The 57,024-nt window shown below is 59.1% G+C and carries 52 protein-coding genes and 2 tRNA genes (2 of these 54 cut by a window edge); 17 read left to right on the top strand and 37 right to left on the bottom strand.

Translation table 11 applies throughout. The features are described 5' to 3' along the window. From GEI7407_RS03735 to purH, 3 genes are all read right to left on the bottom strand, one after another. A protein-coding gene (locus GEI7407_RS03735; RefSeq protein ID WP_015170792.1) for a 2-phosphosulfolactate phosphatase family protein crosses the window boundary here: on the bottom strand, positions 1-706 show its 5' portion. Its footprint begins 29 nt before the window's first position; the window shows 706 of its 735 coding nt (coding positions 1-706); its start codon is at positions 704-706; its stop codon lies off the left edge, out of view. Between the two features lie 229 nt (positions 707-935). Beyond that, positions 936-1,020, bottom strand: a tRNA-Ser gene (locus GEI7407_RS03730). A 108-nt stretch (positions 1,021-1,128) separates the two neighbouring features. Next, positions 1,129-2,688, bottom strand: a complete 1,560-nt coding sequence (gene purH / locus GEI7407_RS03725) for a bifunctional phosphoribosylaminoimidazolecarboxamide formyltransferase/IMP cyclohydrolase (protein WP_015170791.1) — start codon at positions 2,686-2,688, stop codon at positions 1,129-1,131. A 339-nt stretch (positions 2,689-3,027) separates the two neighbouring features. On the opposite strand from purH, the gene GEI7407_RS03720 reads away from it, so the two are divergent. Both GEI7407_RS03720 and GEI7407_RS03715 read left to right on the top strand, forming a co-directional pair. Beyond that, positions 3,028-3,522: a hypothetical protein gene (locus tag GEI7407_RS03720; protein WP_015170790.1), complete on the top strand. Its 495-nt coding sequence runs from the start codon at positions 3,028-3,030 to the stop codon at positions 3,520-3,522. Beyond that, the gene (locus GEI7407_RS03715; RefSeq protein ID WP_015170789.1) at positions 3,519-4,079 is read left to right on the top strand and encodes a hypothetical protein; all 561 of its coding nucleotides are present in this window, start codon (positions 3,519-3,521) and stop codon (positions 4,077-4,079) included. Before GEI7407_RS03720 ends, GEI7407_RS03715 begins: the two co-directional genes overlap by 4 nt. Before the next feature lie 15 nt (positions 4,080-4,094). Here the strand turns inward: GEI7407_RS03715 and GEI7407_RS03710 are convergent, their stop codons facing one another. From GEI7407_RS03710 to GEI7407_RS03700, 3 genes are all read right to left on the bottom strand, one after another. Continuing rightward, positions 4,095-4,439, bottom strand: a complete 345-nt coding sequence (locus GEI7407_RS03710) for a YbaB/EbfC family nucleoid-associated protein (RefSeq protein WP_041268261.1) — start codon at positions 4,437-4,439, stop codon at positions 4,095-4,097. A 144-nt stretch (positions 4,440-4,583) separates the two neighbouring features. Next, entirely contained in the window at positions 4,584-5,390 is an 807-nt protein-coding gene (locus tag GEI7407_RS03705) for a Nif3-like dinuclear metal center hexameric protein (RefSeq protein ID WP_015170787.1), read from the bottom strand. Positions 5,391-5,414: 24 nt separating this feature from the next. Further along, complete coding sequence (locus GEI7407_RS03700; protein ID WP_015170786.1) at positions 5,415-6,257, bottom strand: hypothetical protein; 843 nt, start codon at positions 6,255-6,257, stop codon at positions 5,415-5,417. A 490-nt stretch (positions 6,258-6,747) separates the two neighbouring features. Between GEI7407_RS03700 and GEI7407_RS03695 the strand changes: the two genes are divergently transcribed. The 4 genes from GEI7407_RS03695 (at position 6,748) to GEI7407_RS03680 (ending at position 13,253) form a co-directional block, all read left to right on the top strand. Then, complete coding sequence (locus GEI7407_RS03695; RefSeq protein WP_015170785.1) at positions 6,748-7,095, top strand: hypothetical protein; 348 nt, start codon at positions 6,748-6,750, stop codon at positions 7,093-7,095. 216 nt (positions 7,096-7,311) lie between these two features. Beyond that, positions 7,312-9,861 (top strand): DNA gyrase subunit A, encoded by a 2,550-nt coding sequence (gene gyrA, locus GEI7407_RS03690; RefSeq protein WP_015170784.1) that lies wholly within the window; start codon positions 7,312-7,314, stop codon positions 9,859-9,861. Positions 9,862-9,872: 11 nt separating this feature from the next. Beyond that, complete coding sequence (gene lnt, locus GEI7407_RS03685) at positions 9,873-11,504, top strand: apolipoprotein N-acyltransferase (RefSeq protein WP_015170783.1); 1,632 nt, start codon at positions 9,873-9,875, stop codon at positions 11,502-11,504. Between the two features lie 138 nt (positions 11,505-11,642). Next, complete coding sequence (locus GEI7407_RS03680) at positions 11,643-13,253, top strand: peptide ligase PGM1-related protein (protein WP_015170782.1); 1,611 nt, start codon at positions 11,643-11,645, stop codon at positions 13,251-13,253. Between the two features lie 115 nt (positions 13,254-13,368). On the opposite strand, the gene GEI7407_RS03675 is transcribed toward GEI7407_RS03680, so the two are convergent. From GEI7407_RS03675 to GEI7407_RS03665, 3 genes are all read right to left on the bottom strand, one after another. After that, the gene (locus GEI7407_RS03675) at positions 13,369-15,729 is read right to left on the bottom strand and encodes a hypothetical protein (protein ID WP_015170781.1); all 2,361 of its coding nucleotides are present in this window, start codon (positions 15,727-15,729) and stop codon (positions 13,369-13,371) included. A gap of 532 nt (positions 15,730-16,261) precedes the next feature. Next, complete coding sequence (locus GEI7407_RS03670; RefSeq protein WP_015170780.1) at positions 16,262-18,106, bottom strand: iron uptake porin; 1,845 nt, start codon at positions 18,104-18,106, stop codon at positions 16,262-16,264. Between the two features lie 605 nt (positions 18,107-18,711). Further along, entirely contained in the window at positions 18,712-20,463 is a 1,752-nt protein-coding gene (locus GEI7407_RS03665) for a pentapeptide repeat-containing protein (protein WP_015170779.1), read from the bottom strand. 551 nt (positions 20,464-21,014) lie between these two features. Here GEI7407_RS03665 and GEI7407_RS03660 point away from each other — a divergent pair. Both GEI7407_RS03660 and GEI7407_RS03655 read left to right on the top strand, forming a co-directional pair. Next, positions 21,015-21,488 (top strand): phycocyanin, encoded by a 474-nt coding sequence (locus GEI7407_RS03660; RefSeq protein ID WP_015170778.1) that lies wholly within the window; start codon positions 21,015-21,017, stop codon positions 21,486-21,488. A gap of 125 nt (positions 21,489-21,613) precedes the next feature. Continuing rightward, the gene (locus tag GEI7407_RS03655) at positions 21,614-22,342 is read left to right on the top strand and encodes a phycobilisome rod-core linker polypeptide (protein WP_015170777.1); all 729 of its coding nucleotides are present in this window, start codon (positions 21,614-21,616) and stop codon (positions 22,340-22,342) included. A gap of 152 nt (positions 22,343-22,494) precedes the next feature. On the opposite strand, the gene GEI7407_RS03650 is transcribed toward GEI7407_RS03655, so the two are convergent. From GEI7407_RS03650 to GEI7407_RS03635, 5 genes are all read right to left on the bottom strand, one after another. Continuing rightward, a complete protein-coding gene (locus GEI7407_RS03650) occupies positions 22,495-23,307 on the bottom strand; it encodes a hypothetical protein (RefSeq protein ID WP_015170776.1) in 813 nt (270 codons plus the stop codon). 116 nt (positions 23,308-23,423) lie between these two features. After that, entirely contained in the window at positions 23,424-24,431 is a 1,008-nt protein-coding gene (locus tag GEI7407_RS03645) for a multicopper oxidase domain-containing protein (protein WP_015170775.1), read from the bottom strand. A gap of 205 nt (positions 24,432-24,636) precedes the next feature. Next, on the bottom strand, positions 24,637-24,783 hold the full coding sequence (locus tag GEI7407_RS21295; protein ID WP_190274170.1) for a hypothetical protein: 147 nt from the start codon (positions 24,781-24,783) through the stop codon (positions 24,637-24,639). A 137-nt stretch (positions 24,784-24,920) separates the two neighbouring features. Continuing rightward, complete coding sequence (locus GEI7407_RS03640) at positions 24,921-25,733, bottom strand: alpha/beta fold hydrolase (RefSeq protein ID WP_015170774.1); 813 nt, start codon at positions 25,731-25,733, stop codon at positions 24,921-24,923. A gap of 110 nt (positions 25,734-25,843) precedes the next feature. Then, positions 25,844-26,569, bottom strand: a complete 726-nt coding sequence (locus GEI7407_RS03635) for a 1-acyl-sn-glycerol-3-phosphate acyltransferase (RefSeq protein WP_015170773.1) — start codon at positions 26,567-26,569, stop codon at positions 25,844-25,846. Between the two features lie 304 nt (positions 26,570-26,873). Between GEI7407_RS03635 and metG the strand changes: the two genes are divergently transcribed. Then, positions 26,874-28,490 carry a methionine--tRNA ligase gene (gene metG / locus GEI7407_RS03630; protein ID WP_015170772.1) on the top strand — a complete coding sequence of 539 codons (1,617 nt, stop codon included), beginning with the start codon at positions 26,874-26,876 and terminating at the stop codon, positions 28,488-28,490. Between the two features lie 81 nt (positions 28,491-28,571). Next, positions 28,572-29,180: an NYN domain-containing protein gene (locus GEI7407_RS03625; RefSeq protein WP_015170771.1), complete on the top strand. Its 609-nt coding sequence runs from the start codon at positions 28,572-28,574 to the stop codon at positions 29,178-29,180. Between the two features lie 193 nt (positions 29,181-29,373). Here GEI7407_RS03625 and GEI7407_RS03620 read toward each other — a convergent pair whose 3' ends face one another. Beyond that, positions 29,374-31,578, bottom strand: a complete 2,205-nt coding sequence (locus tag GEI7407_RS03620) for a transglycosylase SLT domain-containing protein (RefSeq protein WP_015170770.1) — start codon at positions 31,576-31,578, stop codon at positions 29,374-29,376. Between the two features lie 400 nt (positions 31,579-31,978). Here GEI7407_RS03620 and GEI7407_RS03615 point away from each other — a divergent pair, with 400 nt between their 5' ends. Next, positions 31,979-33,460: a leucyl aminopeptidase gene (locus GEI7407_RS03615; protein ID WP_015170769.1), complete on the top strand. Its 1,482-nt coding sequence runs from the start codon at positions 31,979-31,981 to the stop codon at positions 33,458-33,460. A gap of 64 nt (positions 33,461-33,524) precedes the next feature. On the opposite strand, the gene GEI7407_RS03610 is transcribed toward GEI7407_RS03615, so the two are convergent. The 3 genes from GEI7407_RS03610 to mscL all read right to left on the bottom strand — a co-directional run bounded on the left by GEI7407_RS03610 (position 33,525) and on the right by mscL (position 36,416). Then, positions 33,525-35,174, bottom strand: a complete 1,650-nt coding sequence (locus tag GEI7407_RS03610; RefSeq protein WP_015170768.1) for an alpha-amylase family glycosyl hydrolase — start codon at positions 35,172-35,174, stop codon at positions 33,525-33,527. Between the two features lie 154 nt (positions 35,175-35,328). Then, positions 35,329-35,847: a DUF4112 domain-containing protein gene (locus GEI7407_RS03605; RefSeq protein WP_015170767.1), complete on the bottom strand. Its 519-nt coding sequence runs from the start codon at positions 35,845-35,847 to the stop codon at positions 35,329-35,331. Positions 35,848-35,954: 107 nt separating this feature from the next. Then, positions 35,955-36,416 (bottom strand): large conductance mechanosensitive channel protein MscL, encoded by a 462-nt coding sequence (mscL, locus tag GEI7407_RS03600; protein ID WP_015170766.1) that lies wholly within the window; start codon positions 36,414-36,416, stop codon positions 35,955-35,957. A gap of 360 nt (positions 36,417-36,776) precedes the next feature. On the opposite strand from mscL, the gene GEI7407_RS03595 reads away from it, so the two are divergent. Together GEI7407_RS03595 and GEI7407_RS03590 are read left to right on the top strand one after the other, a co-directional pair. Then, positions 36,777-37,604 (top strand): TlyA family RNA methyltransferase, encoded by an 828-nt coding sequence (locus GEI7407_RS03595; RefSeq protein ID WP_015170765.1) that lies wholly within the window; start codon positions 36,777-36,779, stop codon positions 37,602-37,604. Between the two features lie 84 nt (positions 37,605-37,688). Then, entirely contained in the window at positions 37,689-37,943 is a 255-nt protein-coding gene (locus tag GEI7407_RS03590) for a hypothetical protein (RefSeq protein WP_015170764.1), read from the top strand. On the opposite strand, the gene GEI7407_RS03585 is transcribed toward GEI7407_RS03590, so the two are convergent. From GEI7407_RS03585 to bchL, 12 genes are all read right to left on the bottom strand, one after another. Continuing rightward, the gene (locus GEI7407_RS03585; RefSeq protein ID WP_015170763.1) at positions 37,940-39,352 is read right to left on the bottom strand and encodes a GTP-binding protein; all 1,413 of its coding nucleotides are present in this window, start codon (positions 39,350-39,352) and stop codon (positions 37,940-37,942) included. The genes GEI7407_RS03590 and GEI7407_RS03585 overlap by 4 nt on opposite strands. 12 nt (positions 39,353-39,364) lie before the next feature. Next, positions 39,365-40,816: a DUF697 domain-containing protein gene (locus GEI7407_RS03580; RefSeq protein WP_015170762.1), complete on the bottom strand. Its 1,452-nt coding sequence runs from the start codon at positions 40,814-40,816 to the stop codon at positions 39,365-39,367. Positions 40,817-41,082: 266 nt separating this feature from the next. Beyond that, positions 41,083-41,159: transfer RNA gene (locus GEI7407_RS03575), tRNA-Met, on the bottom strand. Between the two features lie 95 nt (positions 41,160-41,254). Next, positions 41,255-42,208 carry an asparaginase gene (locus tag GEI7407_RS03570; RefSeq protein WP_015170761.1) on the bottom strand — a complete coding sequence of 318 codons (954 nt, stop codon included), beginning with the start codon at positions 42,206-42,208 and terminating at the stop codon, positions 41,255-41,257. A gap of 76 nt (positions 42,209-42,284) precedes the next feature. After that, on the bottom strand, positions 42,285-42,791 hold the full coding sequence (locus GEI7407_RS03565; RefSeq protein WP_015170760.1) for a CGLD27 family protein: 507 nt from the start codon (positions 42,789-42,791) through the stop codon (positions 42,285-42,287). Between the two features lie 165 nt (positions 42,792-42,956). Next, positions 42,957-43,412 (bottom strand): ribosome silencing factor, encoded by a 456-nt coding sequence (gene rsfS / locus GEI7407_RS03560; protein WP_015170759.1) that lies wholly within the window; start codon positions 43,410-43,412, stop codon positions 42,957-42,959. 80 nt (positions 43,413-43,492) lie between these two features. Next, positions 43,493-44,125 (bottom strand): bis(5'-nucleosyl)-tetraphosphatase (symmetrical) YqeK, encoded by a 633-nt coding sequence (gene yqeK, locus GEI7407_RS03555; protein ID WP_041268660.1) that lies wholly within the window; start codon positions 44,123-44,125, stop codon positions 43,493-43,495. A gap of 275 nt (positions 44,126-44,400) precedes the next feature. Further along, on the bottom strand, positions 44,401-45,072 hold the full coding sequence (locus GEI7407_RS03550) for a DUF3318 domain-containing protein (RefSeq protein ID WP_041268659.1): 672 nt from the start codon (positions 45,070-45,072) through the stop codon (positions 44,401-44,403). A gap of 194 nt (positions 45,073-45,266) precedes the next feature. After that, positions 45,267-46,676: a ferredoxin:protochlorophyllide reductase (ATP-dependent) subunit N gene (locus GEI7407_RS03545; RefSeq protein WP_015170756.1), complete on the bottom strand. Its 1,410-nt coding sequence runs from the start codon at positions 46,674-46,676 to the stop codon at positions 45,267-45,269. Between the two features lie 15 nt (positions 46,677-46,691). Further along, complete coding sequence (locus GEI7407_RS21290; RefSeq protein WP_015170755.1) at positions 46,692-47,192, bottom strand: DUF5331 domain-containing protein; 501 nt, start codon at positions 47,190-47,192, stop codon at positions 46,692-46,694. Between the two features lie 64 nt (positions 47,193-47,256). Next, positions 47,257-47,616 (bottom strand): DUF5331 domain-containing protein, encoded by a 360-nt coding sequence (locus GEI7407_RS03535; RefSeq protein ID WP_015170754.1) that lies wholly within the window; start codon positions 47,614-47,616, stop codon positions 47,257-47,259. A gap of 126 nt (positions 47,617-47,742) precedes the next feature. Next, a complete protein-coding gene (gene bchL / locus GEI7407_RS03530) occupies positions 47,743-48,609 on the bottom strand; it encodes a ferredoxin:protochlorophyllide reductase (ATP-dependent) iron-sulfur ATP-binding protein (RefSeq protein WP_015170753.1) in 867 nt (288 codons plus the stop codon). A gap of 275 nt (positions 48,610-48,884) precedes the next feature. Between bchL and GEI7407_RS20925 the strand changes: the two genes are divergently transcribed. Continuing rightward, positions 48,885-49,121, top strand: a complete 237-nt coding sequence (locus GEI7407_RS20925; RefSeq protein ID WP_150109718.1) for a hypothetical protein — start codon at positions 48,885-48,887, stop codon at positions 49,119-49,121. Between the two features lie 221 nt (positions 49,122-49,342). On the opposite strand, the gene GEI7407_RS03520 is transcribed toward GEI7407_RS20925, so the two are convergent. Next, the gene (locus tag GEI7407_RS03520; RefSeq protein ID WP_190274169.1) at positions 49,343-50,365 is read right to left on the bottom strand and encodes a tetratricopeptide repeat protein; all 1,023 of its coding nucleotides are present in this window, start codon (positions 50,363-50,365) and stop codon (positions 49,343-49,345) included. A gap of 576 nt (positions 50,366-50,941) precedes the next feature. On the opposite strand from GEI7407_RS03520, the gene GEI7407_RS03515 reads away from it, so the two are divergent. Continuing rightward, the gene (locus GEI7407_RS03515; protein ID WP_015170750.1) at positions 50,942-52,585 is read left to right on the top strand and encodes a radical SAM protein; all 1,644 of its coding nucleotides are present in this window, start codon (positions 50,942-50,944) and stop codon (positions 52,583-52,585) included. A 42-nt stretch (positions 52,586-52,627) separates the two neighbouring features. After that, positions 52,628-52,816, top strand: a complete 189-nt coding sequence (locus GEI7407_RS03510; RefSeq protein WP_015170749.1) for a CPXCG motif-containing cysteine-rich protein — start codon at positions 52,628-52,630, stop codon at positions 52,814-52,816. On the opposite strand, the gene GEI7407_RS03505 is transcribed toward GEI7407_RS03510, so the two are convergent. The 6 genes from GEI7407_RS03505 to ebsA all read right to left on the bottom strand — a co-directional run bounded on the left by GEI7407_RS03505 (position 52,813) and on the right by ebsA (position 56,286). Further along, positions 52,813-53,304 (bottom strand): YajQ family cyclic di-GMP-binding protein, encoded by a 492-nt coding sequence (locus GEI7407_RS03505; protein WP_015170748.1) that lies wholly within the window; start codon positions 53,302-53,304, stop codon positions 52,813-52,815. The genes GEI7407_RS03510 and GEI7407_RS03505 overlap by 4 nt on opposite strands. Positions 53,305-53,430: 126 nt before the next feature. Next, entirely contained in the window at positions 53,431-53,853 is a 423-nt protein-coding gene (locus GEI7407_RS03500; protein WP_015170747.1) for an MAPEG family protein, read from the bottom strand. Between the two features lie 48 nt (positions 53,854-53,901). Beyond that, positions 53,902-54,405, bottom strand: coding sequence for a hypothetical protein (locus GEI7407_RS03495; protein WP_015170746.1), 504 nt, complete (start codon positions 54,403-54,405; stop codon positions 53,902-53,904). 117 nt (positions 54,406-54,522) lie between these two features. Beyond that, on the bottom strand, positions 54,523-55,620 hold the full coding sequence (locus tag GEI7407_RS03490; RefSeq protein WP_015170745.1) for a phosphotransacetylase family protein: 1,098 nt from the start codon (positions 55,618-55,620) through the stop codon (positions 54,523-54,525). A gap of 141 nt (positions 55,621-55,761) precedes the next feature. Beyond that, on the bottom strand, positions 55,762-55,896 hold the full coding sequence (locus GEI7407_RS21765) for a hypothetical protein (protein WP_255347604.1): 135 nt from the start codon (positions 55,894-55,896) through the stop codon (positions 55,762-55,764). 15 nt (positions 55,897-55,911) lie between these two features. Beyond that, positions 55,912-56,286, bottom strand: a complete 375-nt coding sequence (gene ebsA, locus GEI7407_RS03485; protein WP_015170744.1) for a type IV pilus biogenesis protein EbsA — start codon at positions 56,284-56,286, stop codon at positions 55,912-55,914. 358 nt (positions 56,287-56,644) lie between these two features. Here ebsA and GEI7407_RS03480 point away from each other — a divergent pair, with 358 nt between their 5' ends. Continuing rightward, positions 56,645-57,024, top strand: the beginning of a protein-coding gene (locus tag GEI7407_RS03480) for a radical SAM protein (RefSeq protein WP_015170743.1). Its footprint extends 595 nt past the window's final position; only the first 380 of its 975 coding nucleotides appear in the window; its start codon is at positions 56,645-56,647; its stop codon lies off the right edge, out of view.

Here is a 57,024-nt window from a genome sequence, read left to right as displayed (position 1 = left end):
TTTGGAAAGGCAGGACATCGAGGGTGTCGAGGCGGGCACAGTAGCTGAGGTCTTCGTAGCAGCCGAGGCGCAGGAGACGCTGGCCGTGGCTGGCAAGGTGAAAGAGGCCCAGCAGGTCTCTTTCCCACTGCTGAAAGAGGGCGATCGCGCCGACGGCTTCGTCGTTGCCGATCAGGTCAGTTGGCTTTTCGCCGGTTTCGGTGAGGAGGCTGTGGGCGATCGCGCCGGCACAGGCCGTATCTTCGAGGGAAAAGCTTCCTTCCCATCCTGAGCCGACAATCCAGACGGTTTCGGGCTGGGTACGGATGAGGTAGTCGACCACCGATCGGCGATTGACCATGGCGGCCGTCAGCACGATGGGCGCGTTTTGAATGCACTGGAGGGCGCGGGTGCCGTTGGTCGTACTGATAAACAGGCGACAGCCTTCAACAATTTGCGGCGTGCAGTCGAGGGGGGAGTTGCCCAGATCGCACCCAGTCACCTTAGAGCCGCCACGCTCGCCGGCCCGCAAACGCTTTTCGAGGGGCCAGGACTCACTGACGCGCATGAGTTCATCGAGGTCACGGAAGGCCTGAACGGCTTCTGCGCCAGAGGCGATCGCAGTGGCAATAGTAGTGGTTGCCCGCAGTACATCAACCGCGATCGCGCAATCGGGCGTCTGGTCAGCGGGAACGAGTTCTGGAGTGTGGTAAACAAAGACCTTCACGACCGGACTGCACCTAATAACACGAAACTGCCGGATCTTATCTTAGGGGGTTATGACCTCAATTGCGATCCCTAGCCATCGGTCAACTTGGACCCTAGTTTAGGGTCTAGTAAGGGACAGACGGCAGAGCCACAAACGCTTTCCACGCCATCGAGACACCAGCTCAGCGAGCTGAATCTCTCGGGCGATCGCAGCAATTGAGCAACCCCAGGCACCCTGTTATTTGGAACGGAGAGGGTGGGATTCGAACCCACGGTGCTTTTCGGCACACTCGATTTCAAGTCGAGCGCATTCGACCACTCTGCCACCTCTCCTCAGCGCTACAGCTAAGTTTGACAACCGCTGTAGCGCCATCGGCCAATCATTCTAGCACCGAATCGCCGCTGGTCATCACCCGCGCTGCGTCTCGGTCCCCAGGGACTTTAGTGGAAGAAGTGACGCACGCCGGTAAACATCATGACGAGGCCCAGTTCATTGGCCGCGCTGATGGAGTCTTGGTCGCGCAGGCTGCCACCGGGCTGGACGATCGCGGTGATGCCAGCAGCGGCGGCGGTGCGCACCGAGTCATCAAAGGGGAAGAAGCCGTCGCTGGCCAGGGTCGCCCCTTGAGCGCGATCGCCCGCTTGCTCCAGGGCGATCTTGGCCGATCCGACGCGGTTCATTTGGCCCGCACCGACGCCCAGGGTGACGCCGTCTCGGGTGACCACGATGGCGTTGGACTTCACGTGGCGCGAGACCTTCCAGGCGAAGATCATTTCTTCGAGCTCGGCCTCCGTGGGCTGGCGATCGGTCACGGCCTTCCACTGGGTGGGATCGACGGGATGATCGTCGGCGTCCTGCAACAGCAGACCGCCCGCGATCGCCTTCACTGCCTGGGCCGGTCCCGACACCAAGTCCGGCAGCACCAGCACCCGCACCTTGCCTTTGTTGGCCAGGATTTCTTGGGCCTCCGGATCGCAGCCCGGCGCCACAACACACTCTAGGAAAGTTTTGGTCATCGCCTCCGCCGTGGGCCCATCAATGGGACGGTTGAGAGCCACAATGCCGCCAAAGGCCGAGACAGAATCGGCGTCAAAAGCCTTTTGGTAGGCATCCAGCAGGCTAGCGCCTTGGGCCACACCGCAGGGATTGTTGTGCTTCAAGATGGCGGCGGCGGGGCGATCGCCGGGGCTGACAAACTCAGCGATGATTTGGCGAGCGGCCTCAAGATCAACCAAGTTGTTGTAGCTCAGCTCCTTGCCCTGGAGTTTGGTAGCGGCGGCCCAGCCCGTGGGCGTGTTGCCCACCTGGTACCAAGCGGCGTTCTGGTGAGGGTTTTCGCCGTAGCGCAGGGTTTGCAGGCGAGTGGCGCTGAGGTGGTACTGCTCCGGCAGGGTTTCGGCGCTGGTCAGGTCTGCCTGGCGATCCAGATAGGCGGCGATCGCCTGGTCATAGGTCGCCGTGTGGTGGAATGCTTGGCGCGAAGCCGTCTGGCGGAAGGTTAGAGACACTTGGCCCTTGGAGTTGCGCATCTCCCGGATGTAGCCTTCGTACTGAGACGCCTGACACAGCACCGTCAGATGAGCAAAGTTCTTAGCGGCGGCGCGCAAGAGAGTCGGACCCCCAATGTCAATTTGCTCGATCGCCTCAGACAGGGTCACGTTCGGCTGAGCAATGGTTTTCTCAAAGGGATACAGGTTCACCACCACCAGATCGATGGGGCGAATGTTGTTGTCCCGCAGGTTGGCCTGGTCCTCGGGCAGATCGCGCCGCGCGAGGATCCCGCCATGAATGCGCGGGTGGAGGGTCTTTACACGACCTCCCAGAATTTCGGGGAAACCGGTGTAGTCAGACACCTTGGTGACGGGGATACCGGCATCTTTCAATGCTGTTGCGGTGCCGCCACTGCTGATGATGTCAAATTCAAACTCTTCGACCAGTTGACGGGCAAACTCTACCAGCCCGGTTTTGTCTGAGGTGCTCAGCAGTGCTAGGCGTGCCATTGATGCAAAATCCTTCTTCGAAACTGATGCAGTGAAACACGTTTGGGGGAGCCGGACGCTCAATCTGAGCCTGCAAAGCGCAGGAAGCGATCGCCAGAAACAGCAAAACCCGCCGCTTGCGGGTTCTAGTGAATGCTTTGGAGCGCCGTCACTTTCAGTCGCTGAGGACTCTCAGGGTAAGCTGAGAAGCATTGCTGACGCGGCCACTCCCGTTTCATCATACCGAACTTTTTGGATCCCAACTCAGCAGGCTGCCCGGGAGGGGCCGGGGCCAGTCTCCCCGAGGCTCTGGGCGATCGCCTAGACTAAAATTAGTTCACATGTACTTTTGAAAGTTCAATGGTTCAATATACACTGCTTCAAAGTCCCGAGATAGTGCTGACTGTGCCCGGAAAAGATTCTGCAAAAGCCCGCGAAAAAGCCATGGATCAGCTCGTGGATCTGATGGATTCCGGGCAGCTACCAACGGATCTGCCTGACGGTTTTAGTCCCCAACAGTTTATCGAAGTGAAAGACACGCCCGCCGCCCCCTCCCCCGAAGAAGACGCGGTCACCCAGGCCGTCCAGGTCTTGAGCAACTTGGCCACCCTCAAGCTCAAAGCCCAGGGCCTGCGGGGGGACGCGCTCAAGGTTCGCCAGCAGATTGATCTGCTCTTTAGCGACGCCGATATTCAAGAGGCAGAGATCAACGAGCTCAAGGAAGGCTTCAAGGTGCTGAAGTCTTTTGCGCAGACCAACTTGCGCTATCGCGAGGCCCGCTCCCAGGCCGAAAGCGCCCGGGCGGTCATCGATGCGGCCCTCGCCTCTCCTGACGCTCCCTCTGCGAAAAAATGAGCGAAGTGAGCTTGGCAGAGCGGGTTGAGTCGCTCAAGGCGGGGTTGATCGGCGCAGCGGGCAGCACCAGCGCGGCCCTAGCCTGGGCCGTGGGAGTCCAGGGGCTGCAAACGGTGCAGGCCGCGCCAGCTGAGGGGCTGCGGGCCGGACTAGGGGCGATCGCCGCTGTCGGATGGACGCTGCCAGGTCTTGCTCACGGGGCGATCGCGTTGCTGTCGGGCTTTTTGTTTGGCGTCACCTACCGCTACGTGGTGCGCCAAGACGCCAATCCCCACCTCAAGTCTGGCGCCGTCATGGCCTTTGGGCTGGTGCGGGGCCTCGCCGAGATTGACCAGATTTGGCCCACGCTACAGCCCCAGTGGAGCGCCATCCTGCCGCTGTTGGAAAGCGTGCTGATCTTTGCGATCGCCCGCGCACTCCTCGACGCGGGTCTGGCTAGGGGCTGGGTGCGGCCCTTCGGTCTGCTGGCCCAGGCCTCTCAGCCCTCGGCCACCGTCGGTTCCACCAATACGCAAAAACCGACGGCGGAAATTCGCTCGTCGGTTTCCAAAAGCTGAGCAATCAGCCAGCTCTTACATGCCGGGGATATTCAGGCCCGCCGTCAGCTCTTCCATCCGCTGGCGCATGGTGTTGGTGGACTTCACGTAGGCATCCTTCATCGCCGCAGACACCAGATCCGACAGCACTTCTGCACCCTCGCCGAGGGCATCGGGCGAAATGGTGACGCTGCGGGGCTCCTGGTTACCGCTGAGCACCACCTTCACGAGGCCGCCACCCGCTTCTCCTTCAATTTCCATCTGCTCCAGTTCTTCCTGGAGACGCTTGGCCCCTTCCTGGACTTGCTGGGCTTTTTTGAAGGCTTCAGTCAGTTCCTTCATTTTGCCGAGGCCAAAGCCAAAACCTTTTCCCTGTGTCATAGCGTTCGCTTGTGTTAAGTGATCGGGCGGTGAATCTTGATTAATCTTCCCCAACATTCTGCCATCCCCTCGCTATCAGGTTAACAAGTTTCCCCTGAGGGCTGGGCGATCGCCCTGGGAGGCTGGCGCTGGCTGGATCTGGATCTAAAGGCCGTGAAACTGGCGAAAATCCTCGTCTTTTTCGCTCAGCTGCACCCAGTCGAGGCCCAATGAGCGGAGTTTGTCCACCAGGCGATCGCAGGCTGGACGCTCGGTGGCATAGTGCCCCGCATCAACCAGAATCAGACCGCGATCGCGGCTTTCTTGAAACTGATGGAACTTGCAGTCCGAGGTCAGGTACACCTGGGCACCGGTCTTCACCACCTCATCGATGTAGCTGGCTCCTGAGCCGCCCAGCACCGCCACCCGCTGGATCGACTGCTCCAGGTCCACCGTCGGCGAAAAGATCAAAGACGGGGGCGACAGGCGGGTCTGGATCAGATCCAGGAGCGATCGCAGCGACAACACCGGATCCAGGCGACCCACGCGGCCATAGCCGCGGCCCTCTAGGGTGGGTGAAACGGGGGTGACTTGCTTGAGCTCCAGGAGCTGGGCCAAGACGTCCGCCGTACCGTGATTCACCTGGTCAAAGTTGGTGTGGGCGCTGTAGATGCCGATGTTTTCGGTGAACGCCAAGCGGGCCATGTCGGCGATCGCCGTGCCGCGCTGCAAGGACTTGAGGGGGCTAAAAAACATCGGGTGATGGGCAAAAATCAAGTTCACCCCAAACCCAGCCCGCTTGAGGAACAGGGCCTCTTCCATCACCGCCAGCGTCGGCGTCAGGCACACCAGCACCCGGGCCGGCTGATCCAAAATGCCAGGCTCAATTTGCCAGCCGCTGTTGTCCCATTTCTCCTGCCACGCAGGGTTGGCCCAAGCTTCAAACCAGGTGATCAGATCTGCAACATTCATGATTCGAGCCCCGTCGGGCAGTCTTTAAAACGGAGATTCTTCCGAGGAGGGAAGGCTTTCGAGGTGCCGAAGAAAGGCGAGCAGTTCTTCGTCGGTGAGCTGCTGGCGCGATCGCTTGCCGTAGGTGCGCTGGAGATAGGTCCGGCCCTGGGCATCCGTCCAGCCGAGGCGCTTGAGCTCGACGCTGGTCTGGGCGATCGCATCCGACAAGTCAATGGGCTGCTCTGGGGCAGCAGCCGCTTTTGCGGTGCTGCGCTTGCTCGAGGACGCTCTGCTGGAAGGGGTCTTGCTCGCAGCTTTCTTGGATGCGGGGGCGGGCCGACTGATCTCCTGGGGGATTTCAGGCTCCTCATCCTCGAGATCCGCATAAAACGTGACGTCCTGAGCAGCCTCTGGGGCATAGGCCGCCATGTCCATGGTGGTGGGTTCGGGCAGCGATCGCATGCCCAGATCTTCGCCGTTTAGAGTGTGGCTATGGCCGTTGACGGTGCGGGGCGGCAGCGACGACGAAAAGTCTGTGGTCTGGCCGCCGTGGTTGGCCATCAGGCGCACCTGTAGCTCGTAGGCCGAAGATGGCATAGCCGCTTCTGCGGGGGGCTGAGGCTGCGCGACAGGCTGCGGATAGATGCCCAAGACTTCGAGAGCCCGCAGGCGGGCGCGATCTTCTGCTTGTTCGATGCTCTGGGCACCGGCTAGCCCCGTCGCTAGGGTCACGCCGCTGACCTGGGCCGACACGCGCACAATATAGGTTTCAGCCTGCACGCTCATCAGCTCAGAGACCAGGCTGCCGGTCGGGTAGCGGCTGCGAAACTGCTGGAGCAAAACGGCATACCAGTCGCTCTGGAGATGGGGAGACGACTGAGACATAGACATCGATGGCGAAGGGGAATGGGAAAGGCCGTACAACGAGTGGGCTTCTCCGTCCCGAGGAGAAGGTGGATGCATGGTCGCACCTGAGCTGTGGTAGCGAAGGGCGATCGCAGCCCCAAACATGTCCATTCTATGCGGGGTCGGTTTCAACTCACACCTGACTTCAGCGAGGGAGGATGCAAAAACAGGATTCTTTGGGTCGCAGCGATCGCGGCTTGGGGGCTCGCGCTGACCCCTCACCAGCGGGCTTCTCTGAAGGCGATCGCAACGGATGACTGTTCGTGGATTAGTAGCATACCGCAGTTCCCCAGAGGAACCGCGAGAACCCGAGAAATCCCCGCAAGCCGGGGGCCAGCCGCCCAGCGATGGCCTAGGCCGCTGCGCTAGGATGGGGGAGGTTGGTTGACCAACGCTTTGGTCCGGCGCTTCTCGCCCAGCGCGCGATCGCCCCTCAAAATCTTTATCAAGATCTCAGTTCAAGATCTCAATGGTTCTTGTCGTCTGCATTTTTAATCTTGCGATCGCCCTGCTGTGCCTCTACTTCACCTGGCAGGTCTGGCAGTGGCGCCGCGCCCTCGCCCAGGCCGCCGACGTCTTGGTGAACTGCGAGATCAGCACCCACGAAACCCTCAAAGGCGCTCCCGAGGCGATCCGGGCAGGCCAGCAGGGCACCCACCAGCTTCGTCAGCAGATCCAGAGCCTTCAGCCCCAGATTCAGCAAGTGAACCAAATCTTGTCAATCGTAGGCACAGGGCTGGCCTTCGTGCGGCAGCGACGCCTTGCCCAGCGGACCAGTGCTCGGCGGAGCGCTTCGGCGCCGTCTTCGCGCCTGTAGAATTAGAGCCCCTGCATTGCCCAGGGCGCTCTCAAGCTTTCGCCCCAGAACCCTTGAAAAATATCGGTTTCAGGGCATTAGGAAATCGCCGAGAAAGCGCGATTTGTGATAAAATTTTAACAATAATCAGCAATTATTGAGAAGTCAAGGGGTTTCTTTGCGGCCTTTTGGCTCTTTATTGCCGAAATCGCTTGTTTTTGGAGTTTTTTGGACAGTATGAGCACCTCCCAGGAGCGAATTGTCCCGACAGATCTGCGTAACGAGATGTCTCGGTCCTACCTAGAGTACGCCATGAGCGTCATCGTCGGTCGGGCGCTCCCAGACGCACGGGATGGCCTCAAGCCTGTGCACCGGCGCATTTTGTACGCGATGCACGAACTGGGCTTAACCGCCGATCGCCCCTTCCGGAAGTGCGCCCGTGTCGTCGGGGAAGTGCTGGGTAAATACCACCCCCACGGCGACACCGCCGTGTATGACGCCTTGGTGCGCATGGCCCAGGACTTCTCGATGCGCGCCCCGCTGATCAACGGCCACGGCAACTTCGGCTCTGTGGACAACGATCCGCCCGCGGCCATGCGATACACCGAGTGTCGCCTGCATGCCCTGACCACCGAATCGCTGCTGCGAGACATCGAGTCTGAGACAGTCGATTTTGGCGATAACTTCGATGGCTCTCAGCAAGAGCCGCTGGTGCTGCCGTCGCGAATTCCCCAGCTGCTGCTAAACGGCTCCTCGGGCATCGCCGTGGGCATGGCGACGAATATCCCGCCCCACAACCTCGGTGAGCTGATCGACGGCACGATCGCCCTGATTCACAATCCTGAGCTGACCGATACGGGATTGATGCGCTACATTCCCGGGCCTGACTTTCCCACGGGGGGCCAAATTCTGGGTGCGTCGGGGATTCGGGACGCCTATACGTCGGGGCGCGGGTCAATCACCATGCGGGGCGTGGCCGCCATCGAAACGGTGGAGCAGCGCGGCCGGCCCGATCGCGACGCCATCATCATTACGGAGCTTCCCTACCAGACCAACAAGGCAGCCCTGATCGAAAAGATCGCGGAGCTGGTGAACGAAAAGCGCCTGGAAGGGATCGCGGATATCCGAGATGAGAGCGATCGCGACGGAATGCGCATCGTGATCGAGCTCAAGCGGGACGCCTATCCCCGGGTGGTGCTCAACAACCTCTACAAGCAAACGCCGATCCAGAACAACTTTGGCGTCAACACCCTGGCCCTGGTCAACGGCGAACCCCAGCTGCTCACCCTCAAGCGATCGCTCGAGGTGTTCCTGGAGTTTCGCATCGAGACGATCACCCGGCGGACCCAGTACGAGCTGCGCAAGGCCCAAGAGCGCGACCACTTGCTCCAGGGCTTGTTGATTGCCCTGGGCAACCTGGATGCAATCATTCATCTGATTCGCCACGCCGCCGATACGCCTTCTGCTCGCCAGGATTTGATGGACTCCTACGGTCTGTCCGAGTCCCAGTCCGACGCGATTTTGCAGATGCAGCTGCGTCGCCTGACTGCCCTAGAAGCGGAAAAAATCCAGCGGGAGCACGAAGACCTAGAGGCGCAAATCCTGGATTTGCAGGATATCTTGGCGCGCCGGGAGCGCATTCTCGAAATCATCGAGATCGAGCTAAAGGCAATCCGGGACAAGTTTGCCACCCCGCGCCGCACCACCATCGAGACCATCGAGGGCGATCTGGGCGACATTGACCTGATTGCCAACGAGCAGGTGCTCATTTTGGTAACGGAGCAGGGCTATATCAAGCGGATGCCCATCAACACCTTTGAGGCTCAGAGCCGGGCAACTCGCGGCAAAGCCGGGGCGCGGATGAAAGAGGATGATGTGATTGCGCACTTCCTCACCTGCTGCGACCACGACAGCTTGCTGTTTTTTAGCGATCGCGGCGTGGCCTACTGCCTCAGGAGCTACCAAATTCCCACGGGCTCTCGCAACGCGCGGGGGGTGCCGATCGTTCAGATGCTGCCCATTCCCCACGATGAGAAGATCACCTCTGTAGTCCCGGTGAGCGAGTTCAGCGCGGACGAGTATCTGGTGATGCTGACCAAGGGCGGCTACATCAAGAAGACAGCGCTCGCGGCCTTTAGCAACATTCGCGCCAATGGCTTGATCGCGATTTCCCTAGAGGACGGGGACCAGCTGCGCTGGGTGCGGCGCGCTCGCGCTGAGGACAGCGTGATGATCGGCTCTCGCAAGGGGATGGTGATTCACTTCAAGACGGATCACGAGCAGCTGCGGCCCCTGGGCCGACCGACCCGCGGCGTGAAGGCGATGTCTCTGCGATCGGGCGATGAGCTGATCAGTATGGACATTTTGCCAGCCCAGGTGGTGAATGCCATGGAGGCCAACAGCGACCTTGAGGACGAGTCCGAACTGGCAGAACCGACCCAAATTCAGGGTCCGTGGGTGCTGGTGATCACGACGGGCGGCTACGGAAAGCGCGTGCCGGTGGGGCAGTTCCGACTGCAAAATCGGGCGGGCATGGGCCTGGTCGCCAGCAAGTTCCGCAAGGCGGATGACCAGCTGGCGGATCTGCGGGTGGTCGGCGAGGGAGCCGAACTGATGATGATCACCAGCCGCGGCATTATCATTCGTCAGGTCACGGACGCGATTTCCTGCCAGTCGCGGATGGCGACGGGGGTGCGGGTCCAGCGCCTGGACGAGGAAGATGCGATCGCAGCGGTGGCGCTGGTGCCGCCAGCGGCAGAAGACGGCGAAGAGGACGACGAGGAATAGTCTTCTAGGTCATGCCGCATTTTTGGAAATCGCTGCTGCGGTGGGGCGAGGGGCGATCGCCCCTCGCCATTGCCTTGGGCAGTGGTCTGCTCATGGGCTGCACAGTCGCTCCCCTAGAGGCTTGGCCTCTGGCCTGGGGAGCGATCGCGCCTTTGTGGGTTTTAGTCGTTCGAGCAGGGGCCCGCAGCTCGGCAGACGCTGAGGGGGATCTAGGACCGTCGGCCTGGCAGCTAGGGCTGGCCTGGGGCGTCGGCTTTCACGGGATAGCGCTGTCGTGGATCACGGGGGTGCACCCCATGACCTGGATGGGGGTGCCCTGGCTCGCTTCGTTGGCGATCGCCCTTTTTTGCTGGATTTTTATCACGTTGTGGGGGGCGGCGCTGGTGGTGGCCTGGGCTGGGCTGATGGCCTGGCTAGAGGGCCGCTCGCGCGCCCGTTTCTCTAGCGCTGGGGCGATCGCGGCGCGGCTGGGGAGCGGTGTGGCGCTGTGGCTACTCCTTGAGACCCTGTGCTTGCAGATGCCGCTCAACTGGAGCCTGATCGCCTACACCCAAAGCCCCCACAACTTAGCCATTTTGCATTTAGGACAGCTTGCCGGGCCGTTTGCAGTGAGCGCGGCCCTCCTGGGGGTCAATGGCCTGCTGGCGGAGGCGTGGCTGCATCGGCGATCGCGTCACGTGCTCGGGCGATCGCTAGCTGCCGGGGCGATCGCTCTAGGAATAGCGCTCCACGGCGTCGGCTGGGCTCTCTATCAGCAGCCCCTTCTCGCCGCTGACTCTGACAGCCTGCGCGTAGGCATCGTGCAGGGCAATGTCCCCAACACCATCAAGCTTTATCCCGAGGGATTTCGCCGGGCCATCGAGGGCTACACCACCGGCTACCGCACCTTGGCCCAGCAAGGCGTAGACGCCGTCCTGACGCCGGAAACGGCGCTGCCGTTTTTGTGGACAGAGGCCACTGCGCCCCAAAGCTCACTCTACCAGGCCATCCAGGAATCGGGCGTCCTGGCCTGGGTCGGGGCCTTCGGGCGCGAGGACAATCGCTTCACCAATAGTCTGTTTACCGTCACAGACGACGGCATTCTCGATCGCTACGACAAAGTGAAACTGGTCCCGCTGGGCGAATACATTCCCTTCGAATCCATCCTGGGCCGCTGGATCGATCGCCTCTCGCCCCTCGACGCGACCCTCAAGCATGGCCTCCCCTATCAGCAAGTGGACACGCCGCTGGGTCGGGCGATCGTTGGCATTTGCTACGAGTCCGCCTTTCCAGAGCACTTTCGCAGACAGGCTCTAGCGGGGGGCGCCTTTATCCTGAGCGCCTCCAACGACGCCCACTACAGCGCCGTCATGCCCGCGCAGCACCACGCCCAGGACATCATGCGGGCCATCGAAACCGATCGCTGGGCCGTCCGGGCCGTGAATACCGGCTATTCTGCCATCGTCGATCCCCACGGCCGCACTCAGTGGATCTCGGAGCTCGACACCTTTGCGACCCACAGCGCTACCATCGATCGCCGCTCCACCCAGACCCTCTACGTCCGCCTGGGCAATTGGCTAACACCGCTGATGCTGGCGATCGCCCTGGGCTTAGAGATGCGCTATCGCCAATCACGCCAGCAGCCCTCAGCCCCCACCCGCTGAGCCACGGGTCAGGAATCTCCGCCAGATTCGGCCCCGAGGCATTGCAAAATATCACGGCAACCGAGCAAAACACCGCACAATCCAGCAGCCCTGGCTAAGATGGCGGATATCTGGGTTCGGCAAAGAGAGGCCACGGTTATGGCGCAGCAGCCTTGGGCGGCGGATGAGGCGCGAGCATTTCAGAAGCTGCAATCCCAGCTCCGCGATCGCTGGCACAGCCTAGACCTCTTCGATCGCAGCGACTGTGACATTTTGGTCGTCCCGTCTTTGAGCCTCGATCCCAGGGAGCTCCAAAAAATCGAGGGCTACCGTCACTACGAAGAGCGGCTGCTGTTCTCGCTGATTCGGCTGCGCAATCCCAGGACGCGGCTGGTGTATGTCACGTCTCAGCCGCTGCCTCCCATCGTGATCGACTACTATTTGCAGCTTTTGCCGGGGATTCCGTTTTCCCACGCCCGCGATCGCCTGCTGCTGTTTTCGACCTACGACTCTTCGCCCCAAATTCTGACCCAAAAAATCCTCGACCGACCCCGACTGCTAGAGCGCATTCGCCAGTCTCTGCGCCCAAATCAGTCCTACATGATCTGCTACAACTCAACCGCCCTCGAGCGCCAGCTATCGGTGCAGCTGGGGGTGCCATTGTTAGCCCTAGACCCTGATTTGCTTTACTGGGGCACCAAGGCAGGCAGTCGCGAAATTTTTGCCGAGGCAGGGATTCCCCATCCAGACGGCAGTGAGCTGACCCAGAATGCCGAGGATTTGGCGATCGCCGCCGCCGAGGTCTGGGAGCGCAACCCTGACCTACAGCGGCTCGTGATCAAGCTCAACGAAGGCTTTTCGGGGGAAGGCAACGCGCTGCTCGACCTGCGATCGCTGGAGGCCGTGCGCCCCGGCAACGCTTCTCACCGCGATCGCGCCAAAACCCTGAAGCATCACTGGCCAAACCTGCGCTTTCAAGGAGCTGGAGAAACTTGGGAAAACTTTGGTCAGCGCATTAAAGAGCTAGGGGCGATCGCCGAAGCCTTCATCGAGGGTAGCGAAAAGCGATCGCCCAGCGTCCAGGGCTACCTCAGCCCCAGCGGCGAAGTTCAGATCCTCTCTACCCACGACCAGATTCTGGGCGGTCCCGACGGCCAAATCTATCTGGGCTGCCGCTTTCCCGCCGACGAGGCCTACCGGCTAATGCTGCAAAACCTAGGCGATCGCGTGGGCCAAATCCTCGTGAAAAAAGGAGCCCTAGAGCGCTACGGCGTCGACTTTGTCACCGTGCGACAGCCCGACGGCTCGTGGGACGCCCAAGCCATCGAAATCAATCTGCGCAAAGGGGGCACCACTCACCCCTTCATGACCCTCAAGTTTTTGACCAGCGGCGAGTACGACATGGCGACAGGGCTCTTTCACAGCCAGGAAGGACACCCCAAGTACTACGTCGCCACCGACAACCTCCAGAAACCCCAGTACTGTGGTCTTTTGCCCACCGACCTCATGGACATCATCGCCGAGCATCGGCTGCACTTTGACAGCAGCACGCGCACCGGCACTGTATTCCACCTCATGGGCTGCCTCTCCGAATTTGGCAAACTTGGCGTCACGAGCATTGGCGACTCCCTCGAGCAAGCCCAAGAAATCTACGATCGCGTGGTTCAGGTCCTCGATCAAGAAACCGAGCAGGCGATCGATCCGCCACAGCCATCCCCCATCTGTCCGCCCATTTCCTGGGCCAGCAGCACCGCCCTCCCCAACGCATAAACAAAAATCGCCCTCCAAGTTAAGAAGGGCGATCGCACTCAAATCAAGATTTTGGGTCAGCTTGCGGAGGAAATACTCCTCCGCAAGTGCCTCAGTCGCTTAGCGAAAGCATCAATTAGCCATCGATGTCGGCGGCGGAATCATCACCGATATCATCGAGACCTTCAACGCCACCTTCAGCATCAGCAGCGTCATCGGAATCATCAGACTCGACTTCGCTCGCATCATCAGCAGCGGCGTCATCGGAATCATCAGACTCAACTTCGCTCGCATCATCAGCAGCGTCATCGGAATCATCGGAGTCATCAGACTCGACTTCGCTCGCATCATCAGCAGCGTCGTCAGAATCATCCATATCATCAGACTCGACTTCGCTCGCATCATCAGCAGCGTCGTCAGAATCATCCATATCATCAGACTCGACTTCGCTCGCATCATCAGCAGCGTCGTCAGAATCATCCATATCATCAGCCTCATCTTCAGCAGGCAGTTGCTGCAGGCCGGTGAAACCGGTGATCTCTTCGATGTTCAGCTCTTCGATTTCAGAATCGCTCAGCTGTTGCAAACCAACCAGACCCGGGAAGAGGCGGCTGCTAGCACCCACAACCTTATAGGCAACAATCTGCCCCCGGGAGCGGCGACCTAGAGCCAGACCGCGGCCGCGACCAGAGCTTGCGCGGTACAGGCGAGTTGAGCCACTGCTCGACTGGAAGGTGTACACCATACCTTGGCTAGAGAGAGACTCTAGGGTGAAGGCATTGATGTAAACCGTCCGAGAACCAGAGACGAAGGTCACGTTGTTGCGCACGATCTCAGCAGAGTTCACCGCAATGATCGTGCCATTGGTGACCGAGGTCGTAGTAGAGGAGCCACCGCGCACAACAACGTTGATAGCGTTGTTGGTAGAGCCACTAGAGCCAGCGTTGAACTCGCTGTCAAAGGAGCTGTCGTCATCAAAGTTTTGGTTTGAGACGTAGGTAGAGCTATCAAACTGGCTATTGCTCGAGGAGCTGCTAGGGGTGTAAGAACCAAAGCTGCTCTCTACCAAGCCAATGTTGAAGCGGGTTTCACCCCGGCTCTTACCCTCGAGCTTGAAGCCGCTTTCGCGCTGAGCGAACTTGAAGTTGGTGCGGCTATCGTTGCTGACGTAGGAGATGGAAGGATCAGAGTCAGAGGTCCGCACAAAGGAGGTTACACCGATACCTTGACCTTTGACGTCGAACTCTACCGCATCATCCGTCAGCGCACCTTCAGTCCGAAGGGTTGCTTTCTCAATGCCGTCGAGGTAGATATCAACGCTGGCTTCTTCTACTTCGCCCTTGATCGAGAACTCGCGAGAGCCACGGCTGCCAATGCTCTGAATCTTGAACTTGGTGACATTGGCATCGTCACTGGCGTAGGCAATATCGCCATCTAAGGGATTGAAGTCGACCTTACGCTCAGCAGTGGTCGTGGTGTCAGAGCCCTCTGAACCAGTGCTCGTGGTGGTCGTGCTATCCGTACCCGTCGCTGTGGTCGTGGTGTCGGTGCTGGTCGTCGTAGCATCCGTACCCGTCGCTGTGGTGTCCGTACCGGTAGACGTGGTGGTCGTGTCGGTGCCAGTCGCCGTCGTGTCGGTGCCGGTCGTGGTGTCAGTACCAGTCGTAGACGTGGTGGTCGTGTCGGTGCTGGTCGTCGTGGTGTCGCCGCCCGCAGCCGTCGTGGTCGAACCGTCTGCCTCTGTCGTGCTGCTGGTCTCAGAAGTACTCGTGCCGCCCGTTGCGCCACCGCTTTGGGAGATCAGTCTGCCTTCACCACGCAGCTCAAACTTGGTGCGGCTGCCGATGAAGATGGGCTGCTCGGGGAGGCTGCCGTCAGTTTGGAACTTCAGGGTGCTCGGCAGCGCGATCGAGCCGTCGTCCAGAGTGGCTTCGTAGGAACCGATGGTCAGCTCACCCAGGTTGGCTTCAAAGCTCTGGCGAGACTCAGAGTCGAGCTGAGCGCGCACTGGCAAGAAGAGGAGGGGAGCGGTGCTGTTGGGATCCTTAGCGGTGATCAGGGTGCCGTCGATGTCATCGAGGAAGGCATCGAACGAATCCAGGGTGAAGTCAACCTGAGTCGGGACGCTTTGGAAGAAGACAGGAGAACCCGTGCGGGTAAAAGCGATACCGGAGAGGTTGCCTCGGAGGGTGCCAGTGTCACCGGCTTTGGGAGCACGCTTGCCGATGGGGTCAAGACGGCCCGCAGTCGGGATAAAGATGGAGTTCGTGGTCGTTCCGTTTTCGGGGGTTTCGATTCGCAGCTGACGCACGGTGGCATCGAAGAGAACCGTGTTGTCTAGCGAAGCGTTGGTACCGGGGATGAAGAAAGCCGCTTCTCCTCGGGCTTGACCACCGGAGACAGGAATCTCGGCGGAGGCGGGTTGGGTGTGGCTAGCGATCGCCAGGCTACCAGCTAGTAGACCGAGACAGACAGCAAATCGAGTTGACCGAGTCATACTTGGAATCCTCATTACACGAACGGTGAACACAGCCGAGCCAACATCAACAGGAACTAGAAAGGTTTCATCCTGAGCGAGTCATGACCCGCTCGAATGGTGTGAGTACAAGGTCGTAGCACCCGAGTTGAGAACAATGGGGTCTCTGGCGTCTGAGTTGGAGCCGGGGCGTCTTTCTGCTGGGATGAATTTCGAGCGACCCGATTGCCCTCGTTTGGTATAGAACGTTTCTCTGTATCCAAAAGTTCCCGGCAAACGAAAGAATTTCTCAGACGAGATTTGCGCAATTGAGATTAGTTTCAAGACGCCAGAAGTCTTTATTTTAAGAGGCTTCTGGGCTATTGAAGAGCGATCGCTGCATGCCCTGATTCAGGTACTTTACAAAAGCTTTACGCAATTCATACAAAAGCTTTGTGAAACACCCAATTTTCCGTATTTCACCGGAGAAAGCAAGAAACCTACTGGCAGAAATTCTCTCTCTTGCGAAGGAAGATTCCGTGGTTTTCCAGTAGGTTTCTTGCCGACTAAGCCATTAGAAGCTGAACGTCGTTCTCAGTGCTCCAATGGTAATCGTGTCGTTGTCAGGGTTGTTGCGGGGATTGAAGACAACGATTAGGCCCGGCGTAATCGAGATATTGTCAGAAACTCGTACGCGGTAGAAGGCCTCAAGGTGCGTGGTGCTGCCTGGGCGATCTTCGATATCGCCGCTTTCCAGGAACGGAATGTTTTGGAGAGGGTTACCAAAACTGCTGTTCAGGATCTTGGGAGGCTGGCCCACGTACAGGCCGGCCAGGTTTCCTTCACCGAGCAGATCGGGGAAGTTTAGGAAGGCCATCCAGTTGACGGTTTCAGCATCCCCCGTCCGGCCCAGCAGGGAGGTGTGGGTGTAGCCGCCCCAGCCACCAATGGTGAACTTCGGCGACACTCGCCAGGACACCGTCGCGCCGTAGGCGTGAGTCTTGATGGGAGCGCGACCCTCTGCATCCACTGCAACGATCTGGTCATCGCCGACGTTGCTGCCCATCTGGCCCGTCGGAGAGTAGGAGTTGATGTAGTTGAGGGCAACGTCAATCGTATCGGTCGGTGCCAAGGTCAGCTGCGTACCAAAGGTATTGGCGCTGTTGTCTCCCCCGAAGATACCGCCGCCGTCATCGTTATCAGCAGGGCGGCTCGCGGAGTAAACCCCCTGGAAGCTGATGCGCGGCGTGATCTGCCAGTCAAAGCCGATACCGCCTCGGCCACCGCCGATATTTTGAACGGGGTTGCGCTGAGCAAAGAGAGACAGCGGGCCTTGGCCAGCGCTTTCAACCCGGTTGGCGCCCCGGAAAACGTTGACGGAGTTGACGCCTTCCGGTCCTACGATCAGGGCAAAGCGGTTGCCAAACAGCTGACGGTAGTTGAGGTCGCTGAGCTGGAACTGATTATCGGTGTCGCCTTCGTAGCCCAGGATGACGTCGTTGGTCAGACGGGGAGCACTGCCGCCGTTGCCGGCCTGCAAGCCGGTCAGCAAGATGCTCCGGTTGGAGAACTGGGTATAGAGGCTGAGCTGGGCGTTGTTGAGGAAGTTGACCTCGGTGCCGGGGTCATCTTGACGGAAGCGGAAGGCTTCGATGCCGGCGGGGGTGAAGGTAGAGGTGTTTTCGGAGCGGCCCTGGAGACCGAAGATCGCCTGACCGTAAAGCTTGGTAGTGGTGGAGAACTGGTTCGCCTCTAGCTCAGCGGTGCGAGCCTCCAGGGAGTCGACGCGGCCCCGCAGGGTGGCCAGCTCTGCGGCGAATTCTTCTTGAAGACGCTGTAGGGTGGCGAGATCTTCTTGGGTTGCCAGGTCGGCGGTGCCAGCAGCAATCAGCTCGTTGACGCGATCGAGGCAGGCGTTGAGGCCAGCAGCGAACTCGTAGCGGGTGATGGCCCGGTTACCGCGGTAGGTGCTGTCGGGATAGCCAGCGATGCAGCCGTAGCGCTCCACCAAGGACTGGAGAGCCTGGAAGGCCCAGTCGGTGGGCTGGACGTCGGAGAGCTGGGAGACGGAGGTGACCTGGGACATACCGGCGCTAGGAGCGGCTTCGTCGACCGCTGCTAGGTCGCTCACGTTGGTCATGCCGGTTGAGGCGGCATCCAGGTCGGAGAGGGGGCTGAGGTCGCCCGAGGCGATCGCCTCAGGCTCAGCCATTGTGAGGGATGAGGCGTCGGACAGTTCCGAAACGGCGATCGCCCCCGTCTCCTCAGAAGGTTGCTCGATGCTAGCTGCATCTTCTTTCAAAAAGTCATCGGCTGCTTGCGCTGGCGCCAAGCTTGCACCCCAGAAGCCTAGGGCCAAGAGCAGCAGGGCAGGAGACATCCGCTTGCGATTCTCCGGGCTAATCAGAGAAAACCTCATATCTTTTTTCGACTCCTTACAACACCACGAACGACCCGAGCGAGAAGCTGGCAATCTCTAGTAGCACAGACACTCCTCGGGCTGCAATTGATCAAATGCCCTGACTGTAGCAGCGAATTCCCTAACACTCTTGAAAAGCACGAACTTTATTTAGGCGTAAACAGTCGTGGACGGTACAGGCCAGTCAGGGGCAGGTAGATGACGCTCAGGAAACTTAATGGGCACCCTTAGCTCTGCACACGAGGCGTGATGGGAGGCCTTACCGGCAGGTCACAACCCCCTAGTAGGCAACGGCGGCCCGGTGCGCAGAAAGTTGTCAGTGTTTAGGGACAGAAGTACTGAGGAAGGTTTATACTTCATCAGTAGAATAGAAGTTGGAGACCAAAATCTACGAATTAAAGTTCCCACATCTGTTAAATCTTTAACCTTTTTGAGCGCTTTTGAAACCTTCTGTGACGAAAATACTGGCGAACTTTTGCCTAAGCTTTCCCCGAGTGTTCTCCCAGCTTTTCTGAGCGATCTGCTAGGAGTTGTCTTAGCACAGGTGCGAAGGGTTTCTCGGTTGGGGACAATACTCAGTGTCCTCAGGCCAGCCGGGGAGAGATCTAAGAAGGCTCCAGGAAAGCCAGGGCGAGGCGCACCGCTTGACCAATGGTGGAAAGGCGATCGCGCTCTGGGGCAGTACGCTCCCAGCGCAGCAGGTGATTTTGGAAGGCGGCGTCTTTTTGGGCGCGGCGCGCGATCACCTGGGAAATCACTTTTTTCTCGAGCTCGGCGGTCGCGATGCCCTGGGTGTGGAGAAATTGCAGGAGCCGGGGCACGCTCTCGGCAAACTGCTCGGGGGACTGCACGAGCAGAATGCGCTGCACTTGCTGGGCGACTTCTAGGTACACTTTGCGCCGGCGATCGCCCGCATCTTGGACAGAGTCTTCTTCCGTCGGCGCGTCAGTCAGCGCTCCCTTCAGGCTGCTATCGACTGGGCGATCGCCATTGACCGGGGGCGGCAGGCGCAGCAGCGCGTCAATCTGCGATCGCTGCGCTGCCAAGCGCTCCACAAACTCCGGATACAGCTGCAACATGCGCTGGGCCAAGCCATTCCCATTCATCGCCCGGTTGGCCTTGAGCTGCAAAATCACCCGTCCATCCAGCAACTTGTGGGACTGTAGGACCAAGCTTAGGTCCGGATTTTCGCGGCTCACCTGGGTCAGCGTAAAGGCGATCGCCTCCCACTGCGGCATTCCCTCCAGCGTCACCTCGATCTTGGCCGTATCCACCTCATAAAACTGCACCAGCTCCCCAGGCTCCAGATTTCGCCCCACCGGGTAGCGATCCGTCGGACTCTTGTGGGTGTAGTCAAAATGCGTATAAACGTACTGGCACTGGACATTCGACAGATCAACATCCTCAAGCTGCCAGTTATCAATACAGCACCCCGTCAAACACGCATTGTCCAAATTGGTCCGAATGAAGTGGCTCTGGAGAAGATAAGCCTCCCCCAGATCGGCCTCACACAAAATGCTATGGCTCAGGTAAGCCCCGCTGAGATCCGCCCGCCGCAAATCCGCTCCCCGCAGATTCGCCTCGCTAAAATCCGCCCGCAGCAGCAGCGCATCCTGCAAATCGGCCCGCAGCAGCCGCGCATTCCGCAGGCTCGTCTTCAGCAGATAGGCCCCCGTCAAATTGGCCCGGCTCAGGTCCGCCCCGTGGAGCACCGCCTCACTGAGATCCGCCCCCGCCAAGATCGCCCGGTGCAGGTCCGAGCCGCTGAGATTCGCCTGACGCAGATAGCAGCCGCTGAGATTCGCCTCAATCAGGCTCGCCTCCACGAGCTTGGCCTCCCGCAGATTCGCTTCCTCCAGGTGCACCTCCCGCAGGTTGGCGCCGCCCAAGTCCGCATTCACCAAGCTTGCCCGCTTCAGGTTTGCCTCCATGAGCTTGGCTTCATTGAGGAGGGTGCTGTTGAGCTTGGCCCGCTCCAGCGTCACCTGATCGAGCTGCGCTCCGTGGAGATTAGCGCCGCTGAGATCCGCCTCCTGCAAAATCGCCCAGTTGCAGTCGGCGCCGCGCAGGAGCGCCAGGCACAGCTCCGCCTTGGTCAGATCAGCACCACTCAGGACCGCGCGATCGAGCAAAGCGCTGTTGAGGGACGCGTTGCGCAGATTGGCGTGGTGCAGCGAGGCTTCGGTCAGGTTCGCGCGGTTGAGGTAGGCCCAGCTCAGGTTGACCCCCGTCAGGTCGGCACCGCTCAGGTCAATGTCCTGGAGATTTGCGCCGCTGAGATTGGCTCCGGTGAGGTCAACTTGGGCAAAGTTGCGCTCGCCTTTTTGGTATCGGTGTAGCAGATCTTGTGCTTGCATGTTAGCCCTGGGAGCCGAGGCTGACGGAAGGTCAGGAAAATCACGAGACGAGACTGGGGAGTGCGGCAATGACGGCGCGATCGCGCCCACGGTAAATGCACCATACCGCTATTTAGAGGAGAATCGCTCGAACTCTTTTGGAGCCCAGGCAAGGGTACTTGGAAAGGCGAAAAGCTAGCTAGATGACCAAGGAACCTCGTTGCAGGGTAGTCTGCTGCGGTGCTCTCTGGAAGCAATCTAACAAAAAGACCATGGATCAGTAGAAGGGGCGCCTCCCCAGGCAGCCATTCGCTCGGGCGATCGCGCATTTTTCACGATCTGAAATACAGCTTGACGAAACACTACCAACACTCCTGCGTTGTATTAAGAATTACAGCCCGATCGTCAACACTGACCCCAGAACCGGGCAGTCTGTTTATTAGAGAACAATCTGGTGTGACTTACCTTCGGTTTCCAGTCATTCCGGCGCTCTACCAACTCTGGGATCAGTCCAGATTCTTATCTGTCCCCTAACCTATTGATCCTTCAGCACGCTCATCCGGAGCCTCGATATGCACACCTTGAATCACACCCTGGAAAAAAGCCTTCTAGACGCCGATGGGCGCTACATGAGCCCGCAGGAGCTGTATCCTGTCGAACAATATATCCAGAGCTTTGCGGCTCGCGTAGAGGCTTATCACTTTTTGCGAGACAACAGTGACAAGCTGGTCTTGGCCGCGCTGCGGAAGCTGGCCCAGATCCATCCGGATGTGATTCAAAAGCACGGTCAGCGCTGCAAGTACGACATGACCGAGGTGCTGCGCTACATTGCCTTGGCAATCCTGCGAGATGACGAGGTGTTTTTCAAAGAGCAAATGCTGGTGTGGCTCGACACGATCTTGGTGGCCCACAAGAAGACCGAGCAGTGCGCCATGGCCTACCGCTATCTCCAGGATGCGGTCAATCAGTCGCTGACATCGGCTCACAGTGGTCTCGTGCGCTCCTACCTCGATACGGTGATTTTGGCCCTAGAGTCCCACGCCTAGGCCCCGACCCTGATGACGGTTCTTTGCGATCGCGCTTTGGGTATCATTTAGCACCCAGCGATCGCCCCTTCTAGCCCCCACCCTGCTTTTCTTCCCCACGTTCGCTTCTTTCGGAGGAATCTTCTATGGGTACGCTGCGTTCCGTCGTCGATCGCCATGCCTCGGTCGAAGAGCGTCAAGCCGCGCTGCGGCAAATCTACACCCAGGTCCTAGAGCGCCAGCCCTACGCCCACGAGCGCCGCATCTTGGCCAAGGCAGAACAAGATTTTCTGAAAGATAAAATCGGGGTTCGTCGATTTTTGATGGAGCTGGCGCGCTCAGAGGTTTATCTCAACAGCTTTTATCATCGCGTTTCGAACCTGAAGTTTATCGAGTGGTGCTTCAAGCACTTCCTGGGCCGGGCACCCATGGACCAAAACGAGGTGCGCGAATACTGCAACATCCTGATGCACAAGGGCGCAGAGAAGTGCATCGCTGCAATTCTCGATTCTGAAGAGTACCGCAAGGAATTTGGCTGCTTTACGGTGCCCTATCCTCGGGAACATCGCTACTACGCTTCACCGAAGGTGTTTCTGGAGTCGGGCATCCTCAACCACGAGCACTTTGGCCAGCGGGGCTGGATCGTCCCCACGCTTTACTGGCATGAGCTGGGCCTAGACTGCACAGCGGGGGTTTGTCGCCATCCCGAGGCCGACGAGATCCTTGATCCGCCGATCTCTGCCGAAAGCGAAGCCCTGCAAGAAAAGCTGCTAGAGCTGCTAGACGCCTTCGAAACGTCGACGCAGTCTGCCTCTGAGGCTTTTGCGTCCCTGTCGCCGAGCCAGCGCGAAGCGCTGCGTCGCGTCATTCACTAGCGCTCTTTGACAACGCTGGCCCAGCCTTGAGGGTTCAAGGTGCCGCTAGAGTTGCCTGCTCTCTGCCAAGATTGCTTCCGCTGGAGTCCAGCGGAAGCATTTTTTTGGGCGCTGCTTGGGCTTTTTTGGGGCGCGATCGCCCCTTGCGCAGTCTAGGGCTGGGCCGCCGGAGCCGCTTGCAAGCTCTGAGTCCCTTGCTGAATCTGGGCAACCTGGGCCGAAACTTCCTCAGCGGTCATCACTGGAGCTGCTGGAGCCTCAGCACTGGGCCAGGCTTTTTGCAGGGCCTCGAAGGCCGCCTCAATTTGCCGCTGCGCCTCGGGATTGGATTGCCGAACGGTATCCCGAACGCTGGGATAGAGAAACTGGTAGGCGTAGAGGACAAAGCCGCGCGAGTCTTGGTACTCGATGGCTTCAGAGATTTTGTTGTTGCTGATGGCGGCTTCGTACTCGGCTTGGGCGACGTCTAGCAGGTTGTTAATCACCGGCAGCGCCACGTCGAGGGACTGGCTTCGCTCCTTGGGGAGGACCGCGATCGCCCCGTCGATCGCCGCGATCGCGTCATTAAACTTGGCCTGTATCTGAGGATCGCTAGGCCGGTTTTGCACCAAATCATGCACCTCTGTCAGAGTCGCCTTGAAGGGGGCCACGCCTCGTTCCGCCAGCTGGTCTTCCAAATCGGCGTAGATCTCCTCGACAGGGTGGCCAATGTGGGGCTCAGCCTCAGCAGGCTTTTCGAGCTCTAGGAGCTCCTGAGCCACTAGCATGTGACCGCGCATCAGCGACAGCTTGGTCAGGTAGTCAATGTCCTTGGTCAGACCATCGACAGGCTGCGTCTCTGGGCTCGCCGCGCTGGGCGCGGGGCTTTCGGGGCTGCTCGCCGAAGGGGTAGACGGGCTACAGGCGCTCAGGCCCAGGGAGCAGGCGATCGCCATCGTCACGGCAAACAATCGAAGCTTCACCATAAATTCCTCAAGACAGTACAGAACGAAGACAGGACCATAAACTGTCAATCTTGGATTAGATGAGAATTACTGTCAATTGAATTGCGAAACGGTTTTGTGCTGAGTGACAGTCTTGCTTAGACTTTCGCCTTGGCAGGGTGAACGTCAAACATGCCCATACAGCCCGCTTCAGCGATCGCGTCTTGGTGGGGATGAAACATGTACTTGCCCGTAAAGGGAAACGAAAATTCTAGAATGTGGCGCTCCGCCGTCCCCAGGGTCAAAATATCCGTTTCCTGGCTGGGCGTAAGGGTGCGGCCCGTCGGATAAACCTGGAAAAAATTGGCGTGCAGGTGAAAGGACACCGCCGCATCGAACTCGATCATATTCAGCACGTAGAGGCGAATTCGCTGGTGCTGATAGACCGCGATCGGGTGATGGTGGTAGTAGTGCGGCACCCCGTTAAAGGCGTACAGATCATTGCGCTGATCGTCATCGAGGTCATAGCCCGCCATCACCAGCACCATCTCGTCCGCTGGCGGCCGGGGCTGGGGCGGATCAATGATGAACAGGCCATAGAGGCCTTTGCTGATGTGGCGCGTCACGGGCGCAATGTGGCAGTGGTAGAGATGAATGCCAAAGGGCTCAGCGTCAAACTCGTAGACGGTGGTTTCGCCGTGGCGCACCGGCTCGACGCCGTCGGCTTCGGCGGGATGGACCCCGTGAAAGTGCATGCTGTGGCTATGGCCGCCTTCGTTGCGAAAGATCACTCGCACGCGATCGCCCGCTTTGGCCCGCAGGGTCGGCCCCGGAATGCGGCCGTTGTAGTTCCAGGTGACAAAGGAAACCGAGGGCGTCAGCTGGAGTGGCGCGGTGTCCGCCACGATCTCAAACTCCCGCACAGTGCGGCCATTTTCGCGTTTGAGAGTGCCGTAGTCGAAGTCTCGCAGCACCCGCATTGGGCTAGCCAGGCGATCGGGAACTGGCGCCTCGGGCAGCGGGGGAACCCGGATCGCCAGCGATCGCTGACGCTGAAACTGCAGCCAAGTGCCTCCCAGGCCCGCCAGACCCACAGCAGTCCAGCCCGCCCGCAGCAGGTCGCGTCGCCGTAGCTCCCACTTCGCCCAAGAGTCAAACTGAGCCATGAATCAGAGTTGCCACACTGGCAGAAAGGGGTGTCGGCAACTCACAAAATCCCCAGAAGGGGCGTCAGTTACTGCAAAATACTTTCACTAACGGCTGCCACTGATGAGTATATCAGAGGCGCTCAGACAGGATGGTCACACCGCCCAGCAAGCCTGCCCACAGGGCCTCGGCGGCGCGATCGCAGCTAGACGTGCCGCACGATCATCAGATGGGCGGCAGCACCTTGAGGGGCAGTTTGAGCACATCCCAGGCGTGATATCGCTGGGAGATATTAATGCCCAGCTCTGACTTGATCAAATAGAGGGAATAAAGCAAAAGAACAATTAGAAGCGTGTTTTTGAGATATTTCACGGCAAAAGGCTGTTTTCTCGGCGATCGCGATTGTAGGCGGCCCCTTTGACCTAGCTGTGTCAAACCTGTGGCGCTGTTGTTGAAAGCGCCTTTTGAAGAAAGCGATCGAACGCGATTCTTTGCGTTTTTCCCAAGTCCTAACAAGAGGCCGCCATCGAGCTTTTCGGCGCGTCCAAGAACTCACAAGCCGCCAGAATATCGAACAGACGAACATTGGCCTCGAGCAGGCACGTATGGCCGCTGTTGGGCAAAATGTGCATCCGGGCATCCCGCAGGCAGTGCACCAAGCGGTTTGCTTCGTCGATCGAGGGCAGCAGGCGATCGCCCGCACTCGCCAAGATCAGAGCCGGCTGCCGAATGCGGCGCAGCTGCAAATCCCCCAGATCAAAGTCCCGCAGCAGCGCCAGCCGCCACACCGACGTTTGCTGGGGCACCGACTGGATCGCCTCTAGCAGGGCCTGGCGATCGCCCGCTTCAATTTGGCCCAGCGCCGACAGGAACGGCAGCAGCGCCAGGGTCGAGGCTCGATACAGCGGCTCCGGCAGCCAGGGCGTAATCTGCGCTCCCCAGCGAATCCAAAGACTGTTGCGAAAAGAAGACGCCGGATTGATCAAAATCAGCCGGTCAAAAACCTGGGGCGATCGCACCGCCACCTGCATCGCCAAGCAGCCGCCAAAGGACTCGCCGCACAGGTAAACCGGCCGGTGGGGATTGCGGCGGATCTCGCCCTCGATCAGCTCCGTCACCTCTTCGGCCAGGGTTTCCCAGCCCATCAGCGCCTGAGGTGGCAGCGCCAAGCACCGCACATCAAAGTAGCCGCTGAGGCTCTCCGTTTGCAGACGCAGCAGCTGACCCGTCCCGTCGAGCCCCGGCAAAAACACGAAAAGGGGGCGATCGACTTTGGGCGTCGTGGGGGTCAGCAAACAGGGACGATTCGGAATGCTCCGCATAGTGTCGAGAAAATGAAGGGCAGTCTAGGCAAGCTTGGGAGTGTCAGGCAGGGCTCTCAGGCGGCGATCGCCGCTCCTCCTTAGATTGTGACTTAGACCACCCCAGACGACTAGCAACAGCCCTGAGCCAGCAGCGCCTCAATCTCGCCTTGGCAATAGTCCGTCAGCTCCTGCACCGTCGTCAGCCCCTGTTTATTCTGATAGCGCGATCGCTCCTGAGGCGTGATCCAGCGGGGCCGCCCCACCAACACATTGACCCGCTCATAGACCACCATCGGATGCCAGCCCGGCTGATCAAACAGTGGCTCCGACGGATCAATCCAGCTCAGCATTCGCAGCGGCACCGTCGTATTGCGGCGCTCGGTCTGGGAGGCGATCGCCACCGGCAGCACCGCCAAATCCTTCACCGGCGATCGCAGCGCCAAGTGCGCAAAGCCCCGCTGAAACTCACACAGCGATCGCGGATCCGTCGCAGACACCATCGGCTGCGTCCCCTCCGGAAACACCCCCACGCACTCCTGAGCGCGCAAAAAGCGAGACGCCGTCCGGAAAAATCCTCGATGGCGGTCCTGGGGCGCCTCCAGAGGAAAGCAACCCAGCCCCTCCACCACCTCCCGCAGCCCCGGCACCCGGCCCATATAGTGGTGGCACGCAAAGCGCACCGTCCGCCCCGTCGCCGCCATCAGCAGCGGCGCATCCATAAAACTGCGATGATTGCTGACTAAAAGCACCGAGCCCGACAGCGGAACGCGATCGCCATAGAAAGTAAACACTCGCGTCCCCAAACCCGTCACAAGCAGCCGTGAAAGTTGTAGAGGGCGATCATCAGATGGCATGGTCAAACTATTGCCAGAAACAGAACAGCGATCTCAAAAGCGATTAGAGCGCCGACCGTAGACACTTCATTGTTTTTAACAATTTTTTTAAGGCTTTGGTATCTGTCCCCAGACAGTAAGCAAATCAGTCATCATCCGAAGAATCTCTTAAATTGCAAACCACCCCTCCACAAGGCTTACGTAATCACCTATCTATTTTCTTGCGGCCCACCAATCGTCCCAAACGACCCCTAAAATATGTGTAACAAAGCATCTCGTGTATGATAATCAGGGTCAAATTTAAGGAATACTGTTTAACCTCTCTATGAGTTCTATCTCTACAGAAAATAAGAAAACATTTGCCCTTACAACGCCGCTTTATTATGTAAACGATTTACCCCATATCGGCAGCGCCTACACAACGATCGCCGCCGACGTCGTCGCTCGCTACCATCGACTGCGGGGCCACTCCGTCCTCATGGTGACCGGCACCGACGAGCATGGCCAAAAAATCCAGCGCACCGCCGAAGCCCTCGGCAGACCGCCCCAAGAGCACTGCGACACCATCTCCGCCACCTTCGCCGACCTGTGGCAGCGCCTGAACATCCGGTGCGATCGCTTCATCCGCACCACCGACCCGCGCCACGCCGCCATCGTCCAAGAGTTTTTTCAGCGCGTCTGGGACAAAGGTGACATCTACCTCGGTCACCAAAAAGGCTGGTACTGCGTCGCCTGCGAAGAATTCAAAGAAGAGCGCGACCTCCTAGAAGGCCATCGCTGCGCCCTCCACCCCAACAAAGAAGCCGAATGGCGCGACGAGCAAAACTACTTCTTTCGCCTCTCGGCCTACCAAGACAAACTCGAAGCTCTCTACCAAAACCAGCCTGACTTCATTCAGCCCGCCAGTCGCCGCAACGAAGTCCTCAACTTCGTCTCCCAGGGCCTCCAAGACTTCTCCATTTCCCGCGTCAACGTCGAGTGGGGCTTCCCCGTTCCCGCCGACCCCAAGCACACCCTCTACGTCTGGTTTGATGCCCTGCTTGGCTACGTGACTGCGCTCCTCGAACCCGAAGACGAGCCCACCCTCAGCAACGCCCTCGCCAAATGGTGGCCCATCAACCTTCATCTGATTGGTAAAGACATTCTGCGGTTTCACGCGGTGTACTGGCCCGCGATGCTAATGTCAGCAGAATTGCCGCTTCCCACCCAAGTTGTGGGGCACGGCTTTTTGACCAAAGACGGCCACAAAATGAGCAAAAGCATTGGCAATACTGTCAATCCAGTAGAACTGGTAGAAGCCTACGGCGCTGATGCAATTCGGTATTACTTCCTCAAAGAAATTGAGTTTGGCCGTGACGGAGACTACAGCGAAACCCGTTTTATCAACACTCTAAATGCCGACTTGGCCAACGATTTAGGTAACTTGCTGAACCGCACTTCGCGTATGGTTCACAAGTATTTTGGCCCTCAAGTTCCCGGGGTTGACGGAGCGGCTATCCCAGCGGATCATCCCCTAAAATCTGTCGGCCAAACCCTGGGCGATCGCGTTGCGGCGGCCTACGACTCCCTCGCTTTTAGTGAAGGATGCGCAGCGATTTTGTCCCTCGCCCAGCTCGGAAACAAGTTTATTGACGAGCAAGCACCCTGGAAACGCTACAAAGAAGGAGACACCGAGAAAGTCGCCGAAATTTTGTACGCGGTTCTTGAATCTGTTAGATTAGCAGCCTACTTGTTGTCGCCGATTACACCTCAATTGAGCACGACAATTTATCAGCAGCTAGGCTTCTCAATAAACTTTGATAACGACTCTTTAATAGATGTAGATCTCCCGTTTGCGACCCATGCAACTTGGGGAACACTACCTGCTAGTCAGTCTTTGAGTGAGCCTCAACCTGTTTTTCAGCGCTTGGAGCAGCCCAAAGTTTCGGGTGGTCCTGATTAGGGGATGGAATCAAACCGGCGTGCGAGGAGAGTAACCATCCATTGCAGACAAACAATCATAAAAAAATGAGGCTTAAAAACCATGTTGCACAACATAGATAACGACTGCGTCTTCACACCAGAGCAGGTTTTGGAGAATCGCGGTCGCGTTGCCATTTTCATCGATGGCTCCAATCTCTTTTACGCTGCGCTGCAGCTGGGAATTGAGATTGACTACACCAAGTTGTTGTGTCGGTTGACGGCAGGCTCGAGACTTCTGCGATCGTTTTTCTACACAGGCGTCGATCGCACCAATGAAAAGCAGCAGGGTTTCTTGCTGTGGATGCGCCGAAACGGCTACCGCGTCATTTCCAAGGATTTGGTTCAGCTGCCCGACGGGTCCAAAAAAGCCAATCTTGATGTTGAAATCGCGGTGGATATGATGGCGCTGGTGGGCTCCTACGACACAGCGGTGCTGGTCAGCGGGGACGGCGACCTGGCCTATGCGGTGGATGCGGTGAGCTATCGCGGTGTGCGAGTTGAGGTGGTCAGCTTGCGATCGATGACCAGCGACAGTCTGATCAACGTAGCCGATCGCTACATTGACCTCGACGGCATCAAAGAAGACATTCAGAAAACTCCTCGCCACAACTACACCTACCGGCCACTGTCGGGGATGAGTCTGCTTGAGGATGCCGACCACCAAAAATAGAGGCGGCCTGAGCTTGGGCACGGGCGATCGCCTTGAGACTCCCAACCCCGATCGCTCGAACCTTCGCTCTCGGTAGACGCTTGAGGTCCTAGACTCCCCTCATCGTCCCGTTTCGCGCCCGCCCCACGCCGACTGCCTCAAAGGGGCCGCTCCCGCACCCCATTTCTCTCCACAGGTCCAATGCCCTTTGCTGCTAGCGCTGGGATGCGACTAGCTCAGCAATCTGAGGGCTATAGATCCGAGCGTAGTTCCAGTAGTTCTCGAAGACAGACTTCACGTAGCCGCGCGTTTCCGGGAAGGGGATTCCCTCTACGAACTCATCCACATCGCGGCCGCCCCACTCCTTGAGCCATCCCGCAACGCTACCGGGCCCTGCATTGTAGCTCGCGACCGCCAAGAGAGAATTGTTGCCGTATTCTTCGTGAGTGTGATCTAGGTACCAAGTCCCAAACTTGATGTTGTCTTCAGGCTTGGCCAGAGAGTACCCTTTCCACTTCGTCTGGCTGGCGATCCAGTCTGCGGTTTCCGGCATCACCTGCATCAGGCCCGTGGCCCCTACCACTGACTCAATGGCCGGCTCAAAGCGAGATTCCTGGCGGATCAGGGCCGTTACGAGCAGCGGATTGAGCTGATTGGCCTGGGCCTGCTTTTCGATCGTCTCTCGGAAGGGGAAGGGATAGAGCGCTTGCCAGTAGGCGGGCTGCTTGCGCAGGGCCTGGTACTGCTTTTGATCCTCGGGATTTTCGCGCCAGGCCAGGCTGGAAATCATGAACAGGCCTTCGAGATTGTCGCCAACCCCCAAGCGCACAATGCCGTCGGTAAACTGTTCCGCGACAGTGGGCTCCATGAAATTTTTAAATTCCATTTGCCAGCGGGTCCAGGCATCTTGATCTTGGCCGAGGCGGTGCAGCTCCCGCAGCACCTCGGAGCCAGCGATCAGATCAAAGCGCTGGGGGGCCTTGACGACTTCGGGGGTCAGGCTGCGCACGGTGTCAAAGCCACCCACGTCTAGGCCCAAAATATTGGCCGATCGCCAGGCGTAGTAGGACTCGGGATAGTTGCTGAGGACGAACCGGAAGGCAGAGCGGGCTTCTTGGGCGTTGCCGAGGCGCTCGGCCCATTTACCCACCCAAAAAGCGGCCTGCGGGGCAATCTCGCTGGTGGGATTCTGTTCGGTGATGGGCTGAGCCCACTGCCAGGCGCTCCGCAGGTCGCCGGATTTGGCTAGGCGCTGGGCCTGCTGCCAGCGCATCTCGGCGGCGGCTTCGGTGGAGCCGTACTGGCTCAGGACGGACTGGCGCGCCTGCTGGGCGGAGGTGCGACTGTTGAGACTGTCCAGGATTTCTGCTTTGTCGACGAGGGCTTCGGCGGCCTTCTCGGGGAGCTGATCGGCGAAGCGATCGAGGACCTGATCAAGATAGGGGACGGCGGCTTTGGCGTCGGAGACCGCCGCCAGGCGAATCAGGCCGGTGGCGGTTTCTTCGGCCTCTGGGAAGGTCTGAATGAGGCGCTGGTAGGCCTGGCGGGCGGCGGCGGTTTGCTCAGCCAGCTGCAAGCCTCGACCGGCCCGATAGAGGTTGCGCGGGGTTTGGGGGGCTCGGGCGTAGGCGCGGCCCGCTTCGCCGTAGGCCTGCTTTTCCCAGTAGCCAAAGGCGATCGCCTCCCAGTCTTCGGGAGTGAGGGAGGCGGGGGGCCGCTCAGCAAGCTGGTTGAGGTAGGTGAGATAGTTTTTGAGGTAGAGCCCGTGGCGAGTAATCAGCAGCAGGAGCTCCGGCTGACCGGGTTTTTGGCGCAGACGGGTTTGGGCGATTTCGACGCTGCGGGGATGGGCCGGAAAGTCGGCGATCGCGCGGTCCCAGTAGCTGGGGTCTTTTTGGCCCAGGATGTACAGCGCCTCTGCGGCAACGGGCTCCTGGGGATATTTCTTCAGCAGCGCTTGCCAGGCCGCTTCGGCCTTTTGAGGGTTTCCGCCTGCCAAGCTGTAGGCCTGCGCCCGCTGAAGGGCAATGTAGGGCGCCATCAGCGGGTAGTCTTGCTCAAGGTTTTCCAGGAGAGCAACGGCGGCCTCACCGCGACCCTGGCGGATCAGGTCACTGGCTAGGAGATAGCGGGCCTGGGCGCGATCGGGGGAGTTGCGGTCTTCGGCGAGGGCTTGCAGCTTCTCGGCCCGCTGAGCGGGGGTCTGGGACACCAGAGCCGCGACGGCTCCCGTAGGCACCGCTTGGATCCGGAGAGCGGCGGTGGACTGCCAGGGGGCGATCGCCGTCCAGCGAGTCAGCCAGTCAAAGCGCAGGGGCGATCCGGGGCTTTGGGTCATGGGCAGGGCAGCGCCCAACAGCAGCGCACAGAGACCAGAGCCTGCCACTATCAGCACTTGGTTTCTGCGTCGTTTTAGCATTCCATCTCCTTGGCCCCGGGGCGGACAAATCCTGTTGCTGTTTTAGCAGATTCTGAAATATTTCGCGGTCCAACTTGCCGAAGGGAATGACGCATCGCCCGCACCCCGAAGTTCCGGCTCGTCAGTCTGGGGGATTTTTGCGCTGTCTCCCTGCTCCTTCTGGCACAAGCTTCACCAAACGAGCATTTCGGACAAGGAAGCAGCGGCCTACGCCACCGCGCCTCAGCGGTTGGGCATTGGGAGTGCGTCACAATAGTCTAAAGAAAGGGGAGCATTTTTCCCCAAGCGTTTGGGCATTGAAGGACAAGGAAAGACCCCATCCCCCGAGGAAAGGTCACCATCCATTCGGTGCGAAGCGCTGCAAACCGTTGCAGGTACTTCGAGTTAGGAATAGCACAGCATGGATTTTCGAGGGATTAACACGCCCCATTCGGAATGGTCCGGAGATGGTCTGGCCATCGGCTTTTTTGAAGACGCTGTCGAGCTCAGCGGCGATCTGGCAAAGCTGGACGAGGCGCTTTCAGGGATTCTCTCCGAGCTGATTGCCGAGGCAGAGTTTAAGGGCAAAGAGGGCAGCAGCGCCGCGACTCGGGTGGGCAGCGGCAGCGCGATTCGCAAGCTGATGATCGTGGGCCTGGGCAAAGCAGAGGCCCTGAAGCTCGATGGTCTGCGCCGGGCCGGGGCGATCGCCGCCAAACTGGCGAAGCGGGAAAAGTGCGCCCACGTCGGTCTGAGCCTACCAACGGGCGATTTTTCTCCCGAGAGCAGCGCCCAAGCCATCGTGGAAGGCATCACCCTGGCCCTCTTCAAGGACACCCGCTTCAAGTCGGAAACCGACGACAAGAACCCCGATCCGACTCAGGTCGATCTGCTGGGACTGGGTGACGAAGCCGCCGCCGCGGGCATTGCCAAGGCTCAGCAAGTCTGCACTGGGGTGATCCTCGCTCGCCACCTCGTCGCCGCGCCCCCCAACGCCGTCACCGCCATTACCCTGGCCGAAACCGCCACGGCGATCGCCCAAGAGCACGGCCTCGAGCTAGAAATTCTCGAACAGGCAGACTGCGAAGAACTGGGCATGGGCGCTTTCTTGGGCGTTGCCCGCGCCTCCGACCTGCCTCCCAAATTCATCCACCTGACCTACAAGCCCGCCGGCACGCCCCGCCGCAAGCTCGCCATCATCGGCAAAGGTCTCACCTTCGACTCTGGCGGCCTGAACCTCAAAGGCCCCGGCAGCGGCATCGAAACCATGAAAATGGACATGGGCGGCGCCGCCGCCACCCTGGGAGCTGCCAAGGCCGTCGGCCAGCTCAAGCCCGACACAGAAGTGCACTTCATCGTGGCGGCGACCGAGAACATGATCAGCGGTCGCGCCATGCGCCCCGGTGACATCCTCACCGCCTCCAACGGCAAGACCATCGAGGTCAACAATACCGACGCCGAAGGTCGTCTGACCCTCGCCGATGCGCTAGTCTTTGCGGACAAGCTGGGCCTCGACGCCATCGTGGACCTGGCCACCCTGACCGGCGCCTGCGTGATCGCCCTAGGGAACGACGTCGCCGGTTTGTGGAGCACCAGTGACGCGATCGCCGACCAGCTCAAGCAGGCCGCCGACCAAGCAGGCGAAAAGCTGTGGCCGATGCCCATGGAAGACAAGTACTTCGATGGCCTCAAGTCGCCGATCGCCGACATGAAAAACACCGGCCCCCGCCCCGGTGGTGCCATCACCGCAGCCCTGTTCCTCAAGCAGTTTGTGAAGGACACCCCCTGGGCTCACCTGGACATCGCCGGTCCCGTCTGGGCCGACAAAGAAGACTCCTACACCGTCGCCGGCGCAACCGGCTACGGCGTGCGCACCCTGGTGAACTGGGTCGCTGGCGCCTAAGGCCACAGCCCATCGACTGCCCAAGGTCCCATAGAACCGCAGTCGATGGGCCACCGCCAGGACGCTACCAAACAAAGACCTTCGCTTCGTACTCTGGCAAGTCTGTCATCAGCGTGCGATCGCCCACCTCCACGTCATAGTCCCCGGTCCACTCGTGCCAGGTGCCATCTGCCGGGAAGTTCGGCACTGCATACCCCGCGAGGAACTGGTCCGAGAAATTCGCCACCACCACCACCCGCGAGCCCTCATCATTCCAGCGCGTGTAGGCCAGCACTCGCGACTCTGGGTTCTCATGGAAAAACTCCACATTCTCCCCATAGAGAGCCTGATTCGTTTTGCGCAGGTGCAGCAGCCCCTTGTAATAGTTCAGCAGGCCCTGATTGAGATCATTCGCCAGCAGCGGCCACTCAATCTTCGACGGCTCGATGCTCTTGTACTTGTACTCGCCAAACTCTTCGCCCATCCAGATCAGCGGCACCCCCATCGCCGTCATCAGCAGCGCCGCTCCTAGCTTCACCCGCTTGAAGGCAGCCTCATCAAAGATGTCGCGATCGGCCAGTTCTGCCAGCACATGGTTATGGTCGTGATTGGTCAGGTAGTTGACCAAGTTGGTCGCGCCCAAAAAGCCCTGTCGCTTGCCGTCAATGGCGTCCTTGAGCGGCTCCAGGTCAAAGGTATCGCCGCAAATATGGGCCAGCACGCAGTGATAAAAGCTTTCGTGCCAGCAGCCATCCATCGGCCCCTCTAGGCCTGTGATGCTCGTGGTCTCCGGGATATGCTCTGCGATGTTGTAGAAGGGCTTGGAGCCTGCGGCCTGCTTGGTTTCCTGCACGATCCAGTGCATAAAGTCGTAGTTGGCCATCTGGCGAGCCGCATCGTAGCGAATCCCGTCAATGTGATACTCCTCAATCCAGAAGCGCACCACATCCCCAATAAATTTGCGGGCCGGGTAGGTGTCTAGGTTGTCGTCGTAGTGCTCGTAGTTAAATTCAGGCCCCCAGTTGTTGTCGGGATCGCGGGGCTCGTGGTGATACCAGTAGTCGTGGTCAATCTGGGTGAGGGGGCAGGAGGCTTCGGAGTGGTTGTAGACGCCGTCGAGGATGACCCGAATGCCCCGCCCGTGGCACTCGTCAATCAGTCGCTTGAGCCCGTCCGAGCCGCCGTAGCTGGACTCCACAGCGCAGAAGTAGCGGGGATTGTAGCCCCAGCTGTAGTCTCCGGGGTATTCCTTGACGGGCATGATTTCGATGGCGTTTACGCCCAGGTCGCACAGGTAGTCGAGCTTTTCGATCACGTGGCGGAATTTGCCCCGCTCGAGGGGATCGTCTTCGCCGCCCGAAAAGTCGCTGATGTGCATCTCGTAGATGACCAGCTCGTGGTCCGGGGGCAGGGGCTTGTCGTCGTTTTGCCAGACGTAGGTATCCACGATGATCTGGCCGTCTTTGATGCGCACGACGCCGTTTTGCGTGGGGGAGTCGACGTCTGTGGCGTAGGGATCAACGATGTCGACCCAGGCGTCGGGCTCGAGGAACCAGCTGCGGGACTGGACCCGGAATTTGTAGTGATATTCGCCGTCTTCTAGAGCAACTTGAGTTCGAAAGTAGCCATCGTCTCCTTTTTTCATGGGGATTTCTTCCCAGTCGGAGAACGAGCCAATCAGTGCTGCACCTTGGTTGTAGGGAGCAAATAGCTGAAATTCAATGTTGTTTGCCATACAAGCCTCTCAAGCGGCCTAGACCGCGTTTTTTTATCGTTAATTTTGGAGAATCAACGATATTGTCTGAAGCTTGGGCATTTCTCAGCATCTCGCTGGAGAAGGAGGGCTAGCGCGCCGGGAGAGGGGTTTTGAGCAAGGTTTACGAGGGCATTTAGGGGGCGATCGCCCCTGCCAGCCACTGGATCAGCCAGTACAGGCTCACCAAGCTGACGGCCAGCAAGGCCAGCATGATCACCAGGAAGCCACCGATCAGCAGCGCCACAAACCAGCGATCGCTCTGCGGGCTGGTCCGGGGCTGGGCAATGTGAGCTTCGAGCAGCGCAACGTTCTTGGCATTGGCCTTCCACGCCACATCAAAGATGTCGCCAACCACCGGCACTGTCCCCACCAACGCCTCGCAGAGAATATTGAACACCATCCGGCCGATGGTCTCCTTGGGCAGCCGCCAGCGGGCCGCTTGCAGCACGATGTAGGTCGAGAACACCACCCCCGCCAAGTCGCCAGCCCCCGGAATCAGCCCCAGCAGCGGATCGAGCCCCACGCGATAGTTAATTCCCGGAATTGTCACCGCATTGTCGAGGAGCGTGCTCAGGGACTTCAGGCGGCGCAGCGTGCCGTGCCGCGGATCGGTAGAGGCAGGGGTTAAGGGCTGGCGAGGGGGCTGGGGCATACACGCTCCTGGGAGGGGAACAGCATTGACGGGATTGGGCCAATCATCAACACCTAAGCACTGCCAAGCTTGGGATGCAGTGCTTAGGCGTCGTGGGGCTGATTTTACTAGAGAGCTGGACCTTGGGGCGTCACCTCTGAGGTGCAGTGGGGGCAGCGACTGGCTGCCGCAGGGATGGTCGAGAGGCAGTAGGGGCACTCGCGCTCAGATGGAGCGGCAGCTACTTCTTCGGCCTTTTTGCGCTGGGTGAGGCGCTGGATCAGCGTCACGACAACGAAAAGCGCAAAGGCGACGATCGCAAAGTCGAGGACCGTCCCCAAAAAGCTACCAATTTTGATGCCGGGTCCGACCGTGAGCTCCCGCCAGTCTCCGCCCTGGGTCGTGAGATTCACGAGGGGATTCACGACGGACGGCATGATGATGTCTTCGACCAAAGACGCAATGATCTTGCCGAAAGCAGCACCAATAACGACGGCAACCGCCAAATCTACTACGTTGCCTTTTAGCGCAAACTCTTTGAACGCTTGCAGAAAGCCGAGCGTTGCCTCATGGCCGCGTCTAACAGTCATTGAATTGTCTCCTCAACAAAAGATGTTAACCACAGAGTCTGTAGGGCTTGAGATGATCCGTTGAGGACATCTCACCCGTTGTCATCCAGATGAAGGAAATTGAAAACGAAAGATTTCAACAGAATTGTTTGGAACAGACAAGTAGCGATGACAACAGGAAAGTTGCAGGATGAACTCCTCACAGCCCACGGGAATTTTAAGCGAGAAATCGGGAATATAGCGATTGTGCAGGATTTCTTGAAAGGTTGACGGCGGGGCGATCGCGGCGGTCCTTTGTCCGAGCGGTGGCTCTTCAGGGACAATAAAAGACGGCCTGGGGCTTTGGGACCCGGTGCGATATTCCTTGGGAGCGATAGACTTTTGGCCAAGCAGCGACTGGACAATCGGTTGGTAGAGCTGGATCTTTGCCCGTCTCGGCAGCAGGCCCAGCGGCTTATTCGAGCTGGGGAGGTGACGGTCAATCAGCAGCAGATTGACAAGCCGGGAACGCTGGTCAGCGAAGATGACCGGATCGCGGTGAAGGCGCGCTCGCCCTACGTATCTCGGGGCGGCGAAAAGCTGGCGAAGGCGATCGCGGCCTTTGGCATTGCTGTCGAAGGGCGAGTTTGTCTAGATGGCGGCATTTCGACCGGCGGCTTTACGGACTGCCTGCTCCAGAGCGGGGCCGTGCAGGTCTACGGCATCGATGTGGGCTACGGGCAGGTAGCCTGGAAGCTGCGCCAAGACTCGCGGGTGATCTTGCGGGAGCGCACCAATCTCCGATACCTGGAGCCGTCGGAGCTGTATGGCGAGGGGGCGACGGTGCCAGATTTGGGCGTGGTGGACGTGTCGTTTATTTCTTTGACCAAGGTGCTGCCAGCGATGTGGCGTCTGATGCGATCGCCGCGAGAGGTGGTGCTGCTGGTCAAGCCCCAGTTCGAGGTGGGGCGAGAAAAGGTGGGCAAAAAAGGCGTCGTCCGCAGCACAGCCGATCAGGCAGAGGCGATCGCCCGCGTTCTCTCTGCCGCTCAGGATCTGGGCTGGCACTACAGCGGTCTAACTTGGTCGCCTCTGCTGGGTCCTGCGGGCAACATTGAGTTTCTGCTGTGGCTGTCGATGAACGAAACTACAGCAGCCCCTGATCTCGCCGCGATCGCCCAGCTGACGGCGATCGCAGCCGACACCCTCAAGGGCGCCCCGAGCGTGTGAACTTTTGCACGCCGGGCGCAAGGACGCCAGGGGCCTATGGCACCGTTAAGGTAGACCTTTGAAGATGCGCCCCCCAGAGTCACCATGAATGAGCAAGAAGCAGCCCGCGAGCGCTTGGCCGAGCAGCGGCACCACGACGAACATGTCAAAGAGACGATGCTCAACCGTGCCGAGCACGAAGTGATGAGCGAAGAAGAACGTCAAGCCCAGTCCGTTGAAGAAGGCGCTCGGCAGCTCATGGCTGAGCACCGCCAGCACAAAGAGCAAGTGAAAGAAAGCCTCCTAAGACGCTCCGAAGACGAGGTTGGCTTCCCCCACGACGAAGAAGACCAAGATTAAATCCAGTCTGGCTCTTCGTTTTCAGAGGGCTGAAGCTCAGCCTCTAGCTCCTGGCGCAGCCGCGCCAAAATCGTGTTGGGCTCGACCTGCTGGAGAATGTCCTGAATCAGGGTGCTGGCTCCCTGGGGCCCCCAGCTACAGCCCTGCTCCAGGTACATTTGGGCCGCTCGACCGATGGCGTAGGTCCCATAACCGGCGATCGCCCCTTGGGTCAGCGCCGCCCCCGTATAGCCCGCCAAGTTACCCGGCGACTCCAGCACCGACGTGGCCGCAGCAGCGCTCTTGCCCAGGCCCCACAGCGCGCTGCTGGCCAACTCTCCTAGGAGCAGCCCCCCAGAGCTCAGCATGAGGGTCCGCCAAATTTTGCTGGCCTCGTAGCGGGTGATGGGCAATCCGTAGAGCCGCGCCAAGGCCCGGATCAAGGCTAAATCTGCGATCGCGCCTCCCACCACATCCAGCAGCGCGATGGGATTGAGGGCCACGGCCAAGGACTTGTAGCGAACGTAGCGCCAAATCAAGGCTTCCGCATCGGGCGATCGCAGCTCCAGGGTTTTTTGGGCGATCGCCGTCTCCGCGGCCCGGGCCTGCACCATCGCATTCAGGGCAATCAGCGATCGCCCTTCCCGGTTGAGCAGCTGCAAGATCGCCTGCTGCAGCTCGACAATATCTGGCGGCAGGGCCTCCCACTCGTGGGTTACTCGCCCATCGGGCCACTCCACCCGCACCGGCAGCGGCGGCGGCTCCGCCGACACCCGGACGATTTCTAGGACTGACAGCAGCGAATCTAAACGCTGAGCCGCTTCTGTACTCAGGCGCTGAAGCTGGGCCTCGATGGCTTGCCGATCCTGGTCCGGGTACAAATCAACTTTGTTGAACACCAAAATAATCGGCTTTTGGGCCGCCCGCAGGTCGCACAGCGCCCGGTACTCTGTGCGAGTGATGTCCCCCGACACCACGAACAAAATTAGGTCTGCCTGCCGCGTGATCTCTCGGGCCATCTCGGCTCGCGTTTCCCCCGCCACCTCATCGAGGCCGGGGGTGTCGATCAGCTCCACCTGGATTTTGCTGCCGCCGCTGGGCAGCCAGCGCACCGATCGCGGCCACTGAGTCACGCCATTGAGCGGCCCCGTCTCAAAGACCTTTTGCCCCATCAGGGCATTCAGGAGAGCCGACTTACCCCGGCTCACCAGCCCAAAAGCGGCAATGCGCACCAGCCCCTGCTCCAGCTTGGTGAGCAAATTTTGCAGCAGATCGAGCTCTGGCTGGACCGCCGCTTGCCAGCGACTGTCAGGGGGCGGCGGCGTGCCGCCATCTTGGCGATTGGGATAGGTATAGCGGGCGATCGCCTGCCGCAAACTCGCGCGGGCGCGGGTCCAGTGCTGCTCTTGTCGACCAGAAACGTTTCGCACAACAGCCAAAGCTTACAAAGAAGCCACCACAGAAGAAGCGGAAGGCGTCGCGCCGGGGATCAAGCGCTGGAGGCTCTGCTGGGCAATGCGCTGGAAGAACGCCGATCGCTGTTCTTGCTGAAAGACTGCCTGAAGCAGCTCGCTGAGGCGATCGCGCGACGGCACCGCCCCATCTCCATGTTCTTCGAAGTAGGCCAGCAGGCTCAGCCCCGCCAGGCGCGTGAGGTAGGCCGCGCTCGCCCCCTGAACCACCCCACCGGCCACATAGGTCGCCGCGTTGCTCTTGAGGGCCGCCGTCACGCCCTGAGTCGACAGCTCGACCAGCCCCAGCTTGAGCAGCAGGCCCGCCATTTCCTTGGCCACAGCTTGGGCCTGCTCCAGGGAGAAGCGCTGCTGATAAATCGCGCCGAGCTCCATCACCATTTGGCCGTTGATCGCCGCTGTTGACAGCAAGTCGAGCGCCGGCAAAGGGTTGGCAAAGGCCGCCCCAGCAGCAATCCACTGGAACTGCTCCAGCAGCGGCAGCGCTTTTTCACGACGCACTTCGTTGAGGTGGGTCTGGGTCTGCTGGCGCAGGGCGATCGCCGCCCGCCAAGTCGTCCCCCAGCGCAGGGCCGCCCGATCGTGGGCCAGCCAGGGCTGCAGCTGCTCCGCCAAGGGCGCGATCGCCGGGACGGGCTGCTCGAGGCGCTCCGTCACCGAGCCATCTCCATGGTGCTGCCGCACCTTGAGGGGCGCTGGCTGAGCAGCGATCGCCGCCACCCGCGCTTCGGTAAAGACCTGAGCCATCCGCTCCCGCAGGCGCTGCTCCAGCAGGGCCTGCTCACCCGGCAAATACTGATCCTGCTTGTTCAGCACCAAAATCGTCGGGTAGCGCAGGGAGGCCAGCCTTTGCAAGGCCTGAAACTCCATGTCCGTCAGGTCTCCCGCCGTGATCAGCAGGGCCACATCCGCTTCGGCGATCGCCTGCCAAACCGCTTCATCGCCCTCCGAGCCCCCTTGGGAAAACAGGGCCGCGGTATCAGTCCACCGGAGCGTCGCCTCTGGCAAAGCCGCCTGTAGGCGCTGGGAAAGGGTCGTTTTTCCCACATTTTTGCCGCCGAGCAGAGCAATCGACAGCGTCGTTCGCTGGGAGAGGGTGGCGATCGCCGCTAGGCGCTCTCTCAGGCCCGTTAGGCGCTGCTCGTCCGAGGTTTCCATCGCCAAAAGCTGAATCTTTGCCTCGGCCTCCGCGATCGCCCCTTCTGCCATGGCGCGATCCACCGTCACTGACACTGGCCCTAGTTCTAGATCTGCACCTGACTGCCGCCGCAGCCAAAACCACCCCGACCCCAAGGCGATCGCCCCCAGCAGGACCACTGTTCCCCACTCCGAGACAGCGTGATTCAGGCTATCGAGGAGCCACAGTCCCAAACTCAGGCCAACACCACCCACCAGCAGGGGTCGCTTCATACTTACTGCCATGACCAATCACCTGGCGATCGCTACACGCGGATCCCATCCTACCCAAACACCGCGTCAGTCCCAGCATAGACCAGCCAGGGGCCTTTCCCCCACTATGCCTAGCCCGAACTTCTGTCTTTTATTTTTTCAATGATTTTTAGCGAAACCCCGTCGGAGGTTCGCCCCAGCAGCTTGCCGGGCGATCGCCTCGACTCTTCAGAGTTTCATGCCAGTTTGCGGCCATCAAAAAAGCCCCGCTACTCTTTGGTAACGAGGCTTTTTTAGCTTGGTGGCGGGGAGCGGATTTGAACCACTGACCTTCGGGTTATGAGCCCGACGAGCTACCAGACTGCTCTACCCCGCGCCGGCTTTACTACTATAGCAACAGCCTTTAGAAAACACAACCCCCAGTATTCAAGGTCGGGAGTTTTCGCCCACCAGACCTCAGAAGCAAAGCCTCTAGATCATCGTCAGCTCGCCCATCACTTCTAGGCGCTTGTAGCTTGTCAGATCCATAAAGGTCTCGGCCAGGGTGTCCGCCACCGACGGCATGATCCAGCCCATCTGGCGCAGCAGGTGGATCGCTACGGCGTACTTCGCCCGCTTCGAGCCATCCATCACCTTGATCGCTAGACCCAGGCCCTCGCCGACGCGACCAATGCACTGAATCCCCTCAGCGCCAGCCTTGCTGACCAGCTCTCCTTGGGTCAGGCGCATCAGCTCTGTGTCAAACTCACCCTCGCCCGCCACCATCACCGGGTGGTGGGTCATCGCCCGGATGATGCGCTCCATGCCCAGGCTCTCGCCCGACGCCAGCAGGGCGTACAGCGTCGCAATCTGGCTGAGCTGCATCACATAGGTAGGCGCGCCGCAGTCATCTCGCGCCCCGATAAACTCAGCCCCCGGCATCCGCAGCAGCTCAGCGACCTTTTCGAGGATCAGCTGCTGAATCGGGTGTCCGGGGCGCAGGTAGGTTTCGGTTTCCCAGTTGCACTGCTGACAGGCCGCCAGCATGCCTGCATGTTTGCCAGAGCAGTTGTACTGGAGGGAACTGCGCTTGCCCGGCGGAATCGGGCACTGGAGCTGGCTGGGGTCCACGTCGGCGCGCCAGAGAATATTGAAGACTTGGCGGACCTGCTCCATGGTGCCGCGGTGGGAGCTACAGATGATCGCGAGATCTTTGTCTGTCAGCTCAAAGCGCTCCAGCGTGCCGGTCTGAGTCACGGCCAGAGCCTGGAACGGCTTGAGCGCTGAGCGGATAAAGGTTTCGGTTTCAGGGTCGCCGGCCACGGACAAGACCCGCCCGCGGCTATCGGCCACCACCGCTTGAACGTGGTGGCGAGATTCAACAATGCCTTCGCGCAGCAGCCGAACTTCGAGCTCTGCCGATTGGATCCGTTTTCCCCTATTCATAGGCAAGACTGTAACACCGTGGGGATGTAACAAAAAGGTTGGAAAGGTCAAAAAAGCGCTGCTCGCGATCGCAGCGCTAGAGAAACTGCCAGATGAGGGCCCCGAGCAGCAGGGTCAGGCCCATGCTGGCAAACGTCCATTCCAGACGCTTGAGGATGGGGCGAACTTGGTGGGCCACAATCAGGCGATCGCGCGCTTCCATCTCCGCCGGCTTCTGCCAAGACTGGCCATCGTACCAGCCGGTCTCCTCGTAGGGAATGATCGTTTCCTGGAGGCGATTGCGCACGTAGCACCAGCCCAAATAAAGCTGGATTAGGGCCAGGGCTGGCATGAACAAAGCTCCTGCCGAGGCGCTAAGGCCAAACTGGATTGGATACTTGGCTGGCGCAAAGCTATAGGAAGCGATCGGTCCTGTCACGAGCCAGCCCACTGCCCAGAGGATCCCGATGACTCGCAGATAGCGCCAAGACGCTAGAGTCCCCCAACGAAAAAACCACGACTCTTTCAAGGTGTTGTATTCGTTGATGGGCTGTTGTTCGAAGGGAACTGGACAGACCGAAGGGGACGACTTCATGACCGACATGAGACAAGCAAAGGTGGCTGAATGCGCTCTAGCTTACTACGAGCGCGGTCCCCTTCAATTTGACATATATCTTCGTTCGCGCGCTAGGCGATCAAGGGAGAGATTCCCAAAAGCGATCGCCGAGGCGCTGGGACGCGGTCAGCGCCAGCAACAGACGCGGCCCGCCTAGGCTTCTTGAGCCAGTTCTAGATTCGGCAGGGTGAGGCGATCGGCGTGGCCCCAAAAGGCTTCCAGGCTGTAGAACTCCCGCTCTTGGGGCATGAAGACGTGGACAATCACGTCGCCATAGTCCTGGAGGACCCATTTTCCTTCGTTGATGCCCTCGTTTTTGCGAGGCTGCCGCTGCCAAGCCTCTTCGACTTTGGCTTCGATGGAGCGGGCGATCGCTCGGACCTGGGTGGTCGAGAAACCCGTCACAATCACAAAATAGTCCGCCAAGTAGGACACTTCTGACACGCGCAACACGGTGATCTCAGCCCCCTTGCGGTCTTCGGCAGCTTCCACAATGGTCTTCACCAGCTCATGGGCTTCCTGGCTATCGGAAGAGGGCACTGGCGCTTCGGTCGGAAGGGGTTCAAAGGAGGTGGTAGGACGGTTGTCTGAGGTGTCGAAGTTCATCATTAATCTTTATGTTGCTCCAATGAGTAGCGTGAAGGTCGGACGGCAAGGACTCGACGGGCGGGCAGACTTATCAAATCAGGCTAGGGCGCAGGAGAAGCAGGCGGCACGGGCTGCGGGCGGCGCGCCTGCTGCAAAAACCAGTTGCGCGTGGTGATGGCCCGCGGATGGATCAACTGGCGATTGTGCAGCAGATATTGCAGGGTGTAGTTGCAGGTCTGCCAAACCGCCTGATGCAGGTTGTCGCGGCTGGCCTGCCGGAGGGCGTGCAGCTCAGGGGTATCGCCCCGTCCGGGCTCTAGGCTGTCCGCCAAAAAGACGACGCAGCTCAGGGCTCCCATCCCGGGATACCCCAAGGTGTGGTTGCGGATCGCCTGCAAGACGTCTTCGTCCTCGATCCCAAACTCATCGCGGGCGACGATGGCGCCAACGTCGGCATGCAGCAGGTGCGGGTTGGCTTCATCTACCGGGTCAATGGACAGCCCCTCTTGGCGGGCCATATCGAGAAGACGCTGGGGCTTAAAGTATTTGGCCAGGTCGTGCATGAGACCGGCTTGACCAGCTTTTTCGGCGTCGAGGTTGTGGTGCTGAGCAAGGGCGATCGCCATTTCTTCGACACGCAAAATATGCTCTAGGCGGGCCGCAGGGACGTGGTCATCCAGCCACTGGAGAACCTTTTGCCGCTGGGCGCCTGCACGAGGGGCAGGAGGCGCGATCGCACCGGTGCCAGGGGTTTCTGCGCGGGAATGGGCGTGTTTCTTCAAAATTTTGGGGAGGAGATCTATGCAGGGTGAGTCGTGGAGCTGAGGAGCACGGGGGCACCCTTACCTGGGTTGATCCTCTGGTGCTATCTTAGCGCACTGCCTTGGCAGCAAAGCTCACTCTAAAGGGGCGAGCCCGATTGGTCAGGCTCGCCCCTTTAGGGTTCTAATTTTAAGCGCTGAAGGGCGATCGCCCTTTAGCCGGTTTGGCGCCAAAGCGCCACAGCGCGCTAGCTGTAGAGACTCTCTGATTGGGCATCAAACTGCCCTTCCTTGGAGGCTTTGGCGCGAGCCTTGGCTTTGGAGGCGCTTCGCTTGAGGGCTTGCAAGCGAGACTCATAGCGCGATCGCTGGCGTTTTTTCGGCGTCTGCTCGATCAGCGTTTTCAGCGCGCTGCCCAGACTCTTGTAGGCGTTGGGCAGGGTGTAGCCAAAGCGGGTCGCCAGGGCGATCGCCTTCTCGTCAGCTTCGATCGCCTCCCGCAGACGCTTTTCACCATTGTTCTTTTGGTACAGCCGATAGCCCGCCACCCCAGACAGGCCCAGGGCCAGCAGCAGCAGCAGCGCGTCCTGGACCCAGAGCTCGCCGACCGCCCCGCCAAGGCCGATCGCCAAAGCCGCCATCTCCCAGCCATCTCGCGGAATCGTGTCATTCTGAATCCGCGCCACCTCGTGCCAAAACAGCAGGTTTCGCTGGTCGAGGGCTAGCTGATCCCAGCGCACCAGATCCACCTGAATTTCGACCTCGTCCTTGCCGATTTCCTCAGACGTAATCAGCGGCGGGTTGACTGCCGTTGCGCCTTCTACCATGACCCAACTTTGCAGCTCTGGGGGTAGCAGTCCTCGCAGACGGCGAAGTTCGCTCATGTCAGCTCTAGCAGTAGAAGTCGCGTACGATGTCATAATCTCAACCCAGGCATTTCGACTGAACAAGCTTTCCTGAATCATAGCGGTCTTCTTGACAACCCTGCTATGACCCACCTCAATCAACCTGCCTTCAATCGACCCCGCAAAACTGTTCGCTGAGATACATACTTCCGCCTCAAGGGCGGCAAGAAATCCTGCCTAACCCTTGAGTATCGAGCATCCAAGCAAAGCTAGACCTTGGCTTCGTCCTTCACCAATTTTTCCCAGCCCAGCTCCTTGAGATTGTTGTTGCGGCGCAGCGGGCGCGTCGCCAGCTCCAGGATGTCCCGCGCGTTCGCGAAGCCGTGAATCTGGGCAAAGGTAAATTCCACCGACCACTTGGTCGTAACTCCGCGCGCCTCCAGCGGATTGGCGTGGGCCATTCCCGTGATCACCAGATCCGGCGACAGTTCCGCGATGCGCTGGAGCTGATTGTAGTTATCCGGCTTTTCGACGATCCTGGGCAGCGGCACCCCCATTTGGTGGCAGGTCTGCTCTAGCAAAGCCAGCTCTGCTCCCTGGTAGCGCTTGTCCATGTAGGGAATGCCAATTTCGTGGCAGGTCATGCCACAGCGAATCAAAAAGCGAGCCAGCGAAACTTCTAGCAAGTTGTCTCCCATAAAGAAGACCGACTTGCCGCGCAGGAGCTGAAGGTAGTCCTCTAGGCTCTCCCAAATCTTGGCTTCGCGCTCTTCGAGGCCCTGGGGCTCGATGCCAAACACAGAGCAGATTTTTTCGATCCAGGCGCGGGTTCCGTCCGGCCCGATGGGGAAGGGTGCGCCGATCAGCTTGCACTTGCGTCGCCGCATCAGGGTTGTGGCCGTCCGGGAAAGGAAGGGATTGACGCCGCAGGCGTAGTAGCCTTCCTCGATCAGGGGCAGCTCGGTGTAGCGCTTGGCGGGCAGCCAGCCGGAGACTTGAATGCCTTGTTTTTTGAGCTCTAGGGTGAGCTGGGTGACCACGGGATCGGGGAGTGAGCCAAACAGGACCAGGGGCGGGTGGTCCACCGATTCGGCTTCGCCACTTTCGGCGATCGCCTCTTCCTTCTTGCGACCAAAGTTGAGCAAGCGAGAAATCGGGTTGCGCTCCTCTTTTTCTTCGGGAGCCGTGATCTTGTCGGGGCAGCGGGCCGCCATGGCCGCCAAGACCGTGTCTTCCCCTTGGGTAAAGGCGTAGTCCAGGCCATTGGCGCGGGCCACCACAATGGGAATGCCGATTTCGGCCTCTAGCTTGGGCGCAAGACCTTCAAGATCCATCTTGATGATCTCGGTGGTGCAGGTGCCGATCCAGACGATCACCGACGGATTGCGATCGCGCTTAATTTGGGCGCACAGACGCTTGAGTTCTTCATAGTCGTTGAGCTGGGCCGAGATGTCCCCCTCCTCCAGCTCCGCCATGGCATAGCGAGGCTCAGCAAAAATCATCACGCCCATGGCATTTTGCAAGAAATAGCCACAGGTCTTGGTGCCGATCACCAGAAAAAAGCTGTCTTCGATCTTTTGGTACAGCCAAGCCACACAGCTAATGGGGCAAAAGGTGTGGTAGTTGCCTGTTTCACAGTCAAAATTCAGAGCCTGAGGCTGAGGATTGGCAAGGGTCATCGTAGCGATCTCCTCTCAATGAGCAGCGGTCGGTGGTTGATCGGGGGGCGGGGGCTGTCGTAGAGACCCATGAGAAACGCTGGTAGGCGGAGCTACGGGCGCTTCCCAATCGTCTCGACTGCCTCGACAAGCCTCATCGGCTAACTTGGCGAGCTGTTGAGGGGGAGCACTGGCGGAGAAATGACTCCTCGGCGTTCCCCCCGGCAACATCTTGTGCGCTTCGGCTTTCCCAGAGCGGGCTGCCTCCCAGGCTTCCAGCTCTGTCTCCGGGTTGAAGTTGAGACCCAGCGCTGCCACGATGCGATCGGGGTGGTTGTTGAGTTCCACCACCAGCGGCAACAGCTTGGTCAGGCGGGGCTCCAAAATCGAGAGCGTTGCCAAGATAAAGCTCGAAGACGGGCGACGTTGCCCATCGCAATCGACCCAAACTCCCAGGCGGGCTAGCCACTCACGATTGCGTTTGTAGTAGCCCAGCCATTCGGCCTTCAGCGATTGACGCAGCTTTTCGATGTTCACGCACAGCCTCTGCCATTGAAAGGATTCAGACGCTAGCTAGGATTACATGCGATCGCCGTCAAAGCTACAGGTCCTCCGAGGTGTCTGGCAGGAGCCGCGAAGACTCCAGATTCGAGCCTGCCGCAGCGGGCCGAGATCCGACATCCTTGGCCAGCTCCATATCCGGATCGAAGTTCAGGCCCAGGACCTCAACTAGGGCATCTTCATCCGAATTGAGCTTGTAGAAGGGCAGCATTAGATTGCTGAGTTTGGGTTCGAGGGCATTGACAACGCCCAAAATGAGCAGAGAAGAAGGGCGGCGGCCCCCGTCAGGCGTCCGGACCGAGGTGCCATCCATTTGCAGTCGCAGCCAAGCCTGATTGGCGTGGAAATAGTCCAACCATTTTTGGCGGAGCGACGCGGTAAAGGTCTCGAAAAAGGCCATGCGTTTGACTTCCTTCAAGATTGCTGAAGAGTACATTTGTGAGGCCTAGAGCCCCATCTCGTACTGCATCATAACTGGCAATTTTGCCAAGCCCTTCTTCTGAGAACTAAAGACAGTTTTTGGCGGCTACACCATCATCAAGTCGAGGGACTCGTCTTCTGTTCTTTGGGGAGCGGTCGGCGGATTGAGGTAGAAGTCCGACAGCAAGCTGAAGAGGTCGCGATCGGGCGCATCATTGGGCACGACGCCTTCCGGCTGAGAAAGGAGCTGGTCGGCAATGCTCAGGTAGTAGTCGCAGATGTAGGTCATGGACGGATCTTCGTCAGCCATCTGGAAAACCGTTTTGCCTTTGACCCGCGAAACCCGGATGTCCTCGATCAGCGGCAGCACTTCCATCACGGGCATGGGCACTGCTTCGATGTACTTGTCGATCAGATCGCGCTTGGCGGTGCGGTTGCCGATCAGGCCCGCGAGCCGCAGGGGGTGGGTGCGGGCTTTTTCGCGCACCGAGGCGGCGATGCGGTTGGCGGCAAAGAGGGCATCGAAGCCGTTGTCGGTGACGATGACGCAGTAGTCGGCGTAGTTGAGGGGCGCCGCGAAGCCGCCACAGACCACGTCTCCCAGCACGTCGAAGAGGATGACGTCGTACTCATCAAAGGCGTTGAGCTCTTTGAGCAGTTTGACAGTCTCGCCGACGACGTAGCCACCGCAACCCGCTCCCGCCGGCGGACCACCCGCCTCGACGCAGTCTACGCCGCCGTAGCCTTTGTAGATGACGTCCTCGGGCCACACGTCTTCGTAGTGGTAGTCCTTGGACTGGAGGGTGTCGATGATGGTGGGAATGAGATAGCCCGTGAGGGTGAAGGTGCTGTCATGCTTGGGGTCGCAGCCAATTTGCAAGACTTTCTTGCCGCGGCGGGCGAGGGCCACGGAGATGTTGCAGCTGGTGGTTGACTTACCAATTCCGCCTTTTCCGTAGACTGCTAGTTTCACGTGTTTCCTCTCCTAAAAATCGATCTCGACTGCCAAATTCGGGTGAGATGGGAAGTCGCTGTGGTGGGGTCGAGGGGAGCAATTGCTGCTGATGTGAAGGGTGAAATCCGGCGCGCGATCGCCCTTGAGGGGGTGGGGACGCTGGGGGTGACTGAGCAATTGCGGCCGACCTCGAGGGGCGGTTGAGAGTCATTATTGTGCAACTCCGGGTCAGAGTGAAAGCCGCTGGAAGCGAAACAGGATAGTAAACAGCACTTTTAGCGCTTAGAAAAACAGTGCAATCAGTTTTTGAAGAGCTCAAAGTCTTTGAAAGCTCAAAAAACAATTTAATTGAGTTTTTAGCCTTGTTTTTTATAAAAGTCAGTACAAAAAACAAAAAAGCAAAATTTCGCCGGGACATTGCCAGCGAGCCTGAGCATAAATGCGGAGGACGAATTTTGCTGAAAAGGCGATCGCGCACTGAAAGCCTGACGGAGAGAGGCTTTCAGAACGAAATCTGGGGATCGCGCTGAACCTAAGCCGATTCACAGCGATCGCGTTTTGTCTGCGATCCCCAACCCGCGCTAGACCTGAGCCGCAAAAACAAGCGCTTTGTTAAAAATGATCAATTTTTTGGCTAGAGGCCCGATCGGGGCGATTTTTGGGGCGATCGCTAAGTACTTTGACTCAGCGGTTTCACCCTTGGCCGGGGGCGATCGCCGTTTTGACGCGCCAGTCACGCAGCATCAGTCCTCTAGAGCTGCTGCTCATACTCCGTTGCTTTGGCATAGTCGCCGATCGCGAAGCAGGCAATACGCAGACTGCTGAGGGTCTGGCGCTCGACGCGGGTGTCCTTGAGCTGGCGGGCGATCGCCAGTCGCCGCTCGTAGCACTCCACCGCCTTGGCATAGTTTTCTTGGGCATCGTAGGCAATCCCCAGGCTGCCCAGGGCCTGCTCTTCGGCCCGCAGATCCTGAATCTGGTGGGCAATGTCGCACCGCTGCTGGGCGTAGAACACCGCTTTAGGGTAGTCGCCCAAGGTATAGCAGGCCGTTTCGAGATTGCGCAGGATTTGCAGGGTCAGGGCGGAGTTGCCAATCTCTCGGGCGATCGCCAGTCGCTGCTCCTGATAATCAACGGTTTTGTCGTAGTCGCCCAGGGCATGAAAGGCATTACTCAAGTTGCGCAGAACCTGGCTTTCTACTTCGCGATCGCCCAGCTCCTGGGCCAGCACCAAACTTTGCTGCTGGTAGGCAATGGCCTGGTCCAAATCAGCCAGCGCCTTGTAGACCAGGCCCAAATTATTCAGCGCCGCCGCTTCCAGTCGGCGATCGCCCTCCTGACTCGCGATCGTCAGACTTTGCTTTTGGCAGTGGATAGACCGGCCGAAATCATTCAGGTGGCGATAGGCATTGCCCAGCAAACTCAGCGCTCGCGCCTCACCCCGGCGATCGCTCAGCTGAACACAGGCATCTCGGTACTGCTCCGCCAGCGTGATGACCGCGCCGTAGTCCTTTAGGTTGTAGCGCAGATTACTCAAGCCCTTGAGCGCCAGCGCTTCGCCAGCCTTGTCCTGCAAGAGCCGAAACAGACGGAGCGCCTCCTCATAGGAGCGCAGCGCCGCCCCAAACTGAGATTCCCCTTGATCGAGGGCTTGACGAAGGAGTTGATGGGCCTGGGCGCGGCAACTCGGCGATTCACTGTGGTGAGGCTCTGGCGTGACGATCGCCTCCGACCCCGGGGGTCCACTTTCCTCAGCCTCCATCGGACTCGTCAAGGTTTCCCGGATTAATGAACTCTCAGATCCGTCATTTGGACTGGAGGTCAACTTTGAAACCGGGGAATGATGTGTACCTGTCATAAGGACAAGAGAACTCCATCTTCTCGGGGGCGCATCTGCAAGGAGCAAAGTCGCGCTTGACGGCGAACAGTCAAGGGAATTGCTACCCTCAGCCTATCCCTCTGCATCCCGGGAAAGATTCCGTATTGTCCCAGGTTTCCAGGACAGAATTTGATATTGATCGGTTATTTGATCAGTGTTTTCAACTAGCGTAATTTCACGCAGCGTAAAAATTCCGTGTTTTTATCGTTGTGTCACCAAAACAAGACGAAATGAACAACGGCAGCTTCTCTCCCTTCCTTCTAGCGCTGCCAAAGAAATCCGCAATGTTCAGCGAAGGTTGTTAAAATTTTGTAAAAAATGGTTCTTCTAGCCCGCTGAGGCGGGCCTGAAGCAGTAGCGCTGTCCTCTAGCGAGATAGCTTCCAGCCATGGGCTGACGCTGCAAACAGCCTGGGCTGGACTCGCCTCACTGACGACCGTTTCCCAATCGAGCATTTCAGGTTTTTACCCCGTGACAGATTCTGTGTTTGCCGCCGAACGGCTGCTGTTTGATCCTGCGCAGCCCCAGCCCGATGCGATCCCGACGATCTTTGCGTTTCCCAATGAATACACCGTGGGGATCACCAGCTTGGGATATCAGGTGGTGTGGGCGACCCTGGCCAGTCGGGCCGATGTAGACGTGCGTCGGCTGTTTACCGATCGCGCCGAAGCGCTGCCGAGCGAACCAGAACTGCTGGGCTTTTCGGTCTCCTGGGAGCTGGACTACGTGAATATCTTGGCGATGCTGGAGTCTCTGGGCATTGCCATCTGGGCCAAAGATCGCAGCGATCGCGATCCCCTGATTTTTGGTGGGGGTCCCGTCCTGACCGCGAACCCCGAGCCCTTTGCCGAGTTCTTTGATGTGGTGCTGCTAGGGGACGGCGAAACCCTGCTAGGGGACTTCATCGAGGCTTACAAAGGCATTCGTCACGCAGACCGCTCAACCAAGCTGCGGCGCTTGGCCCAGGTGCCCGGGGTCTATGTGCCAGCTCTGTACGAAGTCACCTACGAAACGCCGGATGGCCCGATTCAGGCGATCGCGCCCGTCGACAGCGAGATCCCGGCCACGGTGCAGAAGCAAACCTACCGGGGTAACGTGCTGTCCACATCCACGGTGGTCACCGAAAAATCGGCCTGGGAAAACATCTACATGGTCGAGGTCGTGCGGAGCTGCCCCGAGATGTGTCGCTTTTGTCTGGCGAGCTACCTCACTTTGCCCTTCCGGACCGCCAGCCTAGAAGACGCGCTCCTACCGGCGATCGCCCAAGGCCTCACCGTCACCGATCGCATTGGCCTGCTCGGGGCCTCGGTCACCCAGCACCCCGAGTTTGAGGAGCTGCTGGACTTTATTGCTCGCCCCGAGTACGACCACGTTCGCCTCAGCATCGCTTCGGTGCGCACCAACACCGTCACCCAGAAACTCGCCGAAACCCTCGTCAAGCGGGACAGCCGCTCGATTACGATCGCCATCGAGAGCGGTTCTGAGCGCCTGCGGATGATCATTAACAAAAAGCTGGACCAAGAGGCGATCGCCCAAGCGGCCATCAACGCCAAAGCGGGCGGCCTGAGCGCCCTCAAGCTCTACGGTATGGCCGGCATTCCCGGCGAAACCCTCGAAGACATCGAGGACACCGTCAGCCTGATGAAAAGCCTGAAAAAAGCGGCTCCCGGTTTGCGCCTCACCCTGGGATGCAGCACCTTTGTCCCCAAAGCCCACACGCCCTTTCAGTGGTTTGGCGTCAATCCCGAGGCCGAGAAACGCCTCAAGCTCCTGCAAAAGCAGCTGCGCTCCCACGGCATCGACTTTCGGCCCGAAAGCTATAACTGGTCTGTGATTCAGGCGCTGATTTCCCGGGGCGATCGCCGCCTCGCAAAACTACTGGTGCTCACCCGGGAGTTTGGCGATACACTGGGCAGCTACCGTCGCGCCGCCAAAACCCTTCGCGGCCAGCTGCCGGACCTAGCCTTCTATATTCACGAGGACTGGGACACTGACCAGGTCTTGCCCTGGAGCCACCTCCAAGGACCGCTGCCCGTCGCGACCCTGCGCAAGCACCTCGAGAGCGCGATCGCCCTGTTTCCCAGCAACGACGCCCGCCGTCTGATCGCTCCCTAATTTTTCTCGTTTTGCCAATCTTTTCGCCGAAATCCAATCCCTATGCAGAACACAGCAGAATTCTTCTGCGCCTACTGTGGTGAACCCAACACCACGTTTATCGACCTGAGCGCTGGCAACCAGCAGTCCTACGTCGAGGACTGCCAGATCTGCTGTCGTCCCAATATCCTCTACATCCGCATCGACGAAGACACGCTGGATATCGAGATCGACAGCGACTACGAAGGCTAGCGGTAGTTCGTGAACTGTAGCGGCACAGGCAGGTCTTCCTGCTTCAGGCGCTGGATCACCAGCTGCAGCTCGTCTTTGGATTTGGCGCTGACTCGCACCGCATCTCCCTGGATCGATGCCTGGATTTTCTTAAATTCGTCGCGGATCAGCTTGGAGATTTTTTTGGCGATCTCTTGGCTGATACCACGCTGGAGCTTGATCACTTGGCGCACTCGGTTGCCGCTGGCCGACTCGACCTTGCCATAGTCAAAGATCTTCAGCGCCAAATTCCGTTTGGCCGCCTTGGTTTGCAAAATCGTATGCACGGCGGTGAGGGTGAATTCGCTGTCAGTGTTGACCGTGATTTCGTCCTCGCCCAGCTCAAGGGTGGTTTTGGTGTCTTTGAGGTCGTAGCGCGTCCCAATTTCTCGCGTGGTCTGGTCAATGGCGTTGACTAGCTCCTGACGGTCAAAATCGCTGACGATATCAAAGGAATAAGTAGAAGCCATAGCTAAAGACAAAAACGAACGTCAAACCCAGACTGAGGGCCTCGTCTAGCGAAACCCTGTGCTGACGGGCCGTCGCAGTCATTGTCCCAGGAAGCGAGTCTCCTCGCAATGGCGGCGGGGCAAGGCCTAGTGGGGCAGCGAAGTTGTTAGGGCCAAGCCAAACAGCGTCACGATCGCCCCAGAGCCAACGGCAAACATCAGCGATCGCAGCAGCGGAATATTCAGGATGTAAAAGACCGAGTAGAAAAAGCGCGCCGCCAGATACGCCAAGGCCGCTTGGGCTGCCAGGGGCGATGTCACAGAGGCCACGTAGGCAACCAGCGCCGCAGCCGCAAACAGCGCAAAGGACTCGAAGGAATTTTGGTGGGCCCAGGTTGCTCGCTGGGCGTAGGGCGGCAGCTTGTCAAACATTGCGCGGGGCGCCGACATGTCGTAGCCCACGGTCACGCGGGCCACCGCCACTGCCAAAAACGGGAAGTAGACGAGCGCAGCAGCTCCGGCGATCGCAATTAGCAGCGTCGCCGAAACGGGGATCTCAGAGAAACTCATAAACGCCAAAAAGATAAGAAGGCGATCGCCCAAGAGACCTTAGTCAAATCAGTCAAAGTAGAACAGCGTCACTAGCTTGCGCTGATCCTCGGCCAGACGACAGGTTTGGAGCAGCGTCGTGCTGTCGTGGAAAGCAAAGCAGATGAGCTGCTGACAGCGAGAGACAATCTCCTGGTTGCACAGAGAGCTCGCCTCGGCCAGAGACAGATTGTCATTGCTGGAGTTTTCGACCAAGTGCATAACCTGCTCTAGCTGCTCACGAGATTCGCGAGGCTGCCGAGCAAGGCTCTGGGGCAAAATCACCGTCAGCAAGTTGGGGTCAGCTCGCATGGCCCCCCGAATTGCGGCGGAGTTGGTGCCCGTTGCACCCGAGGTGATCAAGCGGTTGCCGGACAGGACCAGGGCGTAGCTCATCATTTCGATGAGCTGCTGGTGGGTGATGGGGACGTGACGAGAACCCAGCAATGCGATTCGCTTAGAACCAGACTGCTGAATCGCTGCTAGCTCCTGAAGAAACTCGTCGACCTTAGGGATGTCGATAGACTGGCTCAAAGCCGAAACTGCGCTGAACAACCTCGCTATTGTAGCAAACCCGACCCTGATTGCAATTGCCGTCGAGGTCGGGTGAGAGAAGATTTTTGAGCAATGTAGAGCAAAATCTGGGCGATTTTAGAGCGCGACCTTGGTTCGCAGACCCAGGTTTTGCAGCAGGCGATCGCAGTCGAGATGCTCGCCCATCATGCGAAACACGTGCTCGACCTTGGCTGGCTCCTGGAGGCGCACCTGACCAAACGCCTGGTCAATAATTTCTACCGTGGTGAGGGTATCGAGATCCACCGACAAGATCGGAATTTCCAGATCTTCTGCTCGGCTCAAAATCATCGGCACCGGCGGCAGATGGCCCGTCAGGATCAGGCACTGGGTGGACGTCTCCAGGGCAGCCAGCTGAATATCCGTGCGATCGCCCCCCGTCACCACCGCCATATTGCGGCCCTTGCGAAAATATTTCAGCGCCGAATTCACATTCATCGCCCCGATGGTCAGACTCTCGACCATCAAGTCCAGGCGATCGCCCCGACACAGCACCTCTGCATCCAGCTTCTTCACCAGCTCCGCCACGCTCACGCTGCGCAGCAGCGAACTGCGGGGGAACGTCCCAAACACCGGAATCCCTCGCGCCTCGAGGAACGGGCACACCGAAGACTGCACAAACTCCAGCTGATCGCGGGGCACATCGTTGAGCAGCACTCCCAGCAGGCGATCGCCCAGACGCTCCCGCGCCGCCATCAGCGTGTCCACCGTCGACGCCAAAATAAAGCGAGCCACCAGCAGCACTGGCGCATTCATCGTCTCTGCCATCTGGGGCAGCGACAGCTCAAAAAGGCGGCCTTCATCGAGGGTACCCGGCCCCTCCAGCAGCACCAAGTCCTCACCCTGAGCCTGGAACGACTGCGCCAGCTTTTCAGAATACAGCGTCGTATCTTCACCGCCGATCCGCCGCTCCAGAGCTGCCGTATCGAGGGGCAGCAGCGTTGGCCGCAGGCGATCGGGGCTCAGCTCCAGCGTCTCGGCAACAAACAGCACATCCTCATCCACGAGCGCGCCCTTGCTATCGGCTGCCTCTGCAAAGCACGTCCCAATCGGCTTGCCGTAGGCGATTTCCAACCCGCACGTCCGCAACTGGTTTGCAATGCCAAGGATCATGGCCGACTTACCGCTATAGGCTTCGGTCGATCCTACGAGTAAATATTGATTGGACTCTGGCACGCCCCTACTCCTGCTCGTACGCGATTGGACTTTACGCTGATTGGCGTTTGGTTTAGCTTTCTTAGCTTTCTATCATAGACTGACACACTCTTTGCCCAACAAACCATTGCGCCGAAGCAGGGGGAGCGCAGCGATCGCCCCTCAGGCATCCACGCCCCCACACAAAAGCGATCGCCCTCTCCATCCCCAAGGCGCACCCAGCCCTTCAAAGGCTGGTGTCACCTCGGTTCTCGAAAAACGCGATCGCCCCAAAATGCCGCTCACTTCAGCGCCCACAAACCCGCTGCGACCCTACTCATCGAGATGCAGCAGCTTACGATAGAACCCTTGAGAAAAGTCAGCGCTGTGAGTACGGCGATAGCTCATCAAAACATCAATGAGATAGTCGATGAACTCAAAATTCGCCATCATAATCTCGTAGCTCAGCTCCACATTGCCGTCGAACTGCAAACGACACCGCGTTAGATCCGCCGGCAGCGTCGACACAAACCACGTCGCTACAAAGGGAATACTGCTGCCACCTTCAATCTTGCGCTGCCCTTCCAAAGAGCCCTGCTGATAAAGACTGATCGCCAACGGCAGCATGTTGCGCTTCGCGCCGTTGTAGTAGGGCATGTAAACGTTAACTTTCCCGCTTTCGGCAGGCTGAAGTTGGTCAAGAGACATGCTTCTGTTTCCTTACGAGTCCTCAGAATCGGCAGATGATGGGACAAGACGGGATGGTGAGGAGCGCCATCCCACCAGGATGGCTGCGTTGCCCCTGCAATCATACGCCGTTCCTATCCTTGAGGATTGACCTAGACTCCACGGGAGCCCGTAGAACAACTCTGCTAGCGGTAGTATTCCCTCGAAGATCCGCTGCAATAACAGCACTACAGAGAGATCTGCCGAAAAAAAGCGATCAATTTCGTCCACCCTCGATTGTCACCCAGCAAGCCTTCCAAAGAGCGATCGCTCTCACATCTTCAGTTGATTTTGAGTCAAAATTCCCTATTCTGAATGGAAGACCCTATCCGAGAAGACCATGCCTCCCCTGGTTGCGAACTACTATCTGACCTACCGCTGCAACGCTCGGTGTCACTTCTGTGATATCTGGTCCATCGAACCCGGAAAAGAAGCAACCTTTGAAAACATCCAAGAAAACCTGCGCGATCTCAAGCGCCTAGGGGTCAAATATATCGACTTTACCGGAGGCGAACCCCTCCTGCGAGAGGACGTGCCTCAGATCTACACAGAGGCCAAAAAGCTGGGCTTCGTGACCAGCATGACCACCAACACCATTCTTTATCCCAAGCGCGCCAAAGAAATTCAGGGCCTCGTTGACTTCCTCAACTTCTCCCTCGATGGCGGCGACGCCGAAACCCACGATCAGTCCCGCGGCGTCAAAATCTTTGACACCCTAGT

The sequence above is a fragment of the Geitlerinema sp. PCC 7407 genome, assembly GCF_000317045.1.
Lineage (GTDB): Bacteria > Cyanobacteriota > Cyanobacteriia > PCC-7407 > PCC-7407 > PCC-7407.
This window is presented reverse-complemented; position numbering and strand designations above follow the sequence as displayed.

Excerpts from the sequence above, each read along its gene's own strand:
- GEI7407_RS03700 (WP_015170786.1), bottom strand. The coding sequence starts at position 6,257 with ATGTCTCAGTCGTCTCCCCATCTCCAGAGCGACTGGTATGCCGTTTTG.
- GEI7407_RS03510 (WP_015170749.1), top strand. The coding sequence starts at position 52,628 with ATGCAGAACACAGCAGAATTCTTCTGCGCCTACTGTGGTGAACCCAAC.
- GEI7407_RS03570 (WP_015170761.1), bottom strand. The coding sequence starts at position 42,208 with ATGAATAGGGGAAAACGGATCCAATCGGCAGAGCTCGAAGTTCGGCTG.
- GEI7407_RS03610 (WP_015170768.1), bottom strand. The coding sequence starts at position 35,174 with ATGGCAAACAACATTGAATTTCAGCTATTTGCTCCCTACAACCAAGGT.
- GEI7407_RS03655 (WP_015170777.1), top strand. The coding sequence starts at position 21,614 with ATGGGTACGCTGCGTTCCGTCGTCGATCGCCATGCCTCGGTCGAAGAG.
- GEI7407_RS03665 (WP_015170779.1), bottom strand. The coding sequence starts at position 20,463 with ATGCAAGCACAAGATCTGCTACACCGATACCAAAAAGGCGAGCGCAAC.
- GEI7407_RS03565 (WP_015170760.1), bottom strand. The coding sequence starts at position 42,791 with ATGTCGGTCATGAAGTCGTCCCCTTCGGTCTGTCCAGTTCCCTTCGAA.
- GEI7407_RS03660 (WP_015170778.1), top strand. The coding sequence starts at position 21,015 with ATGCACACCTTGAATCACACCCTGGAAAAAAGCCTTCTAGACGCCGAT.
- mscL (WP_015170766.1), bottom strand. The coding sequence starts at position 36,416 with ATGACTGTTAGACGCGGCCATGAGGCAACGCTCGGCTTTCTGCAAGCG.
- GEI7407_RS03635 (WP_015170773.1), bottom strand. The coding sequence starts at position 26,569 with ATGCCATCTGATGATCGCCCTCTACAACTTTCACGGCTGCTTGTGACG.
- GEI7407_RS03645 (WP_015170775.1), bottom strand. The coding sequence starts at position 24,431 with ATGGCTCAGTTTGACTCTTGGGCGAAGTGGGAGCTACGGCGACGCGAC.
- GEI7407_RS03670 (WP_015170780.1), bottom strand. The coding sequence starts at position 18,106 with ATGAGGTTTTCTCTGATTAGCCCGGAGAATCGCAAGCGGATGTCTCCT.
- GEI7407_RS03715 (WP_015170789.1), top strand. The coding sequence starts at position 3,519 with ATGAGCGAAGTGAGCTTGGCAGAGCGGGTTGAGTCGCTCAAGGCGGGG.
- GEI7407_RS03580 (WP_015170762.1), bottom strand. The coding sequence starts at position 40,816 with ATGGCAGTAAGTATGAAGCGACCCCTGCTGGTGGGTGGTGTTGGCCTG.
- GEI7407_RS03720 (WP_015170790.1), top strand. The coding sequence starts at position 3,028 with ATGGTTCAATATACACTGCTTCAAAGTCCCGAGATAGTGCTGACTGTG.
- GEI7407_RS03620 (WP_015170770.1), bottom strand. The coding sequence starts at position 31,578 with ATGCTAAAACGACGCAGAAACCAAGTGCTGATAGTGGCAGGCTCTGGT.
- GEI7407_RS03625 (WP_015170771.1), top strand. The coding sequence starts at position 28,572 with ATGTTGCACAACATAGATAACGACTGCGTCTTCACACCAGAGCAGGTT.
- gyrA (WP_015170784.1), top strand. The coding sequence starts at position 7,312 with ATGAGCACCTCCCAGGAGCGAATTGTCCCGACAGATCTGCGTAACGAG.
- lnt (WP_015170783.1), top strand. The coding sequence starts at position 9,873 with ATGCCGCATTTTTGGAAATCGCTGCTGCGGTGGGGCGAGGGGCGATCG.
- GEI7407_RS03615 (WP_015170769.1), top strand. The coding sequence starts at position 31,979 with ATGGATTTTCGAGGGATTAACACGCCCCATTCGGAATGGTCCGGAGAT.
- GEI7407_RS03590 (WP_015170764.1), top strand. The coding sequence starts at position 37,689 with ATGAATGAGCAAGAAGCAGCCCGCGAGCGCTTGGCCGAGCAGCGGCAC.
- ebsA (WP_015170744.1), bottom strand. The coding sequence starts at position 56,286 with ATGTCTCTTGACCAACTTCAGCCTGCCGAAAGCGGGAAAGTTAACGTT.
- GEI7407_RS03605 (WP_015170767.1), bottom strand. The coding sequence starts at position 35,847 with ATGCCCCAGCCCCCTCGCCAGCCCTTAACCCCTGCCTCTACCGATCCG.
- GEI7407_RS03675 (WP_015170781.1), bottom strand. The coding sequence starts at position 15,729 with ATGACTCGGTCAACTCGATTTGCTGTCTGTCTCGGTCTACTAGCTGGT.
- GEI7407_RS03680 (WP_015170782.1), top strand. The coding sequence starts at position 11,643 with ATGGCGCAGCAGCCTTGGGCGGCGGATGAGGCGCGAGCATTTCAGAAG.
- GEI7407_RS03710 (WP_041268261.1), bottom strand. The coding sequence starts at position 4,439 with ATGACACAGGGAAAAGGTTTTGGCTTTGGCCTCGGCAAAATGAAGGAA.
- GEI7407_RS03545 (WP_015170756.1), bottom strand. The coding sequence starts at position 46,676 with ATGACCCTTGCCAATCCTCAGCCTCAGGCTCTGAATTTTGACTGTGAA.
- GEI7407_RS03640 (WP_015170774.1), bottom strand. The coding sequence starts at position 25,733 with ATGCGGAGCATTCCGAATCGTCCCTGTTTGCTGACCCCCACGACGCCC.
- metG (WP_015170772.1), top strand. The coding sequence starts at position 26,874 with ATGAGTTCTATCTCTACAGAAAATAAGAAAACATTTGCCCTTACAACG.
- GEI7407_RS03500 (WP_015170747.1), bottom strand. The coding sequence starts at position 53,853 with ATGAGTTTCTCTGAGATCCCCGTTTCGGCGACGCTGCTAATTGCGATC.
- GEI7407_RS03535 (WP_015170754.1), bottom strand. The coding sequence starts at position 47,616 with ATGGCCTTTTTCGAGACCTTTACCGCGTCGCTCCGCCAAAAATGGTTG.
- purH (WP_015170791.1), bottom strand. The coding sequence starts at position 2,688 with ATGGCACGCCTAGCACTGCTGAGCACCTCAGACAAAACCGGGCTGGTA.
- GEI7407_RS03650 (WP_015170776.1), bottom strand. The coding sequence starts at position 23,307 with ATGGTGAAGCTTCGATTGTTTGCCGTGACGATGGCGATCGCCTGCTCC.
- GEI7407_RS03695 (WP_015170785.1), top strand. The coding sequence starts at position 6,748 with ATGGTTCTTGTCGTCTGCATTTTTAATCTTGCGATCGCCCTGCTGTGC.
- GEI7407_RS03550 (WP_041268659.1), bottom strand. The coding sequence starts at position 45,072 with ATGACATCGTACGCGACTTCTACTGCTAGAGCTGACATGAGCGAACTT.
- GEI7407_RS03705 (WP_015170787.1), bottom strand. The coding sequence starts at position 5,390 with ATGAATGTTGCAGATCTGATCACCTGGTTTGAAGCTTGGGCCAACCCT.
- rsfS (WP_015170759.1), bottom strand. The coding sequence starts at position 43,412 with ATGATGAACTTCGACACCTCAGACAACCGTCCTACCACCTCCTTTGAA.
- GEI7407_RS03505 (WP_015170748.1), bottom strand. The coding sequence starts at position 53,304 with ATGGCTTCTACTTATTCCTTTGATATCGTCAGCGATTTTGACCGTCAG.